48 protein-coding genes and 1 tRNA gene (1 of these 49 running past the window's edge) are annotated in these 56,402 nt (G+C 73.6%); 27 read left to right on the plus strand and 22 right to left on the minus strand.

Annotated features, from left to right (window positions below; translation table 11 throughout):
• Nucleotides 1-124: 124 nt before the first annotated feature.
• From eno to AC3EVP_RS30180, 6 genes are all read left to right on the plus strand, one after another.
• The gene (gene eno, locus AC3EVP_RS30155) at nt 125-1,405 is read left to right on the plus strand and encodes a phosphopyruvate hydratase (RefSeq protein ID WP_335971076.1); all 1,281 of its coding nucleotides are present in this window, start codon (nt 125-127) and stop codon (nt 1,403-1,405) included.
• Nucleotides 1,406-1,542: 137 nt separating this feature from the next.
• A complete protein-coding gene (locus AC3EVP_RS30160) occupies nt 1,543-2,049 on the plus strand; it encodes an FtsB family cell division protein (RefSeq protein ID WP_435135377.1) in 507 nt (168 codons plus the stop codon).
• A 101-nt stretch (nt 2,050-2,150) separates the two neighbouring features.
• Nucleotides 2,151-2,693 (plus strand): DUF501 domain-containing protein, encoded by a 543-nt coding sequence (locus AC3EVP_RS30165; protein WP_335971080.1) that lies wholly within the window; start codon nt 2,151-2,153, stop codon nt 2,691-2,693.
• Nucleotides 2,690-3,643 carry a Ppx/GppA phosphatase family protein gene (locus AC3EVP_RS30170; RefSeq protein WP_435135381.1) on the plus strand — a complete coding sequence of 318 codons (954 nt, stop codon included), beginning with the start codon at nt 2,690-2,692 and terminating at the stop codon, nt 3,641-3,643. Before AC3EVP_RS30165 ends, AC3EVP_RS30170 begins: the two co-directional genes overlap by 4 nt.
• Before the next feature lie 105 nt (nt 3,644-3,748).
• Nucleotides 3,749-4,969: an acetyl-CoA C-acetyltransferase gene (locus AC3EVP_RS30175; RefSeq protein ID WP_335971084.1), complete on the plus strand. Its 1,221-nt coding sequence runs from the start codon at nt 3,749-3,751 to the stop codon at nt 4,967-4,969.
• A 299-nt stretch (nt 4,970-5,268) separates the two neighbouring features.
• A complete protein-coding gene (locus AC3EVP_RS30180; protein ID WP_435135385.1) occupies nt 5,269-6,114 on the plus strand; it encodes a hypothetical protein in 846 nt (281 codons plus the stop codon).
• Between the two features lie 41 nt (nt 6,115-6,155).
• On the opposite strand, the gene AC3EVP_RS30185 is transcribed toward AC3EVP_RS30180, so the two are convergent.
• Entirely contained in the window at nt 6,156-6,482 is a 327-nt protein-coding gene (locus AC3EVP_RS30185; RefSeq protein WP_435135388.1) for a hypothetical protein, read from the minus strand.
• A 99-nt stretch (nt 6,483-6,581) separates the two neighbouring features.
• On the opposite strand from AC3EVP_RS30185, the gene AC3EVP_RS30190 reads away from it, so the two are divergent.
• Entirely contained in the window at nt 6,582-6,815 is a 234-nt protein-coding gene (locus tag AC3EVP_RS30190; RefSeq protein ID WP_435135391.1) for a DUF4287 domain-containing protein, read from the plus strand.
• Between the two features lie 226 nt (nt 6,816-7,041).
• Here the strand turns inward: AC3EVP_RS30190 and AC3EVP_RS30195 are convergent, their stop codons facing one another.
• Entirely contained in the window at nt 7,042-7,830 is a 789-nt protein-coding gene (locus AC3EVP_RS30195) for a Bax inhibitor-1/YccA family protein (protein WP_435135394.1), read from the minus strand.
• An 89-nt stretch (nt 7,831-7,919) separates the two neighbouring features.
• Nucleotides 7,920-9,881 (minus strand): tetratricopeptide repeat protein, encoded by a 1,962-nt coding sequence (locus AC3EVP_RS30200; RefSeq protein WP_435135397.1) that lies wholly within the window; start codon nt 9,879-9,881, stop codon nt 7,920-7,922.
• 328 nt (nt 9,882-10,209) lie between these two features.
• On the opposite strand from AC3EVP_RS30200, the gene AC3EVP_RS30205 reads away from it, so the two are divergent.
• Nucleotides 10,210-11,088, plus strand: coding sequence for a bifunctional DNA primase/polymerase (locus AC3EVP_RS30205; protein ID WP_435135400.1), 879 nt, complete (start codon nt 10,210-10,212; stop codon nt 11,086-11,088).
• 20 nt (nt 11,089-11,108) lie between these two features.
• Here AC3EVP_RS30205 and AC3EVP_RS30210 read toward each other — a convergent pair whose 3' ends face one another.
• Nucleotides 11,109-11,870, minus strand: a complete 762-nt coding sequence (locus tag AC3EVP_RS30210) for a TetR/AcrR family transcriptional regulator (RefSeq protein ID WP_435135403.1) — start codon at nt 11,868-11,870, stop codon at nt 11,109-11,111.
• A 341-nt stretch (nt 11,871-12,211) separates the two neighbouring features.
• Here AC3EVP_RS30210 and AC3EVP_RS30215 point away from each other — a divergent pair, with 341 nt between their 5' ends.
• Entirely contained in the window at nt 12,212-14,440 is a 2,229-nt protein-coding gene (locus AC3EVP_RS30215; protein WP_435135406.1) for an MMPL family transporter, read from the plus strand.
• 94 nt (nt 14,441-14,534) lie between these two features.
• On the opposite strand, the gene AC3EVP_RS30220 is transcribed toward AC3EVP_RS30215, so the two are convergent.
• The 4 genes from AC3EVP_RS30220 to AC3EVP_RS30235 form a co-directional block, all read right to left on the minus strand.
• Nucleotides 14,535-14,620 (minus strand) — tRNA-Leu (locus AC3EVP_RS30220).
• Nucleotides 14,621-14,892: 272 nt separating this feature from the next.
• Nucleotides 14,893-16,332, minus strand: coding sequence for a class I SAM-dependent methyltransferase (locus AC3EVP_RS30225; RefSeq protein ID WP_435135408.1), 1,440 nt, complete (start codon nt 16,330-16,332; stop codon nt 14,893-14,895).
• Between the two features lie 306 nt (nt 16,333-16,638).
• The gene (locus AC3EVP_RS30230; RefSeq protein WP_335971098.1) at nt 16,639-18,015 is read right to left on the minus strand and encodes an NAD(P)/FAD-dependent oxidoreductase; all 1,377 of its coding nucleotides are present in this window, start codon (nt 18,013-18,015) and stop codon (nt 16,639-16,641) included.
• Nucleotides 18,016-18,516: 501 nt separating this feature from the next.
• Complete coding sequence (locus AC3EVP_RS30235; RefSeq protein ID WP_335971100.1) at nt 18,517-19,578, minus strand: SGNH/GDSL hydrolase family protein; 1,062 nt, start codon at nt 19,576-19,578, stop codon at nt 18,517-18,519.
• Between the two features lie 256 nt (nt 19,579-19,834).
• Between AC3EVP_RS30235 and AC3EVP_RS30240 the strand changes: the two genes are divergently transcribed.
• Nucleotides 19,835-21,229, plus strand: a complete 1,395-nt coding sequence (locus tag AC3EVP_RS30240; protein WP_335971102.1) for a cystathionine beta-synthase — start codon at nt 19,835-19,837, stop codon at nt 21,227-21,229.
• A 436-nt stretch (nt 21,230-21,665) separates the two neighbouring features.
• Here AC3EVP_RS30240 and AC3EVP_RS30245 read toward each other — a convergent pair whose 3' ends face one another.
• Complete coding sequence (locus tag AC3EVP_RS30245; protein WP_435135413.1) at nt 21,666-22,088, minus strand: hypothetical protein; 423 nt, start codon at nt 22,086-22,088, stop codon at nt 21,666-21,668.
• A 91-nt stretch (nt 22,089-22,179) separates the two neighbouring features.
• Here AC3EVP_RS30245 and AC3EVP_RS30250 point away from each other — a divergent pair, with 91 nt between their 5' ends.
• The 3 genes from AC3EVP_RS30250 to AC3EVP_RS30260 all read left to right on the plus strand — a co-directional run bounded on the left by AC3EVP_RS30250 (nt 22,180) and on the right by AC3EVP_RS30260 (nt 27,037).
• On the plus strand, nt 22,180-23,550 hold the full coding sequence (locus AC3EVP_RS30250; protein WP_435135415.1) for an AMP-binding protein: 1,371 nt from the start codon (nt 22,180-22,182) through the stop codon (nt 23,548-23,550).
• Between the two features lie 219 nt (nt 23,551-23,769).
• Nucleotides 23,770-25,959 carry an MMPL family transporter gene (locus AC3EVP_RS30255; protein ID WP_335971108.1) on the plus strand — a complete coding sequence of 730 codons (2,190 nt, stop codon included), beginning with the start codon at nt 23,770-23,772 and terminating at the stop codon, nt 25,957-25,959.
• 211 nt (nt 25,960-26,170) lie between these two features.
• Nucleotides 26,171-27,037 carry a MurR/RpiR family transcriptional regulator gene (locus tag AC3EVP_RS30260; RefSeq protein ID WP_435135419.1) on the plus strand — a complete coding sequence of 289 codons (867 nt, stop codon included), beginning with the start codon at nt 26,171-26,173 and terminating at the stop codon, nt 27,035-27,037.
• A gap of 61 nt (nt 27,038-27,098) precedes the next feature.
• On the opposite strand, the gene AC3EVP_RS30265 is transcribed toward AC3EVP_RS30260, so the two are convergent.
• Nucleotides 27,099-28,715, minus strand: coding sequence for an LPXTG cell wall anchor domain-containing protein (locus AC3EVP_RS30265; protein ID WP_435135422.1), 1,617 nt, complete (start codon nt 28,713-28,715; stop codon nt 27,099-27,101).
• A 217-nt stretch (nt 28,716-28,932) separates the two neighbouring features.
• On the opposite strand from AC3EVP_RS30265, the gene AC3EVP_RS30270 reads away from it, so the two are divergent.
• The gene (locus AC3EVP_RS30270) at nt 28,933-29,475 is read left to right on the plus strand and encodes a hypothetical protein (RefSeq protein ID WP_435135425.1); all 543 of its coding nucleotides are present in this window, start codon (nt 28,933-28,935) and stop codon (nt 29,473-29,475) included.
• Between the two features lie 54 nt (nt 29,476-29,529).
• Here the strand turns inward: AC3EVP_RS30270 and AC3EVP_RS30275 are convergent, their stop codons facing one another.
• Nucleotides 29,530-30,864 carry a type III PLP-dependent enzyme domain-containing protein gene (locus AC3EVP_RS30275; protein ID WP_435135489.1) on the minus strand — a complete coding sequence of 445 codons (1,335 nt, stop codon included), beginning with the start codon at nt 30,862-30,864 and terminating at the stop codon, nt 29,530-29,532.
• A gap of 142 nt (nt 30,865-31,006) precedes the next feature.
• On the opposite strand from AC3EVP_RS30275, the gene hutU reads away from it, so the two are divergent.
• The 4 genes from hutU (at nt 31,007) to hutI (ending at nt 36,790) form a co-directional block, all read left to right on the plus strand.
• Nucleotides 31,007-32,671: a urocanate hydratase gene (hutU, locus tag AC3EVP_RS30280; protein WP_435135428.1), complete on the plus strand. Its 1,665-nt coding sequence runs from the start codon at nt 31,007-31,009 to the stop codon at nt 32,669-32,671.
• Nucleotides 32,672-32,781: 110 nt separating this feature from the next.
• Complete coding sequence (locus tag AC3EVP_RS30285) at nt 32,782-33,978, plus strand: allantoate amidohydrolase (RefSeq protein WP_435135491.1); 1,197 nt, start codon at nt 32,782-32,784, stop codon at nt 33,976-33,978.
• Nucleotides 33,969-35,339, plus strand: coding sequence for a formimidoylglutamate deiminase (locus AC3EVP_RS30290; RefSeq protein WP_435135430.1), 1,371 nt, complete (start codon nt 33,969-33,971; stop codon nt 35,337-35,339). The genes AC3EVP_RS30285 and AC3EVP_RS30290 overlap by 10 nt, the downstream gene beginning before the upstream one ends.
• 254 nt (nt 35,340-35,593) lie before the next feature.
• A complete protein-coding gene (gene hutI / locus AC3EVP_RS30295) occupies nt 35,594-36,790 on the plus strand; it encodes an imidazolonepropionase (protein ID WP_435135433.1) in 1,197 nt (398 codons plus the stop codon).
• Nucleotides 36,791-36,826: 36 nt separating this feature from the next.
• Here hutI and AC3EVP_RS30300 read toward each other — a convergent pair whose 3' ends face one another.
• Nucleotides 36,827-37,408: a TetR/AcrR family transcriptional regulator gene (locus AC3EVP_RS30300; protein WP_335971122.1), complete on the minus strand. Its 582-nt coding sequence runs from the start codon at nt 37,406-37,408 to the stop codon at nt 36,827-36,829.
• A 310-nt stretch (nt 37,409-37,718) separates the two neighbouring features.
• Between AC3EVP_RS30300 and AC3EVP_RS30305 the strand changes: the two genes are divergently transcribed.
• Nucleotides 37,719-39,947: an MMPL family transporter gene (locus AC3EVP_RS30305; protein ID WP_435135436.1), complete on the plus strand. Its 2,229-nt coding sequence runs from the start codon at nt 37,719-37,721 to the stop codon at nt 39,945-39,947.
• A gap of 123 nt (nt 39,948-40,070) precedes the next feature.
• Here the strand turns inward: AC3EVP_RS30305 and AC3EVP_RS30310 are convergent, their stop codons facing one another.
• Nucleotides 40,071-40,436 (minus strand): DoxX family protein, encoded by a 366-nt coding sequence (locus tag AC3EVP_RS30310; protein ID WP_335971126.1) that lies wholly within the window; start codon nt 40,434-40,436, stop codon nt 40,071-40,073.
• 127 nt (nt 40,437-40,563) lie between these two features.
• Here AC3EVP_RS30310 and AC3EVP_RS30315 point away from each other — a divergent pair, with 127 nt between their 5' ends.
• A complete protein-coding gene (locus tag AC3EVP_RS30315) occupies nt 40,564-40,941 on the plus strand; it encodes a winged helix-turn-helix transcriptional regulator (RefSeq protein ID WP_335971128.1) in 378 nt (125 codons plus the stop codon).
• Nucleotides 40,942-40,988: 47 nt separating this feature from the next.
• Here AC3EVP_RS30315 and AC3EVP_RS30320 read toward each other — a convergent pair whose 3' ends face one another.
• The gene (locus AC3EVP_RS30320) at nt 40,989-41,879 is read right to left on the minus strand and encodes an RNA polymerase sigma factor SigF (protein WP_335971130.1); all 891 of its coding nucleotides are present in this window, start codon (nt 41,877-41,879) and stop codon (nt 40,989-40,991) included.
• A 192-nt stretch (nt 41,880-42,071) separates the two neighbouring features.
• On the opposite strand from AC3EVP_RS30320, the gene AC3EVP_RS30325 reads away from it, so the two are divergent.
• Both AC3EVP_RS30325 and AC3EVP_RS30330 read left to right on the plus strand, forming a co-directional pair.
• Nucleotides 42,072-42,443 carry an STAS domain-containing protein gene (locus AC3EVP_RS30325; RefSeq protein WP_335971132.1) on the plus strand — a complete coding sequence of 124 codons (372 nt, stop codon included), beginning with the start codon at nt 42,072-42,074 and terminating at the stop codon, nt 42,441-42,443.
• A 142-nt stretch (nt 42,444-42,585) separates the two neighbouring features.
• Nucleotides 42,586-43,083 carry an ATP-binding protein gene (locus tag AC3EVP_RS30330; RefSeq protein ID WP_335971133.1) on the plus strand — a complete coding sequence of 166 codons (498 nt, stop codon included), beginning with the start codon at nt 42,586-42,588 and terminating at the stop codon, nt 43,081-43,083.
• A gap of 141 nt (nt 43,084-43,224) precedes the next feature.
• Here AC3EVP_RS30330 and AC3EVP_RS30335 read toward each other — a convergent pair whose 3' ends face one another.
• The 3 genes from AC3EVP_RS30335 to AC3EVP_RS30345 all read right to left on the minus strand — a co-directional run bounded on the left by AC3EVP_RS30335 (nt 43,225) and on the right by AC3EVP_RS30345 (nt 46,143).
• Entirely contained in the window at nt 43,225-44,412 is a 1,188-nt protein-coding gene (locus AC3EVP_RS30335; protein ID WP_335971135.1) for a dipeptidase, read from the minus strand.
• 74 nt (nt 44,413-44,486) lie between these two features.
• Nucleotides 44,487-45,020, minus strand: a complete 534-nt coding sequence (gene purE, locus AC3EVP_RS30340; protein ID WP_435135443.1) for a 5-(carboxyamino)imidazole ribonucleotide mutase — start codon at nt 45,018-45,020, stop codon at nt 44,487-44,489.
• Nucleotides 45,013-46,143: a 5-(carboxyamino)imidazole ribonucleotide synthase gene (locus AC3EVP_RS30345; RefSeq protein ID WP_435135493.1), complete on the minus strand. Its 1,131-nt coding sequence runs from the start codon at nt 46,141-46,143 to the stop codon at nt 45,013-45,015. The genes purE and AC3EVP_RS30345 overlap by 8 nt, the downstream gene beginning before the upstream one ends.
• A 219-nt stretch (nt 46,144-46,362) precedes the next feature.
• Here AC3EVP_RS30345 and AC3EVP_RS30350 point away from each other — a divergent pair, with 219 nt between their 5' ends.
• The gene (locus AC3EVP_RS30350) at nt 46,363-46,902 is read left to right on the plus strand and encodes a GtrA family protein (protein WP_335971139.1); all 540 of its coding nucleotides are present in this window, start codon (nt 46,363-46,365) and stop codon (nt 46,900-46,902) included.
• A 52-nt stretch (nt 46,903-46,954) separates the two neighbouring features.
• Here the strand turns inward: AC3EVP_RS30350 and AC3EVP_RS30355 are convergent, their stop codons facing one another.
• From AC3EVP_RS30355 to AC3EVP_RS30370, 4 genes are all read right to left on the minus strand, one after another.
• Entirely contained in the window at nt 46,955-48,223 is a 1,269-nt protein-coding gene (locus tag AC3EVP_RS30355; protein ID WP_435135446.1) for an ATP-binding protein, read from the minus strand.
• Nucleotides 48,224-48,235: 12 nt separating this feature from the next.
• Nucleotides 48,236-48,910 carry a response regulator transcription factor gene (locus tag AC3EVP_RS30360; RefSeq protein WP_335971143.1) on the minus strand — a complete coding sequence of 225 codons (675 nt, stop codon included), beginning with the start codon at nt 48,908-48,910 and terminating at the stop codon, nt 48,236-48,238.
• A 67-nt stretch (nt 48,911-48,977) separates the two neighbouring features.
• Nucleotides 48,978-50,051 carry a lysylphosphatidylglycerol synthase domain-containing protein gene (locus tag AC3EVP_RS30365; RefSeq protein WP_435135450.1) on the minus strand — a complete coding sequence of 358 codons (1,074 nt, stop codon included), beginning with the start codon at nt 50,049-50,051 and terminating at the stop codon, nt 48,978-48,980.
• 217 nt (nt 50,052-50,268) lie between these two features.
• Entirely contained in the window at nt 50,269-50,637 is a 369-nt protein-coding gene (locus AC3EVP_RS30370; protein WP_335971146.1) for a VOC family protein, read from the minus strand.
• 128 nt (nt 50,638-50,765) lie between these two features.
• Here AC3EVP_RS30370 and AC3EVP_RS30375 point away from each other — a divergent pair, with 128 nt between their 5' ends.
• Complete coding sequence (locus AC3EVP_RS30375) at nt 50,766-51,323, plus strand: CGNR zinc finger domain-containing protein (RefSeq protein WP_435135453.1); 558 nt, start codon at nt 50,766-50,768, stop codon at nt 51,321-51,323.
• A gap of 76 nt (nt 51,324-51,399) precedes the next feature.
• On the opposite strand, the gene AC3EVP_RS30380 is transcribed toward AC3EVP_RS30375, so the two are convergent.
• The gene (locus tag AC3EVP_RS30380; protein ID WP_335971149.1) at nt 51,400-52,740 is read right to left on the minus strand and encodes a UDP-glucose dehydrogenase family protein; all 1,341 of its coding nucleotides are present in this window, start codon (nt 52,738-52,740) and stop codon (nt 51,400-51,402) included.
• 237 nt (nt 52,741-52,977) lie between these two features.
• Here AC3EVP_RS30380 and AC3EVP_RS30385 point away from each other — a divergent pair, with 237 nt between their 5' ends.
• The 3 genes from AC3EVP_RS30385 to AC3EVP_RS30395 form a co-directional block, all read left to right on the plus strand.
• Nucleotides 52,978-54,105 carry an LCP family protein gene (locus AC3EVP_RS30385; protein ID WP_435135455.1) on the plus strand — a complete coding sequence of 376 codons (1,128 nt, stop codon included), beginning with the start codon at nt 52,978-52,980 and terminating at the stop codon, nt 54,103-54,105.
• Between the two features lie 132 nt (nt 54,106-54,237).
• Nucleotides 54,238-55,398, plus strand: coding sequence for an acyl-CoA dehydrogenase family protein (locus AC3EVP_RS30390; RefSeq protein WP_335971152.1), 1,161 nt, complete (start codon nt 54,238-54,240; stop codon nt 55,396-55,398).
• 369 nt (nt 55,399-55,767) lie between these two features.
• Nucleotides 55,768-56,402 carry the 5' portion of an LAETG motif-containing sortase-dependent surface protein gene (locus AC3EVP_RS30395; protein WP_435135458.1) on the plus strand. 58 nt of this gene lie beyond the right edge of the window, so the window shows 635 of its 693 coding nt (coding positions 1-635); it begins with the start codon at nt 55,768-55,770; its stop codon lies beyond the right edge, outside the window.

The following is a 56,402-nucleotide window of genomic DNA, read 5'->3' on the forward strand; positions in this document are numbered from 1 at the left end:
GTGCCGTTCCGGTGACACCGCCGCGCCGGGCCGTCTCAGGTGCCGGGCCCAGCGCCGATGCGGGCCCCGGAGCCGGTTAGGCTCGTCCTGATAAAGACGAGAAGACATCTCAGAAGGAGACAACGTGCCGTCCATCGACGTCGTCGTAGCCCGGGAAATCCTCGACTCGCGAGGCAACCCCACCGTCGAGGTCGAGGTCGGCCTCGACGACGGCAGCACCGGCCGCGCCGCGGTCCCGTCCGGCGCCTCCACCGGTGCCTTCGAGGCCCTCGAACTGCGGGACGGCGACAGCGACCGCTACCAGGGCAAGGGCGTGCGCAAGGCGGTCCTGTCGGTCAGCGACCAGATCGGCCCCGAGCTGGTCGGGTACGACGCCACCGAGCAGCGCCTCATCGACCAGGCCATGCTCGACCTGGACGCCACCCCGGACAAGTCCTCGCTGGGCGCCAACGCCATCCTGGGCGTCTCGCTGGCCGTCGCCCACGCCGCCTCCGAGGCGTCGGACCTGCCGCTCTTCCGCTACCTCGGCGGCCCGAACGCGCACGTGCTGCCGGTCCCGATGATGAACATCCTCAACGGCGGCTCGCACGCGGACTCCAACGTCGACATCCAGGAGTTCATGATCGCCCCGATCGGCGCCGAGTCCTTCTCGGAGGCCGTCCGCTGGGGTGCCGAGGTCTACCACACCCTCAAGGGCGTGCTGAAGTCCCGCGGCCTGTCCACGGGCCTGGGCGACGAGGGCGGCTTCGCGCCGAACCTCGGTTCCAACCGCGAGGCGCTCGACCTCATCGTCGAGGCCGTCAAGCAGGCCGGCTACGTGCCCGGCCAGGACGTCGCGCTCGCGCTCGACGTGGCCGCCTCCGAGTTCTACAAGGACGGCAAGTACCAGTTCGAGGGCGGCGAGAAGTCGGCCGCCGAGATGACCGAGTACTACGAGGAGCTGGTCGCCTCCTACCCGCTGGTCTCCATCGAGGACCCGCTGTTCGAGGACGACTGGGACGGCTGGAAGGTGCTCACCGACCGCCTGGGCACCAAGGTGCAGATCGTCGGCGACGACCTGTTCGTCACCAACCCCGAGCGCCTCCAGAAGGGCATCGACAACGACACGGCCAACGCGCTGCTGGTGAAGGTGAACCAGATCGGCTCGCTGACCGAGACGCTGGACGCCGTCGAGTTGGCGCAGCGCAACGGCTACAAGTGCATGATGTCGCACCGCTCCGGCGAGACCGAGGACGTCACCATCGCCGACCTGGCCGTCGCCACCAACTGCGGCCAGATCAAGACCGGTGCCCCGGCCCGCTCCGAGCGCGTCGCGAAGTACAACCAGCTGCTGCGCATCGAGGAGATCCTCGACGACGCCGCGGTCTACGCCGGCCGCAGCGCCTTCCCGCGCTTCAAGGGCTGAGCCGGCGGCCGGCCGCGGGCCGGCCGCCGTGGGGCTGACGATCCGTCAGCCTGCGGACGTCCCCGCACCCGGTCCCGTACCGTGGGGCGGGGACGTACGCATCTGACCGTCAGCAGGACGGCGAGGGGAGTCACGGCGTGGGGTCGGACCGCTTCTCTGACCGCTTCACCACCGCGGCCCGGCTCAAGGCCATCGGCCAGGAGGCGCAGGCGCGCGTCTACCGTGCCGCGGCCCGCCGCCCGGTGCGGCGCAACAAACTCACCGGGCGCGCGGCGCTGCTGGCGCTGGTGCTGTGCGCGCTGGTGGTCGCCCTGGCCTACCCGACCCGGCAGTACATCGCCCAGCGCGCCGACATCGCCGACCAGCGGCGGGCGGCGCGGCAGGCGAAGCAGAAGGTCGAGGAGCTGCGCGAGGAGAAGGCGCGCTGGCAGGACCCGGACTACGTCCGCACCCAGGCCCGCGCCCACCTGCACTTCGTGCTGCCCGGCGAGACCGGCTACTCGGTGGCGGGCGGCGCCGCAGTCGACTCCGACCCCGCCGCCGAGCGCCGGGCCACCGACGAGGCGGCCGCGCACCGCCCGTGGTACGACAACATGTGGGACGGCGTCGACCAGGCCGACGCGGCCGCCGCCCCCCGGCACTGACCGCGCCCGGCCCGTACGCCGCAGTCCGGCACTTCCGCACCCCGTACGCCCGTACGTACTCCGCACTCCGTACCTCCGCACCCCGTAGAGCAGAACGGTTCATGGACACCACCCCGGAACACACCCCGCCCACCGAGGCCGACGTCGAGGCCGTCCGCGCGCAGCTCGGCCGCGAGCCGCGCGGGCTGCGCGCCGTCGCGCACCGATGCCCCTGCGGCAACCCGGACGTCGTGGAGACGGCGCCCCGGCTTCCGGACGGCAGCCCCTTCCCGACGACGTACTACCTCACCTGCCCGCGCGCGGCCTCCGCGATCGGCACCCTGGAGGCGGACGGCGTCATGAAGCGGATGACCGCCCGGCTGGCCGAGGACGAGGAGCTGGCCGCGGGCTACCGCGCCGCCCACGAGGACTACCTCGCCCGCCGCGACGCCATCGAGGTGCTGCCGGGCTTCCCCAGCGCGGGCGGCATGCCCGACCGCGTCAAGTGCCTGCACGTGCTCGCCGCCCACTCGCTGGCCGCGGGCCCGGGCGTCAATCCGCTCGGCGACGAGACGCTGGCGATGCTGCCGGAGTGGTGGGCCAGGGGCTCGTGCACCGCGGGCACGGCCGCCGCGCCCGCCGCCGGGGAAGGGGCCGCGCAGTGACCGTACGGGTGGCCGCCGTGGACTGCGGCACGAACTCGATCAGGCTGCTGGTCGCCGACATCGACCCGGCCACCGGCGCTTTGACCGACCTGGACCGGCGGATGCGGATCGTCCGGCTCGGCCAGGGCGTGGACCGCACCGGCCGGCTCGCGCCGGAGGCGCTGGAGCGGACCTTCGCCGCCTGCCGGGAGTACGCCGAGGTGATCGCCGGGCACGGGGTGCCGCCGGAGCGGGTCCGCTTCGTGGCGACCTCCGCGTCGCGCGACGCGGAGAACCGCGACGAGTTCACCGCCGGGGTGCTCTCGATCCTCGGGGTGCGCCCCCAGGTGATCTCCGGCGCCCAGGAGGCGGAGTACTCCTTCACCGGCGCCACCCGGGAGCTGACCGGCTCCGGCGGCCCACAGCCGCCGTACCTGGTGGTGGACATCGGCGGCGGCTCCACCGAGTTCGTGCTCGGCGAGCGCGAGGTGACCGCCGCCCGCTCGGTGGACATCGGCTGCGTACGGCTGACCGAGCGGCACCTGGTGTCCGGCGGCGTGGTCGCGGACCCGCCGACCCCGCAGCAGATCGCCGAGGTCACTGCCGACATCGACGCGGCGCTCGACCAGGCGGCCGCCGCGGTGCCCCTGGACCGCGCCCGCACCCTGGTGGGCCTGGCCGGCTCGGTCACCTCGATCTCCGCGATCGCCCAGGACCTGCCCGGCTACGACCCGGCCGCGATCCACCACTCCCGGGTCGGGATCGAGCAGGTCCGCGAGATCACCGCCCGCCTGCTGGCCGCCACCCACGCCGAGCGCGCCGCGATCCCCTCGCTGCACGAGGGCCGGGTCGACGTGATCGCCTCGGGCGCGCTGATCCTGCTGCGCATCATGGAGCGCACGGGCGCGAAGGAGGTCGTGGTGAGCGAACACGACATCCTCGACGGGATCGGTTTCGCCGCAGCGGGGTAAGCAAGCGCTCGGAAAGTATTCCGCATCACAGCGGGCGGCTGGTGACTGGCTGCGCTACGTACGGGTAACTTCAGCAGTCCCGCCGCCTCGAAGAGGAGTGTCGCGATGCCCGAAGCCGTCATCGTCTCAGCCGCCCGCTCGCCCATCGGGCGCGCCTTCAAGGGCTCGCTCAAGGAGCTGCGCCCGGACGACCTGGCCGCCACGATCATCAGGACCGCGCTGGAGAAGGTGCCCCAGCTCGACCCGCGGGACATCGAGGACCTGATGCTCGGCTGCGGCCTGCCCGGCGGCGAACAGGGCTTCAACATGGCCCGGATCGTGGCGGTGCGGCTGGGCATGGACCACCTGCCGGGCTGTACGGTCACCCGCTACTGCTCCTCCTCGCTCCAGACCACGCGGATGGCGCTGCACGCCATCAAGGCGGGCGAGGGCGACGTCTTCGTCTCGGCGGGCGTGGAGATGGTCTCGCGGTTCACCAAGGGCAACTCCGACACCCTGCCGGACACGATGAACCCGCTCTTCGACGAGGCGCGGGCGCGTACGGACAAGCGGGCCGAGGAGGGCGGCGGCCACTGGCACGACCCGCGGGAGGACGGCGCGGTCCCGGACGCGTACATCGCGATGGGCCAGACCGCGGAGAACCTCGCGGCGCTCAAGGGCGTCAGCCGCCAGGAGCAGGACGAGTTCGGCGTGCGCTCGCAGAACCTCGCCGAGCAGGCGCTCGCGAACGGCTTCTGGGAGCGCGAGATCACCCCTGTGACGCTCCCGGACGGCACCGTGGTCGCCAAGGACGACGGACCGCGCGCGGGGGTCACCATGGAGGGCGTGGCGGGCCTGAAGCCGGTCTTCCGCCCCGACGGCACCGTCACCGCCGGGAACTGCTGCCCGCTCAACGACGGCGCCGCCGCCCTGGTGGTCATGTCCGACACCAAGGCGCGCGAGCTCGGCATCACCCCGCTGGCCCGGGTGGTCTCCACCGGCGTCTCCGGGCTCTCCCCGGAGATCATGGGGTACGGCCCGGTGGAGGCGTCCAAGCAGGCGCTGAGGCGGGCGGGCATGTCCATCGGCGACATCGACCTGGTGGAGATCAACGAGGCGTTCGCCGCCCAGGTCATCCCCTCCTACCGCGACCTGGGCATCGACCTGGACCGGCTGAACGTCAACGGCGGCGCGATCGCGGTCGGCCACCCCTTCGGCATGACCGGCGCCCGGATCACCGGCACGCTGCTCAACAGCCTCCAGTTCCACGACAAGCAGTTCGGCCTGGAGACGATGTGCGTCGGCGGCGGCCAGGGCATGGCGATGGTGATCGAGCGGCTCAGCTGAGGTGAGCGGCGGCCGCCGAGCTGCGCGTTGTGACCGTGCGCGACGAGACGGCTTCCTTGGGTACGCAGTGTGATATAAGTCGCAACCAAATTGCCCCCGGGACGTGATTTTCCCGGGGGCGTTGGCATTTCACCTGGTCACCGATGGTGTGTCGGGAACGGGCGGGCGGGCAGAACCGGTCAATCCATGACGTTCCGCACTGCAAAGGCCAGGGGTTTACCGGCAGAGTGAGGGAGAGGGAAGTTTCGCCCGCCTCCCCGGTGGGCATTGCTCGGGTCGCATCAGTCGGGAGTAGCTCAGTGAATGTGAACTTCACCGTCCTGCTGGTCGCCGCGGGGCTCGCCGCGGCCGCGGGTGCCGCAGCCCTGCTCACCGCCCGCGGTACGCGCCGGGAGCTGTCCGCCCTGCGGCGCGAGCTGGCCGGGCTGAGCGTCCCGGCCCCCCGCGACAGCACGCGGGACATCCGCACCGCCGTCGCCGAGGCGCTCGCCGACGAGCGGGAGCGCGAACTCGCCGAGGCGCGCGCCTTCTGGGCCGAGCAGGAGGCCCGGGACAGCGCCGGCGACAGCGTCCTGCCGCGCGGCCCCTACGGCGCGTCCGGCGACCCGGCCGCACCGCGCGACTACGAGGTCCCGCCGGTGCTGCCCTACCTGCCGCGCCAGTCCGACTTCGCCGGGATCGAGCCCGGCGGCCCGGACCCGGTGGCCTACGAGGCGGCCCTCGACGCGGTGGCCGACGCGGCCGCCGACGCCGAGGCCGCGGACGCCCCCGAGGCCGTGCGCCCGGCGCCCGGCGCCATCCCGCACCCCTCCGGCCCGGACTTCGCGCCCTCCCCGGTGGTCGCCTCGCCGGACCAGACCGCGGACCGCCTCTCCGACCTCGCCGACGGCCGTATCCCGCTGTCCGACGTCCGCCCCGGCCCGCTCGGCACCCTCGACGTCTACGTCTTCGCCGACGGCACCACGCTGTGCATGACCCCCGGCCACCGCGAGACCGCCCTGAAGCTCTCCGAGGCCCTCGACCGCGGCGACACCCCGGTGCTGCGCGGCGGCTCCGCGATAGCCGGCGCCTACGCCCTCACCTTCGCCTACGGCGACGACGAGGCCGTGTACGTCCTGGCCGACCGCGTCGTCGCCTCGCTCTGACGCCCGCCGGCCGGACCGGGTAGGGCCGCCGGGTGCGGGGCTCAGCCGATCCGGTGCGCGGCCGCCGCCACCTTCTCCCGCGCCTCCGCGGTGACCGCCGCCGCCCGCTCGGGCCCGACCGCGTCCAGCGCCGCCGCCAACTCATGGCCGGCCACCGCGAGTTGGTCGCCCACCACGAACATCCCGTCGTTCGGCATGAGGTGCGGCTCCCGGTCGGGGAACTCCAGCGCCTCGGCCTGCGCGGCCAGCCAGCGGGCCAACTCCAGCCCCTGCGCGGCGGCTCCGCCCTGGAGCTTGCGTTGCGGCAGCGACCGCAGCCGCCCGGCGAGGCGGTCGACGGCGGCGGACAGCGCGGTGCGATCGGACATGCCCGCGACCTTACCCGCCGCATCCGCTCGTCCCGGACGGTTGTCAACGCCCCTGCGCTGCGGCACGGTGGGGTGACCGGAACCCCGACCGGAGGCGCTATGTACCTGACGCACTTCTCCGAGGAAACCCACCGGAACCTGCTCGACCACATCCCGCAGTGCACCGGCCGCGAGGTCGGCGACTGGCTGCGCACCCTCTCCGACGGCCCCTCCCTGCTGCGCTTCGACGAACGGGTGAGCTGGCTGCGCGGCGAGCACGCCCTGTCCTACGGCCACGCCAAGGCCCTGGTCCACGAGTTCGACCTGCGCCGCGCCCGCCGCAACCTCGGCTAGGGCCTGTCGTTTGGATCTCCGTGGGAGAAGGAGCGGGGTCCGGTGCGTGCAACTGCAAGGCGGAGGAGGGAGTCGACGCGGAGCGTCGGTGACCGACGAGAACGCAGCAGATGTGCGTGCCGGACCCCGCGACGCCGCGGAGATCCAAACGACAGGCCCTAGGAGCCCGGCCCGGGAGCGGACCGGCCCCGAAGCGGACCGGCCCGGGCGCCCGGTCGCTGCGGCGTCAGTCGCGCAGCAAGGAGACCAGGCGCAGGAGTTCGAGGTAGATCCACACCAGGGACAAGGTCAGCCCGAACGCGGCCAGCCAGGCGTGCTGCCGGGGCACCCCGCGGCGGACGCCCTCCTCGACCTGCTGGAAGTCCAGTGACAGGAAGAAGGCGCCCAGCAGGATGCCCAGCACGCAGAAGGCGATGCCGAGCCCCCCGGTGCGGATGCCCAGCGTGTCGCCGCCGCCGAAGGCGGAGAAGAGCAGGTTCACCACGATCGCGATCAGGAAGGCGACGGCGACGGCCATGCCGATCCTGCGGTAGCGGGCGGTCACCCGGACCAGCCGGGTCCGGTACGCCACCAGCATCCCGCAGAAGACCGCCGCGGTGCCGAGCACCGCCTGCACCGGCGCGCCCTGCCACTGCTCGTTGTAGGTGCGGCTGAGCACGCCGAGGAAGACGCCTTCGAAGAGGGCGTAGCCGACGATGAGGACGGGCGACGGGGACCGTTTGAAGCTCTGCACCATGGCGAGGACGAACGCGATGAGCGCGGCGCCGACCGCCAGGCCGTACCGCTCGGGCAGCGCGAACCAGCCGGCCAGCACACCGGCCACGACGGCGCCGAGCGTCACGGAGGTACGGGAGACGACGTCGCCCGTCGTCATCCGGCCGGTGCGCGCGGGCCCGGCGGCCGGGCGGGCGTAGGCCGCCTCCAGCTGGTCCGCCGTCAGGTCCCGCGGCTGCGCGGCCGCGCCGCCGCCCTCGGTGAAGCCGCGGCCGGTCAGCACGGGGTTGCTGCTCTTCATCACGGTCCTCCGCTGCCGCGCGGTGCGGCTGCCCCCAGGCTAAGCGGACGCCATGGGGGCCGCACGGCGGTGCTGCTCAGCGGTGGTGCTCAGCGGCGGCGCCACCGCCAGGGCAAGCGCCGGCGGGCGCGGGGCCGCGGCCGCGGGGCCGCCTCCTCGGGACCCGCCGCCGAAGCAGCGCCGTTCGGCGGGCCGCCCGCACGGCCGACGACGGCGCCACCGTCGGCGTCGCCGTCCTGCCCGATCGCGGTGAGCAGGTCGCGCGCCAGGTCGGTGTACGTCGGGTCCAGCCACGGGCACAGCAGCACCAGTCGGCAGAGCGAGCCCAGCACCGTCACCTCGCGGGTGCGGTGCGCCTTGGCCGCCGCGAGCATCCGCTCGGTGACCCGCAGCCCGACGTCCTCGCGCACCGCCGGGTCGACCCAGGCGGTCGCCACCATCGCGAACGCCGCCGCCTCGGCGAGCCAGTCCTCCGGGCCGCCGAGCAGGTCCAGCAGCACCGAGCGGCGCTCCGAGCCCGGCCACGGCTCGTCGGCCCGGTGGTGGGCGAGCCCCAGGCACGCGGACGTCTGCACCGCGCGCACCCACAGCTCGGGCCGGTACGCGCGCAGCCGGCGGCCCTGCGCGTCCTCGCGCGGCTCGGGCGGGTGGACCATCACGCCCAGCAGGTCCGCGAGCGGCAGCCCGGACAGCCGCACCCCGTGGTCGTAGGCGGCCGGGATGTGCGGCCAGGACACCACCGCGGTGTCCCGCACCAGCCGGGCGGCCTCCGCCGACGGCGCGGGCACCGCCGGGCGGGCCACCAGCCCGTCGTACGCCCACAGGGTGCGGCCGACCGCGCCGACAGGTTCGCGCGGGTCCGGCTCGCCCGCCGCGCGCTGCACCACCTCGCCGTAGGGGAAGGACATCAGGAAGGCCAGCACCGCGCTCGGCGGCTCGACCGCCGAGGAGGCCAGCCGCACCTGGCGGGTCCTGGCCCCCTCCGCGTCGGAGCTGCGCAGCAGTTGGTGCAGCACGTCGACGGTCGCCTCGGTGGCGTCCGCGACCGCGCCGAGCCACGGCTGCCCCTCGCTGTGCCGGGCCAGCACGGTCGCCGCGTAGGAGTGCTCGGGCCGCGTGCGCAGGAGGTCGGCGAGGGCCAGCAGGTGGGCGGGGTCGCGGTCGGCGGCGTACCGCACCCCCAGCAGCGCCGGGGCGGTCTGCGGGTCGTCCGGGCCCGCGGCGGCCGCCCGTTCGGCCCAGGGCAGGCCCTGCGCGGCGCGCCCGGTGGACGCGTACAGCTCGGCGATGTCGACCATCAAGGACACGTCGGAGGCGTCCCGGGCGATCTCCGCGCACCACACCCGCAGCGCGTCGTCGGGCCGCCCCGCCGCCCGCAGCGCGTAGCCGAGCATGATGCTCGGGATGTGGTCCGGCTGGAGCCGGTGCGCCTGGGCGGCCCAGCGCACCGCCTGGCCGGTGTCCCCGACCCGGCGGGCCAGCGCCGAGCCGATCGCGGCCAGCCGCGCGTCGCCCGGGTGGCGCGCGACCACGGCCGCGACCAGTTCGTGGAAGGGCCGCACCGCCTCCCGGCCGGCCGCGTCCAGCGGGTCGGGCAGCGCCGTCACCATGTGCGCGAGCGCCTGCGTCACCTGATCCGGCGACAGCCGCCCCGGCAGCGCGTCCTGGGTGAGCCAGGCGACGTGCGACCAGGGCCGGTCGTGGCGGGCCCGGATCGCCTTCGCGATCAGCAGCAGCGCCTCGCCCCACTCCCCGCAGGCGGCCAGCAGGTGCGCCCGGCAGACCGCCGCGCCGACGAACGGCCGGTCCGCCGGGAAGAGTTCCAGCGCCGCGGCCGGTCCGCCCGCGTGCCGGGCCAGCTCGGTGAGCGCCTCGTGCGCCTCGGGCAGCCGCGGGTCCGCGGCGAACGCGTTGCCCAGGTGGTCCGCGGCGTGCGCCAGCCCGCCGCCGTCCATGACCAGCCGGGCCAGCGCCACCTCGCCCTCGGCCGCGAGCCGTTCCTCGCCGCCGTCCTGGTACGGGTCCGCGCCCTGCGTGTGCTGCTCGTCCATCCGCCCCCACCCCTCGCTCCCCGCGCGGGCCCCGCACCGTACGCCGCCGGAACTCCGCCGGGCCGCACCCTCGGCCGCGCCCCCCTGGCGCCGCCCGTGCGGTGTCCCCGGCGGTCCCGTGACCCGTGCGCGCCCACGATGCCGCCGGTGCAGACCGTAATACCCGCCCGCTCCGCCCCCGCACCGGGGTGGCCGTAAGCGCCACAGCGGTGACCTCACAGGTGTACGACCCGCCGGCACCTGCCGGTATGAGGTGGACGCCGAGGGCCGGGCGCGGTATCACTGAGGAGTGGATACGAACACGCGTTCGAGCATCAGGGAGCAGGTCATGCCACGCCCCGACCACATCCGCGCCCTGCACACGGCGCTGCTGACCGCCCTGCGCGGGCTGCCGGTCTTCCCGCTGTCGCGCACCAAACTCCCCGCCGTCCGCTCCCCGCACCGCGACGAGCCCCGCGCCGCCGACTGCCGCGGCGCGTGCGGCCGCCCCGGCCACGGCGTGTACGACGCCACCACCGACCCCGACCGCATCCGCGCCCTGTTCGCCCTCGCACCCTGGGCGACGGGCTACGGCATCGCGTGCGGCCGCGCCCCCCACCACCTCATCGGCCTCGACCTCGACGTCAAGCACGGCGCGGACGGCCCGGCCGCCCTGCGCGCCCTCGCCGCGCGGCACGCCTTCGCGATCCCGCGGACCGTCACCGTGCTCACCCCGAGCGGCGGCCGCCACCTGTGGCTGACCGCGCCCGGCCCGGTGCCCAACTCCGCCGGCCGGCTCGCCCCGGGCATCGACATCCGCGGCGCCGGCGGCTACGTCGTCGGGCCCGGTTCGCGCACCGTCGCCGGCCACTACCTGCTGGAGCCCGGCACCGCCCAGCACCCGCTGGCGGCGGCGCCCGCCGCGCTGCTGCTGCTCGCCGACCCGCCCCCGTCCCCCGAACCCCAGCCGGCAGCCCCGCCGCCGCCCAGCCCGCGCCACCCGGCCGAGAAGCGCGCCGCGGCCCTCATCCGCTTCGTCCTGGACTCCCAGGAGGGCGAGCGCAACGGCCGCCTCTTCTGGGCGGCCTGCCGCGCCTACGACGCCGGTCTCGGCGACACGCTGGCCCCGGCGCTGGTGACGGCCGCGGTCCACACCGGCCTGGGCGAGCGCGAAGCGGCGGCGACGGTGGCCTCAGCGGCCCGGCTGCGCGCCTCCGCGCAGCCATGAGCCGCGCCGGTGCGGGTCGTTCAGGGGCCGGCTGCGTCCGCGGCGGCCCCGTCCGCGGGGATGCGGCGGTGGATGTCCGCCAGCATGCCGCGCATCGTCACACGGAAGACCTCCGCCTGGTGGTCGCCGACGAAGGAGGTGTGCCCGAAGACCTCCAGGACGACCATGCCGTGCAGGCGCCCCCACGCGCCGAGGAACAGGGCGATCGCGGCGGGCGGCAGCTCTCCCGGGCCCACCGGCGGCAGGTCGCCCAGGTGCGCCAGCAGCCCCGCGGACAGCGCCGAGGCGTCGGCTGCGGCGAGCCGGTCCCGGCTGAAACCGTGGAACAACTCGCGGTGGAAGAGGGTGGCCATCCGGCGCACCGCCCGGGTGGTGTCGCCTTCGGCGGGAGCCGCGTAGCCCCGTAGCGGTGTACCGAACAGGAGCTGGAACCTCTCGGGGTGCGTCACCGCCCAGCGGCGGTAGCCCTCGGCCGCCACCACCAGCCGCGGCAGGTCCGCAGGGTCGGGCGCGCCGTCGAGGGCGGCCTGCACCGCGTCGGCCAGGTCCTCGTACTCCTTGACGATGAGGGCCGTGACCAGGGCGTCCCGGTTCGGGAAGTAGTGGTAAAGCGCCTGCACGGTCATGCCCAGGCCGCGCGCGACCGCCCGCAGGGACAGTGCCGCGGGACCCTGCTGGTCGATCTGCTGCTCGGCGGCCGCCAGGATCTCCCGGACCGCGGTGGTCCGCCGCCGTTCGCGCAGCGAGCGCGGGGCCGGCGCGGATGAGTCGTCCACGGGCATGGCGCGACCCTACCGCGCAGCCGGCCCGGCGATCCGCCGGGACGACCGGGGCCGGACCAGGCCCGGACCCCGCGCGGACCGAGCGCCGATCTGACACTGTCAAGGAAATCTCACACTGCCAAAGCCGCCGCCCGGTCCTCTACGGTCGTCGCGGCGACGGAGAAGTGCGGCGTCGACACCGCACACGGCCGCGGCAGGGTCCCGACCAGCGTCGGCCACCGCGCCGGCCCCGCGTGCCCGGCGGCGCCGCTCGCCGCGCCCGGCCCGGCCGCTCGATCCTTCCGTGCGCCCGGCCGCTCCCGCGCCTTTTCACCGCACGTACCCGAACAAGGAGATCTCGCGTGTTCGAACGCATAGCCGAGCTGGCGGTCCGCCGGTCCCGGCTGGTCCTCGTCGTCGCCGTCGTGGTGACGGCCCTCATGGGTGCCGCGGGCAGCGGCGCATTCGCCAAGCTGCTGGGCGGCGGGTTCGACGACCCCTCCTCCCAGTCCACCCGGGCACGCGAGGTGATCGACCAGAGATTCGGCGGTGAGACCAACCTCGTCCTGCTGGTCACCGCCGCCGGCGGCGGGCGGATCGACACCCCCGCGGCGGAGAGCAGCGGCCGGGCACTGGAGGCCGACCTGAAGCAGGAGAAGACGCTCGCCGGCGTCGTCTCGTACTGGGACGGCCGCAGCCCCCAACTGCTTTCGCGGGACGGCCGCGAGGCGATGCTGGCCGCCCACGTCAAGGGCGACGAGACGCAGCAGAAGAAGAGCGCCGAGCACCTCGTCGACACCTACAGCGGCACCTTCGGGCACACGCTCACCGTCCGGGCCGGCGGCTCCGCGGCCGTGAACGCCGGCATGTCGAAGCAGGTGGAGAGCGACCTCTTCCTCGCCGAGAGCATCGCCATCCCGCTGACGCTCGTGCTGCTCCTGCTCGTCTTCGGCAGTGTGGTCGCGGCCCTGCTGCCGCTGGCCATCGCCCTCGTCGCCGTGCTGGGCTCGTTCGCCCTGCTCTTCCTCCTCGGCAGCGTCACCAGCGTCGCCGATACCGCGACCAACCTCACCACGGCCCTCGGCCTGGGCCTGGGTATCGACTACTCCCTGCTGATGGTCAGCCGCTTCAGGGAGCAACTCGCCACCGGGGCGAGCGTGCCGGACGCGGTCCGGCGCACGGTGCACACCGCCGGCCGCACCGTCGCGTTCTCCGCCGCGACGGTGGCCGCCGCGCTCGCGGCGCTCCTGGTGTTCCCGCAGTACTTCCTGCGCTCGTTCGGGTACGCCGGAGTCGGGGTCGTCGCCATCGCGGCCCTCAGCGCGCTGTTCGTGATGCCGCCGCTGCTCGCCGTTCTCGGCCACCGGGTCAACAGCGGGCGGCTGCCGTGGGCGCGGATCGCGCCGGCCGTCACCCGCACCTCGATGTGGGCGCGGCTGGCGCGCGCGGTCATGCGGCGGCCTGCGCTCACCGCGCTGCCCGTGCTCGCGGTCCTGCTGGTCGCGGCGAGCCCGCTGCTGGGCATCTCCTTCGGCACACCCGACGAACGGGTGTTGCCCACCGGGGCCGAGAGCCGCCAGGTCTCCACGGCGCTGCAGCGGGACTTCGACGGCAACGACGACACCGCCCTGCAGATCGTCATCGACCGGCAGGTGGCGCAGGCGCCCCTGGCGGCGTATGCGGCGCGGCTGTCCCGCCTCGACGGGGTGGCGCGGGTCGAGACGGCCGCGGCGACCTACTCCGGCGGGCGGCGCTCGGCGGCTGTCCCCGACAGCACCGGCCTCGGCCGGGCCGACGCGCAGCGGATCACCGCGGTCACCTCCGTGACGCCGCGGTCGGACGACGCGCAGCGCCTGGTCCGCGCGGTGCGGGCACTGACCCCGCCCGAGGGGACGCATCCGCTGGTCGGCGGGCAGGACGCCGAACTGGTCGACGCCAAGCACGCCATCAGCAGCCATCTGCCGCTGGCCATCGGCCTGGTGGCCCTGACCACCTTCGTGCTGCTCTTCCTGTTCACCGGCAGCGTCGTGCAGCCGCTGCGCGCCCTGGTCCTCAACCTGGTCACCCTGGTGACGACCCTCGGCGCGATGACGTGGATCTTCCAGGACGGACACCTGTCCTCCCTGTTCGGCTTCACCGCGCAGCCGATGGAGGTGTCGATGACGGTGCTGATGTTCTGCATCGTCTTCGGCCTGTCAATGGACTACGAGGTGTTCGTCACCAGCCGGATCAAGGAACTCCACGACCAGGGCGCGGACACCGCTTCGGCCGTGGCCGACGGCCTGGGGCACACCGGGCGGATCGTCACCGCCGCGGCCTGTCTGCTCGCGGTGAGCTTCTTCGCGTTCGGCACGGCGAAGGTCAGCTTCATGCAGATGTTCGGCCTCGGCAGCGGGCTGGCCATCCTCGTCGACGCCGTCGCCATCCGCGGCGTCCTGGTCCCCGCCGCGATGCGCCTGCTCGGCGGCTGGGCCTGGTACGCGCCGGGGTTCCTGCGCAGGGTGCACGACCGGATCGGCCTCAGCGAGGGGGAGCCCGCCCCCGTGCCCGCCGCACCGGCCCCGTACGCGAGGGAGACGACGGGGGCCTGACGCACGGGTCCCGCTGCCCGCGGTGGGGGAGTGCGGTGGTCGTCGATGCCCGGTTTCCGGCCCCCTTCTCGCTGGTCCATCGGCCAGCGAGAGGTGGTGCCCGGAGCCGGACTTGAACCGGCACGCCCTCAAAGGGCAGCGAGGTTTAAGCTCGCCGTGTCTGCGTTCCACCATCCGGGCCGGCGGGGCGCAGACAAAAGCGTATCCGGGTTGCGGGACGTGAACAGGGCGTCTAAGTAGCCATGTTGTCTTATTTTAGGGGTTACTGACGTGGCGTCAGGGTGGTGCCCGTGGTCCCGCCGCACCACAGACGCCTTCCCATCAGCATCAGACCTCACGCACAAGTGACGTGAAATCGCTCTCCGCAACCGGGGCCCGGGGATCGCCCCCGGGCCCGGTCGGGGGAAGCGGCGCCGGACGGCGCCGCGGATGTCACCGCGGCGCGGCCCGCCTCAGGAGATCCACGCCGAACGAGTGGCGGGCAGGCCGGCCCTGCCCGCCGCGTCGGTGCGCACGGCCATCACCTGGTTGACGCCGATCCGGTTGCGCTCGAAGGAGAGCGCGGACGCGGCCATGTAGAGCCGCCACACCCGGGCCCGCCCGGCGCTCGTCGCGGCGACCGCCTCCTTCCAGTGCGCCTCGAGGTTCGCCACCCAGGTGCGCAGGGTGCGCCCGTAGTGCTCGCGCAGGGCCTCCACGTCGCGCACCTCGAAGCCCGCCTCCTCCAGCCGGCCCACGGTGGTGCCCACCGGGGAGAGCTCGCCGTCGGGGAAGACGTAGCGGTCGATGAACTCGTCGATCCGGTACTCCTCCTCGCTGCGCAGCGGGCGGCGGGCGATCTGGTGGTTCAGCAGCCGGCCGCCCGGCTTGAGCAGGGCGTAGAGGGTCTGCGCGTACTCCAGGTAGCGCGCGCTGCCGACGTGCTCGGCCATCCCGATCGACGAGATCGCGTCGTAGGGGCCGTCCTTGACGTCGCGGTAGTCCTGCACCCGGATCTCGATGCGGTCGGTCAGGCCGGCCGCCGCGATCCGCTTGCGGGCGAACGCCGCCTGCTCGACGGAGAGCGTGATCCCGGTGGCCCGGACGCCGTAGTGCCGGGCGGCGTGCAGCACCATGGCGCCCCAGCCGCAGCCGACGTCCAGCAGCCGCTGCCCCTCGCGCAGGCCCAACTTGCGGCAGACCAGGTCGAGTTTGGCGTACTGCGCCTGTTCGAGGGTGACCGCGGCGGCGCCCACCGGCTCGGTGCCCTCCGCGGCGGAGCCCGCCACCGAGGCGGCGGCGGCCACGCGCTCGTCGGTGGCGGCCTCCGCGCCCGCCGCGGCGGCGGCCCCGGCGCCCGCCTCGTCGCCCCACAGCGCGCAGGAGTACACCATGGACGGGCCGAGCACGATCTCGTAGAAGGCGTTGCCCACGTCGTAGTGGTGGGAGATCGCCTCCTTGTCGCGCCGCTTGGTGTGCGCGAGGCCGGTGCGGCGGCGCACCTCCTCCGGCGGCGCGGACGGCGGCAGCCCGGGCCCGGCCAGGGAGACCACACCGCGCAGCAGCCGGTAGGTCGCCGGGTCGCGCAGGGCGAGCGCGATCTGCCGCACCCCCTGGCCGCGCGGCGCCGCCGGGTCCGGCTCGCCGCGCTCCCAGATCAGGCCGGACAGCGTGTCGAGCGCGGTGTACAGGTCGCCGTCGACGTCGAGGTCGCCGGCCACCCACGCTCTGGCCAGACCGAGTTCGCCCGGCCGCCACAGCAGCCGGCGCAGGGCCCGCCGCTTCCGGAAGACGAGTGCGGGTGCGCCGGCCGGTCCCGCCTCACTGCCGTCCCACGCGCGCACGCGCAGCGGGAACGGTCCGGGGAGAACGCGTTCGGCGATGTCGAGGATGCGATGAGCCGCGTCAACCATGGATCTGAGCGTACGACTGAAAATCGCACTTGAGGCGCCTGACGCGGAAAATTAGGTTGCGGATACACGGAGTTGGGCCGGAAGGGGTGGAATGCCCGCCGACCTGCGTGTCGTCATCGCGCGCACGGCACGCGGCAGGCACGGCGAAGGGCGCACGGCCAGGCACGGCCAAGGGCGCACCCGCGCAGAGCACACGGCGCAGAGCACACGGCGCAGAGCGCACCGCGCAGAACGCACGGCGAAGGGCGCCCGCACCACGGATGGCGGGCGCCCTTCGGATCGCGCTGCTGCTCCTGCCGAGCCCTGCTAGGAGGCGACCTTCTCCGCGCCCTCGGGGCGCTTCTCGGCGGCCGGTGCCGGGATCGGCCGCGCGGCCTCGTAGAACTCCTCGCGGGGGTTCTCGATGGCGCCGAGCGCGACGACCTCGCGCTTGAGGAACATGCCGAGCGTCCAGTCGGCGAAGACCCGGATCTTGCGGTTCCAGGTCGGCACGGCCAGGCCGTGGTAGCCGCGGTGCATGTACCAGGCGAGGCGGCCCTTGAGCTTGATCGTGGTCTTGCCGAACACGATCATCGCGACGCCCTTGTGCAGGCCCAGGCCCGCGACCGCGCCCTTGTTGGCGTGCTTGTAGTCCTGCTGCGGGAAGCCGCGCATCCCGGAGACCACGTTGTCACCGAGCACCTTGGCCTGGCGCAGCGCGTGCTGCGCGTTCGGCGGGCACCAGGCGCCCTCGCCCTTGGAGAGGTCCGGCACCTGGGCGTTGTCGCCCGCGGCCCAGATGTAGTCGGTGCCCTGCACCTGGAGGGTCGGCGCGGTGTCCACGTGGCCGCGCGGGCCCAGCGGCAGGCCGAACTTCGCCAGCACCGGGTTCGGCTTCACACCGGCGGTCCACACGATGGTGGAGGCGTCGACCTCGAGCCCGTTGGCGAGCACCACGTGCTTGTCGACGCAGGACTTCATGGAGGTGCCGAGGTAGACCTCGATACCGCGCTCCTTGAGGTGCTCAAGACCCCACTTGCCCAGCTGCGGGCCGACCTCGGGGAGGATCTTGTCCGCGGCGTCCACGAGGATGAAGCGCATGTCCTCGCGCTTCACGTTCGGGTAGTACTTCGCCGCGTCGCGGGCCATGTCCTCGACCTCGCCGATCGTCTCCGCGCCGGCGAAGCCGCCGCCGACGAAGACGAAGGTGAGCGCCTTGCGGCGGATCTCCTCGTCGGTGGTGGAGTCGGCCTTGTCGAGCTGCTCCAGCACGTGGTTGCGCAGGCCGATCGCCTCCTCCACGCCCTTCATCCCGATGCCGTTCTCGGCCAGGCCGGGGATCGGGAAGGTGCGGGAGACCGCGCCGAGCGCGATCACGAGGTAGTCGAAGGGCAGCTCGTACGCCTCGCCGACCAGAGGCTCGACCGAGGCGACCTTGCGGTCCTGGTCGATGGTGGCGACCCGTCCGGTGAGCACCTCGACCCCGGGCAGCACGCGCCGCAGCGGGACGACGACATGCCGCGGGGAGATGCTGCCCGCTGCGGTTTCGGGAAGGAAGGGCTGGTACGTCATGTACGAGCGCGGGTCGACGACCGTGACGGTCGCCTCGCCGTACCGCATCTTCTTCATGATGCGGCGCGCCGCGTACAGGCCGACGTAACCGCCGCCTACTACGAGGATCCGTGGACGCTCCGTGGTGCTCATGCTTCGAGTATCCAGCACACTCCGGGGTGCCCCTCGTGAGCCCCTTCACAAGGGTATGGACACCCCCTGCTACACTGCGCGCCTTCATGGACGGGGGCAAGGCTGCCTCGGCCGGTCCGGAGCGGCCACCCGTAGTTGTACACGGCGCTGAACAGCGTCGATCGCCGCTGCGCCGGTACGGCCGGCCCGCCGCCCGGCGCCCCGGGAGCGCGGACGGCCCCTGCGCACAGGGGGATTCGGCCCCCCGGGGCGCGGAAAGTTGACCCGCCGGGCGGGAACTTCATGTGAAGAGTTTCACAAAGGATGTCGGGGACCTGTGGACCGGACGCCCCGGCGGCCTCTCGCGGCGCGCTCACCAGGCATGATCGCCCTCTCAAGTGAGCGCGTACGGGCACCGTTTCCGGGTGAGGTTACAGGAGTAGGTGAACCCCTGGGCGGACGCGCGGCACCGGGTGCGCCGCCCGCGACAGCCCGCCCGCACGCCGCCCTCACGCCGCGCCCTCACGCGCCGCGCCGGGCCGCACCCTCCGCCGAGGTGCCGGCCGCCGCCCCGCTCTCCTCCTGCGGGTGCTCCTGCTCCACCGGACGGCGCCGCCGCCGCTTCAGCAGCGCCCACGGACCGCGCGGACCGGAGGACACGGTGCGGGCGGCCGTCACCTCCGTACCGCCCTCCTCCGCGGCCTCCGCCGCCGCCTGCGCGACCGGCAGGAAGCCCTCGCCGCGCCGCGCGTCCGGCCGCTCGTCGGCCTCCGGCCACAGCCCCAGCGAGGCGCACAGGGTGGGCAGGAGCGCCATCGCCGCCGTCGCGTAACCCTCCGCGGACGGATGGAAGTTGTCCGGCCCGAACAGCTCGCGCGGCCGCGCCTCGAACTCCGGGCCCAGCAGGTCGCCGAGCGAGACCGTACGCCCGCCCAGGTCCACCACCGCGATGGTCTGCGCCGCCGCGAGCTGCCGACTCGCCCGCCGGGCCAGCCACCGCAGCGGCTGGTAGACCGGCTCCACCGACCCCAGGTCCGGGCAGGTGCCGACCACCACCTCCGTACCGGCCTCGCGCAGCCGCCGCACCGCGTCGGACAGCAGCCGCACCGAGGTGGACAGCGGCATCCGGCGCGTCACGTCGTTCGCGCCGATCATCAGCACCGCCACGTCCGGCGGCGGCAGCGCCGGGTCCAGCAGCAGCGACACCTGGCGGTCCAGGTCGTCGGACTTGGCACCGGACAGCGCCACGTTCGTCAGCTTCACCGGGCGCTCGGCCACCGCCGCCAGCCCCGAGGCGAGCAGCGCCCCGGGCGTCTCCCGGGCCCGCCGCACCCCCTGCCCGGCCGCGGTGGAGTCGCCCAGGAAGCCCAGCCGCAGCGGCGGCTCGCCGGTGCGGTGCGCGAACGCCGAGCCGTACCGGCCGTCGGCCCGCGGCGGCACGTCGCCCGACCCGCCGACCACCCGCTTCGCCAGCCGCGCCTCGGTCAGCAGCAGCCCGACCGCGGCCCCGCCCAGCAGACTGATCCCGCCGCCGCCGAACGCCGCCGCGGTCGCGATCCGCCGTGCCACCCTCGCCCTGGACATCAAGCCGGCCACCTCCCTGGACTGTCCGTACCCACCATGCGGCACCGCGCGCACCCGCCACCCCGCCACACGCCGAAGACCGGGCAGCGGCCCCCCGCGGCTTCGCTGCCTCCGCGGCTTCTCTACCCACCGGGGTGCCGGCCCATCGCGGCGCCGGGCCCGCGCGGCGCTGACCCGCCGGGGTGCCGACCGCATCGTCCGGGTTTCCCCCAGGCTCTAATCTGTTGCCACCATTACGGAGAACCCGGAGACAACGGTGCAGTTTCACGACTCGATGATCAGTCTCGTCGGCAACACCCCGCTGGTGAGGCTCAACAGCGTGACCGCGGGAATCAGAGCGACCGTCCTGGCGAAGGTCGAGTACTTCAACCCCGGAGGCTCGGTCAAGGACCGGATCGCCCTGCGGATGATCGAAGCCGCGGAGGAGAGCGGCGAACTGCGCCCCGGCGGCACCATCGTGGAGCCCACCTCCGGCAACACCGGGGTCGGCCTGGCGATGGTCGCCCAGCGCAAGGGCTACCACTGCGTCTTCGTCTGCCCGGACAAGGTCTCGGCGGACAAGATCAACGTCCTGCGCGCCTACGGTGCCGAGGTCGTGGTCTGCCCGACGGCCGTGGACCCCAGCCACCCGGACTCGTACTACAACGTGTCCGACCGACTGGTGCGCGAGACGCCCAACGCCTGGAAGCCGGACCAGTACAGTAACCCGAACAACCCGCTGTCGCACTACCACTCCACCGGCCCCGAGCTGTGGGAGCAGACCGAGGGCCGGATCACCCACTTCGTGGCCGGCGTCGGCACCGGCGGCACCATCTCCGGCACCGGCCGCTACCTCAAGGACGCCAGCGGCGGCCGGGTGAAGGTCATCGGCGCCGACCCCGAGGGCTCCGTCTACAGCGGCGGCTCCGGGCGCCCGTACCTCGTCGAGGGCGTGGGCGAGGACTTCTGGCCGACCGCCTACGACCGCGAGGTGGCCGACGGGATCGTGGCGGTCTCCGACAAGGACTCCTTCCAGATGACCCGCCGGCTCGCCCGCGAGGAGGGCCTGCTCGTCGGCGGCTCCTGCGGGATGGCGGTCGTCGCGGCCCTGGAGGTGGCCGCCGGGCTCGGCCCGGACGACGTCGTCGTGGTGCTGCTGCCCGACAGCGGCCGCGGCTACCTGTCGAAGATCTTCAGCGACGAGTGGATGGGCTCGCACGGCTTCCTCGACGAGGGCGAGGGCGAGCCGCGGGTGGCGGACGTGCTCGCGCGCAAGGACGGCGGCCTGCCCAACCTGGTGCACATGCACCCGGACGAGACCGTCGGCCAGGCGATCGAGGTGCTGCGCGAGTACGGCGTCTCGCAGATGCCGGTGGTCAAGCCCGGCGCCGGGCACCCCGACGTCATGGCGGCCGAGGTGATCGGCTCGGTGGTCGAACGCGAGCTGCTGGACGCCCTGTTCGCCAAGCGCGCCGGGCTGGACGACCCGCTGGAGAAGCACCTGTGCCCGCCGCTGCCGCAGGTCGGCTCCGGCGAGCCGATCGGCGACCTGATGACGGTGCTGGAGCGCGCGGACGCGGCCATCGTCCTGGTCGAGGGCAAGCCGACCAACGTGGTCAGCCGCCAGGACCTGCTGGGCTTCCTCGCCGCGCACGGCGCCGGCACCGTCTGAGCCGGTCCGGGGCGGGCGGCGGGCCGGTCCGGGGCGGAGCCGCCCGGTCCGGTCCGCCCTGGGGAAGGGACACGGAGGGACGCGGAGGGACACGGAGGAACGCGGGCAGCGGAAAAGGCGAGGACCGCCGCACCCCCGGGGCATCGCAGCCCGGGGGGCGGGACGACGGCGGTCCTCGCCTGCGGACGCGGGCCGGGTCAGGGCCGGGCCTGCGCGTCCAGGGTCACCATGGAGTCCGGGAGCCGCTCCGGAAGCCTTGGCGCCACTTGGGTGCCGGCGCGGCCGGCGGAACCGCCCGCGCTTTCGACACCACCCAATGTGCCGGACGCGTGTTAAGCACGTGCTGCGTGGACGTGACGTGGACGTACCAGCTCGCGGAATCCGGCGCGGCGCACCCGCCGTCCGGTTCCGCCGCCCCCGGCGGCCCCCGCAACCGCTACTTCCACTCGTCCTCGTCGTGCGTGCGGCGGTCCCTGGTGAAGAGGCTGCCCATGCCCTGGGCGACGTTGACCGCCACGATGCCGGCCCAGGTGATCAGCAGCCCGGTGGTGCCCGCGTTGACCGCCCCGATCGCGGAGAGCGGGATCGCCGCGATCATCGTGAAGCCGGCGAAGCCGTAGCGCGCGAAGCGGGGGCTGCCCTGCGGCGGCCCGATCGGGCGGCGGTCGGCGCGCGCCGACGAGGTCTGCTGCTGGGCCAGTTCACGGCGCACCCGCTGCTCGACGTGGCTGTCCACGCGGGTGGCCACCTTCTCCATGAACGAGTCGACGAGAGCCGGCTCGTACTCGTCGCCGAGTGTCCTGCGCGCCTCCAGGGTGGCGGCGAGTTCCTTCTTGAGTTCCGGGTCGCGGGCGTCCATGAAGGCCACCGTAGAGGCGGGGCGGGTGGGCGACACTGGGGCTAACCCCCCGGTTCTCCCGGGGGTTGGACCGTCCAGTAGGAGGATTCCCATGGCATCGGTGCCGCTGCTCACCGCGTTGCAGGAGGGGCCTGACCGCCCCGACGCGCTGCGGGTCGACGGCAGGGCGTGCAGCTACGAGGAACTGCTCGGAGCCGCGGGGGCGGTCGCACGGCGGGTGGCTGGGCGGGAGGCGTTCGCGGTGGAGGCGGGCGCGTCGCTGGAGACGGTCGCGGCCGTGGTGGGCGGGCTGCTGGCCGGGGTGCCGGTGGTGCCGCTGGCCCCGGACGCCGGGCCGGACGAGCGGGCGCACGTCCTGCGGGACTCCGGCGCCGACGTGGTCGCGGTGGACTTCGCCGAGCGCGCGGACTTCACCGAGCGGCCCGACGGCGGGGCGGGTGCCGGGGCGGGGGCGGACGACGAGGCCGGCAGGCCCGCGCTGGTGCTCTACACGTCGGGGACGACCGGCCCGCCCAAGGGCGTGATGATCTCCCGGGCGGCGATCGCCGCGGACCTCGACGCGCTGGCGCAGGCGTGGCAGTGGACGGCGGACGACACCCTGGTGCACGGGCTGCCGCTGTTCCATGTGCACGGCCTGGTGCTGGGCGTGCTCGGCGCGCTGCGGGTGGGCAGCCGCCTGGTGCACACCGGCCGGCCGACCCCGGCGGCGTACGCGGCGGCCGGAGGCACCCTCTACTTCGGGGTGCCCACCGTCTGGCACCGGGTGGTGCGCGACGAGGCGGCGGCGCGGGCGCTGTCGGGGGCGCGGCTGCTGGTGTCGGGCAGCGCGCCGCTGCCGGTGCCGGTCTTCGAGTCGCTGGCCCGGCTGACCGGCCGTGCACCGGTGGAGCGCTACGGCATGACGGAGTCGCTGATCACCGTCTCGGCCCGGGCGGACGGCCCGCGGCACCCGGGTGCGGTCGGCACCCCGCTGCCGGGGATCAGCACGAGGATCGCCGAGTCCGCCGACGGCATCGGCGAACTCCAGCTCACCGGCCCGACCCTCTTCGACGGCTACCTCGGCCGCCCGGAGGCGACCGCGGCGTCGTACACCGACGACGGCTGGTTCCGTACCGGCGACATCGCGGCGGTCGACGCGGACGGCACGCACCGGATCGTCGGGCGGGCCTCCACCGACCTGATCAAGTCCGGCGGCTACCGGATCGGCGCGGGCGAGGTGGAGAACGCGCTGCTCGCCCATCCGGCGGTACGCGAGGCGGCGGTGGTCGGCGCGCCGCACACCGACCTCGGGCAGGAGATCGTCGCGTACGTGGTCGCCGACGGGGTGAGCGCCACCGAGCTCACCGACTTCGTCGCCAGCCGGCTGTCCGTGCACAAGCGGCCCCGCCGGGTGCGCTTTCTCGGTGAACTCCCGCGCAACGCCATGGGCAAGCCGCAAAAGCGGTTGCTCCCGCCGATGTGACCGGGGTACTCATACCGGGGTCCCGTTCGCCGCGGCCCGGTGCGGACGGCGGTCGCCCCGGGGTGGCGGTTTGCCCCTAGCCGGGCGGCAAGTAGGATCTGGCTCACAACCCGCCCATATGACAATCTCCGGTCGGCGTGCGCGCCGTCCGGGTCGCCGATACCCGGGTACCGCTCCAAAGGGTGGCGGTGATATGTCCTGCCATGGAGGCAGCACCGCATGTTCCACCGCATCGGACGCGCCGTCGTCCGCCATCCCGTATGGACGATCGTGGCGTGGCTCGTCGCAGCCGTCGCGATCGTCGCCACCGCACCGAGCCTGCCGTCCAACAGTGACGAAAGCAGCTTCCTGCCCAGCAGCTATCAGTCGATCAAGGCGATGGACCTCCAGGAGAAGGCGTTCCCCTCGGCGTTCACGCCGTCGGCGATCGTCCTCTACCAGCGGAACGACAACGGCCCGCTGACCGCTGCCGACAAGGCCGACATCGACACGATCACCAAGGGCCTCGGCGGCAAGCACATCGACCAGGTCCAGAAGGTCGTCGCGGGCAGCGAGTCCAAGGACCACAAGTTCTCCACCGCCTACGTCCAGATGGACAAGAAGTCCGACGGGCAGCCCAAGCAGGCCGACGCGGCCAAGGCGCTGCGCACCGACTCCAAGGACCTCGCCAAGGGCACCGACCTGAAAGTCCAGGTGGGTGGCTCGGCCGCGCAGAACCTCGACCAGTCCGAGGCGGGCAACACCTCGGACGCCGTCGCACTGGTCGGCTCGCTGCTGATCATCATCATCACGCTGCTGATCATCTTCCGGTCCCCGCTGGTCGCGATCATGCCGCTGGTGATCCTGATGGGCCTGGTCTTCACCACGTCCAACGGCCTGATCTCCTACGCCACCAAGCTCTTCGGCCTCCAGGCCAACAGCTCGATCTCCGCGCTGCTGATCGTGGTGGTGCTCGGCGTCGGCACGGACTACTTCCTGTTCCTGATGTTCCGCTACCGAGAACGGCTGCGGCTGGGCGACGAGCCCAAGGAAGCGATGATCAACAGCGTCACCAGGGTCGGTGAGGCGATCGCCTCGGCGGCCGGCGCGGTGATCATCTCCTTCCTGGCGCTGGCCCTGTCCACCCTGGGCTTCCTCACCCAGCTGGGCCCGGCGCTGGCCATCCTCGTGGCGGTCACGCTGATCGCGGGGCTCACGCTCTTCCCGGCGATCTGCTCGCTGATCCCGCCGCGGGCGCTGTTCTGGCCGGGCAAGAAGTGGAACCAGGAGCCGTCCGGCACCCGCTTCACCTCGATCGGCCGGATGCTGGGCAGCCGGGCGGGGCTGGTGGCGATCGTCTCCGGCCTGGTGATGGTGCTGCTCGCGCTGGGCACCCTCGGCTACAAGGCCGACTACGACCTCGCCTCCGGGTCCATCCCCAAGACCAAGGAGTCGATGGTCGTCCAGGACAGCATGCAGAAGGCGTACTCCGCCGGTGCTGCCGACCCGACCTCGGTCTTCCTCACCAGCACCGACGGCAAGTCGCTGTCCGGTGTGGACTTCACCGCGTACAAGGACAAGCTGGCCAAGGTCGACGGTGTCGCCACGGCGAGCTTCGACCGGAGCACCGGGCTGAACAAGGACGGCACCACGGCCCTGTTCAACCTGACGCTGAAGTACTCCGGCGCCAGTGACAAGGCGATCGCGGCGGTCGGCGACGTCCGCACGGCCGCCAAGGACAACGCCCCGCCGGGAACCGAGGCGGTGGTCGGCGGCACCTCGTCGATCTACCGGGACATCAACGCGGCGGTCAACCACGACTACCGCACGGTCTTCCCGGTGGCCGCGATCCTCATCATGGTGATCCTGGGGCTGCTGCTGCGCAGCGTGGTGGCCCCCTGGTACCTGATCGCCTCGGTGGCCCTCGGCTTCGGCGCGACGCTCGGTGCCACGGTGCTGATCTTCGGCCGCGGCAGCGGGCTGATCTTCATGCTGCCGATCATCATGTACCTGTTCGTGGTGGCGATCGGCACGGACTACAACATCCTGATGATCGCGCGATTGCGGGAGGAGGCCCGCGAGGGCCGCGCCCCGCGGGAGGCCGCCGCCGAGGCGCTGCGGCACGCCGGCCCGACGATCGCCTCCGCCGGGTTCATCCTGGCGGCGACCTTCGCCACGCTGATGCTCTCCGGCAACTCCTTCCTCACCGAGATGGGCTTCGCGATCGCCTTCGGCATCGTGGTGGCGGCGTTCGTGATGGCGCTGTTCTTCACGCCGAGCCTCACCGCGCTGATCGGGCACGCCGCTTGGTGGCCGGGCCACGCGGACCGCGCCACCGGCCCGCGGGGCGGCAGCCCCGCGGTCGCCGCGGGCGGCGGTCAGGACGGCACGCACGGCGCTCCGGAACTGGACGGGACCGGCCGCCGCTAGCCTGCGCACACATCGTCCCCCGGGAGGGCCGGACGGGCCGCAAGGCCCGTCCGGCCCTTTCCGTTTCCGTTCCCCGCCGGGAGAAGCGCGCCGCCCGAAGGGGCGCGTCTTGCTCGGCTGCATATGGTCATGCAGAGTCTTGTTCTGATGAATACCGGTCGCCCGGGGTGGCCGGTGGCGCGGCTGCGGACAGGACGGGGACGGGACGGCGATGAACGGCGGTACGGGCCACCCAGGGGCCGGCGCGGGGAACTCCTCCGCGCGGCTGCTGAAGCTCTTCGAGGCGCACCGGCTGACGCCGACCCAGCGGCGGATCGCGCACTGCCTGGTGCGCAGGGCCGACGAGGCGGCGTTCCTGTCCAGTGTGGAGGTGGCCGAGCTCGCCGGGGTGAGCCAGCCCTCGGTGACGCGGTTCGCGGTCGCCCTGGGCTTCGACGGCTACCCGGCGCTGCGCAGGCACCTGCGCGAGGTGGCGCCGGCGGCCGAACCGGCGGGCGCGAGCACGTACAACGAGTACCAGCAGGCGGTGCACGCGGAGATCGAGAACCTGCGGCACCTGGCCGACCTGCTCGCCGACCCCGGGCCGGTGGCCCGGGCCGGGGCGGTGCTGGCCGCCTCCCGGCCGCTGCCGGTGCTCGGGCTGCGCGCGGCGGGCGCCCAGGCGCGCGGCTTCGCGTACTTCGCGGCGAAGGTGCACCCGGACGTGCGGCTGCTGGACGAGGGCGGCACCATGCTCGCGGACCGGATCGACGCGGCCGTCCGGGCGGGGGCGAGCGCGCTGCTGTGCTTCGCGCTGCCCCGGCACCCGCGGGAGGTGGCCGACGCGCTGCGCCACGCGCGGCAGGCCGGGCTGACCGTGGTCACCGTGGCCGACAGCGCGTTCGCGCCGGTGGCCGCGCACAGCGACCTGCTGCTGCCCGCGGCCGTGGGCACCGGGCTGGCCTTCGACACGGCCTGCGCGCCGATGCTGCTGGGCCGGGTGCTGCTGGAGTCGATGTGCGACGACCTGCCGGACGCGCAGGCGCGGCTGGAGGAGTTCGACGCGCAGGCCGCGGCCCGCGGGCTGTTCATGGAGTGAACGTCCCCGCGGGCCGCGGACAGTGGTGACCGGGTGCCTGGCTCCCTAGCTCCCTGGGTGCTCAGGCGCCGGTGCCCGCGCGGCGGACCCTGCGGCTGCGGGCGAGGGCGAGCGCCGCCCCGCCCAGGACCAGGGCCGCGGCACCGACGAGCGTGAGGGTGCGGGTGCCGCTGCTGCCGGTCGAGGCGAGCGAGCCGGTGCCGCCGGTGGTGCTGCTGCTGCCCGGGGCGCTGCCGGCGCTGGTCGCGGTGGTCAGCTGCGTGCTCGCGTCGCCGCCCGTCGAGCTGCCGCCGGAGGAGGCGGTCGGGGTGGCGGTCGCGCCGCCCTCGACGTGCACGGTCAGCGCGGCGGTGTTGTCGGTCGGGTCGGTGTCGAAGGGCAGCGGCGAGTCGTAGACGGTGGTGGCCCGCACCGTGCCGCTCGCCAGCGCCGGGGCGTCGGCGTCGATCCGCAGCGTGAACGGCATCTTCACGCTCGCGCCCGGCCGCAGCGGCGGCTTCGTCCAGCAGATGTACTTCGGCGCTCCGGTCTTCTGCGTGCCCGGGCCGGCCTCCGACCAGGTGTAGCAGGCGTCCGGCACCTTCACCGCGGTGGTGCCCTCGGGCACGTCGACCTCGACGCCGAGCTGGTCGTCGCTGGTCTCGTTGTCCACACTGGCCGGGCCGTTGTTCCGGATCGCGGCGACGACCTGCACGGTGTCGCCCGGCTTGCCGCTCGCGGTGTCGCCGACCGCCGCGAGGTCCGCGGTGTTGTCGGTGTCGACGGTCCAGTCCGCGGTCTTCTGCTCGCCGCTGGGCGCGTCGCCGTCCGCGACGAGCGTGAGCACCGGGCCGTCGCTCCGGTCGGAGGGGCCGATCACCGGGGTGCCGGGCTCGGGAGCGGCCTTGTAGCGGACGAGGTCCCACATCGCGCTGCTGGTGACGTCGATCCCGATCGGGGCGGACAGCCGGTACTTCGCGCCGGGCTGGAGCGTCGTGTCGAAGTGGCAGACCATGTTGTTGTCGAGCGTGGCGATGACGTCGTCGTTCGACTTCTTGCTGTACGCGCAGTTGGAGAAGTGCTGCGTGTACGCCAGGCCCTCGGTGGTGGCCATCGTCAGGTAGGCGCCGTCGGCGGCCAGTTGGCCGGTGTTGGCGATCGTGACGGGGGCGGTCAGGTGGTCGCCCGGCTTGGCGTGGCCGACCTTGGCGAGCTTGTTCACCACCAGCCCGACGGCGCCGACGGTGACGCGGACCGTGATCGGGGTGATCGTCGCGTTGTCCGCGGTGCCGGACAGCACCGCGGTGCCGGTGCTGCCCAGCGGCGCGTCCGGCTTCGCGTGGAGGTCGACCAGCCCGCCGGTGCCGCCGACGCCCAGATCGCCGCGCTCCCAGGTGACGGTGTCGTCCGGGTAGCCGCTGTCGGCGGTGGCGAAGGAGCTGATCCCGGACAGGTCCAGCGAGACGACCACGTCGGTGACGGTCGGGCCGCTGCTCGGCGGGGCGAGCGACCAGCTGATCTGGGGCGGGTCGCCCGCGTCCGGCTGCGGCAGCCCGACGCTGGTGCTCTGCACGACCAGCGGCAGTGTGGGCCCGTCGGCGGCCCGCGCGGGCGCCTGGGCCGCGACGGCGCCGAGCAGCGCGAGTGCCGCGGCGGTGAGCGCGGCGGCCGACCGCCGCCAGGTGAGATGCAAGGTCACCAGTTCTTCCCCCAAGTTCCTTGGCGCACGCGCTGGCGCACCGGTGTGACGAACACCCCATCTGACTGCCGGTCCTGGTGAAAGGTTGTGCGGGAGTGGATGACATCCGGTTTAACGAAAATCTGAGATTGGCGAAGTAGTGTCCGTGCCCAGCACTTGGCCGGTGCCGCCGTACTGAAGGGACGGCGGGCCGGCGCGACGGCGGAGGGAGCGCGACGTGGTGCGCGGGGCCTACACATTGGCGCGGGTGGCGGTGACGGTGCGCGTGGCGGCGGGCTGGCTGTGGTGGCTGGGCGTGGTCGCCGCGGTGCCCGGCACGGCCGTGACGTTCAGCCCGACCGGCCGACGGATCGGTGTGACGGCCGGCGCGGCCCTGTTCGTCGTCGCGGCGGCGGTGTCCTTCCTCGTCCGCCGCGGCCGGCACGCCGAACGCGCCAAGGGCGCCTCGCGCGCGGCGAAGTCCGTCTTCCTCCAGGACCGCAAGGTCACCGCGCGGGCGTGGGTGCGGCGGCGCCGCTGGTGGCTGCTGGTCGTGTTCGTGCTCGCCGTCGCCTCGAACGCCGTCCTGCCGTGCGCGGCGGGCATGCTGCTCGGCGGGGTCGGCGCCGGGCTGTGGCTGCGCTCGCGCGGGGTGGCCCGGATCGAGCGCTCCCGGGACGCGCTGCTGTGGGTCCGGCCCGACGGCAACCCCGCGCTCTACCAGCTCACCGGTATCGCCGCGGGCGACGCCGCCCCCGGGGGAGGCCGGCGCCGCCGCTGAGCGGCCCGCCCGGCCGGAGGCCCCGCCGGCCGGTCGGGACGGGGCCGACACGGCCTACGGCTCGAGCCGCAGCGCCGGGAACCCGGCGCCGCTCTCCGCGAGCAGTTCCTCCTCCGACTGGGCCGCCCGCACCTGCGAGAACGCCACGGTGCCGCCCTCCCGTACGCGGTAGCCGTACACCGCCGGGCGCGGCAGCGAGTTGTAGGCGAAGTGGTTGGAGAAGTAGTAGGCGCCGGTGTCGAGCAGCGCCACATGGTCGCCGGACGCCAGCAGCGGCAGCGCGCGGCCCTTGGCGACGAGGTCCCCGGCGAAGCAGCACGGCCCCGCCACGTCCTGCACCACCGGTTCGCCGCGCTTCTCCGCGCCCTCGGCGTCGAGCGCCAGCACCCGGATCGGCCAGGAGTCGGGCACGAACACCGTACGGGTGGCGACCTGCGCGCCGGCGTGCGTGACGGCGATCGGCCGGCCGCCGGCGGACTTGGCGTACTCCACCCGCGCCAGCACGGTGCCGTTCTTGGCGAGCAGGGACCGGCCGAACTCCGTGACGATGCCGTAGCGGCCGTCGAAGAGCCCGGGGATCTGCGCGCGCAGCAGGTCGGCGTAGTCGGCGAAGGACGGCGCCGTCTCGTCGGAGCCGAAGTTGACCGGCAGGCCGCCGCCGATGTCGAGCGCGTCGACCTGCTGCCGTCCGGCGGCCGCGTTGATCCGCTCGGCCAGCTCGTAGGCGGCCCGGACGCCCGCGGCCATGAGTTCCAGCGGCACGCCCTGCGAACCGGTGTGCGTGTGCAGCCGGTTGAGCCACGGGCGGCGCGCGTAGGCGTCGAGCACCCACTCCAGCGCGCCCGGGTCGCGCAGCGCCACCCCGAACTTGGAGCTGGCGGTGGCGGTGCTCATCGCGCCGATGCTGCCGCCGCCGACCTGCGGGTTGACCCGCAGGCCGACAGGGCCGGCCGGGGAGCCGGCGGGCGCGGCCGCCCGCAGGCGGTCGATCCGCGCCAGTTCCTCGGGGTTGTCGGCGTTGACGGCGATGCCCAGGGCGAGCGCCTCGCGCAGTTCGGCGACGGTCTTGGCGGGGGAGTCGAGCACGGTGCGCTCCGCCGGGACACCGGCCGCGCGGGCGAGCGCCAGCTCGCCGGGGCTCGCCACCTCCGCGCCGAGCCCGCACTCGGCGAGCAGGCCGAGCACCGGCACCAGCGAGGCGGCCTTCACCGCGAAGGTGTGCGTCACCGCCACCCCGGGTGTGGCGAACGCGGCGTGCAGGGCGCGCGCCGACTCGGCGATACCCGCGACGTCCAGCAGCCCGACCACCGGTTCGGCCTCGCCGGCCAGCCCCTGCTCCACCGCGGCCCGCAGCGCGAGCGCCCGCCGTATCCCCAGCTCATCCGTCATGTCCGCCATGACACCACCTCCACCCGCGGGACTTCCACCCGGGGCCTGTTGACTAGGGGTATTCAGCAGACGAGGATGTGAATATCCAGCTGCGCCACGTGTACGACCCCCATTTGACGCCGCCACCAAGGAGGCTTGCCCGATGACCGGACCGAGGCCGGTGCGCGCACCGCGCGGCACCCAACTGAGCGCCCAGGGCTGGCAGCAGGAGGCCGCGCTGCGGATGCTCCAGAACAACCTGGACCCCGAGGTCGCCGAGCATCCCGACAAGCTCGTCGTCTACGGCGGCACCGGCAAGGCGGCCCGCGACTGGGACTCCTTCGACGCCATGGTGCGCACCCTGCGGGGCCTGAAGCAGGACGAGACGATGCTCGTCCAGTCCGGCCGCCCGGTCGGCGTGATGCAGACCCACGAATGGGCACCCAGGGTGCTGATCGCCAACTCCAACCTGGTCGGCGACTGGGCCACCTGGGAGGAGTTCCGCCGCCTCGAAGCACTCGGCCTGACGATGTACGGGCAGATGACCGCCGGCTCCTGGATCTACATCGGCACCCAGGGCATCCTCCAGGGCACCTACGAGACCTTCGCCGCCGTGGCCGCCAAGCGCTTCGGCGGCAGCCTGGCCGGCACCATCACGCTGACCGCCGGGCTCGGCGGCATGGGCGGCGCCCAGCCGCTCGCCGTGACGATGAACGGCGGCGTGGTCATCTGCGTCGACTGCGACCCGCGCGCCATCGACCGCCGCATCGAGCACCGCTACCTCGACGTGCGCGCCGACTCCCTCGACGAGGCGCTGCACCTGGCCACCGAGGCCCGCGACGCCCGCCGCCCGCTGTCCGTCGGGGTGCTGGGCAACGCCGCCGAGGTGCTGCCGCGGCTGCTCGCCATGGGCGCGCCGATCGACGTCGTCACCGACCAGACCTCCGCGCACGACCCGCTCGCCTACCTCCCCCTCGGCATGGACTTCGCCGACATGGCCGCCTACGCGGCCGACAAGCCCGCCGACTTCACCCAGCGGGCCCGGGAGTCCATGGCCCGGCACGTCGAGGCGATGGTCGGCTTCCAGGACGCCGGCGCCGAGGTCTTCGACTACGGCAACTCCATCCGCGGCGAGGCCCAGCTCGCCGGGTACGAGCGGGCGTTCGCCTTCCCCGGCTTCGTGCCCGCCTACATCAGGCCGCTGTTCTGCGAGGGCAAGGGCCCCTTCCGCTGGGCGGCGCTGTCCGGCGACCCCGCCGACATCCACCACACCGACAAGGCGATCCTCGACCTCTTCCCCGAGAACGAGTCGCTGGCCCGCTGGATCAAGCTCGCCGGCGAGCGCGTGCACTTCCAGGGCCTGCCCGCCCGCATCTGCTGGCTCGGCTATGGCGAACGGGACCGCGCCGGCGAGCGGTTCAACGAGATGGTCGCCGACGGCACCCTCAAGGCGCCGATCGTCATCGGCCGCGACCACCTGGACACCGGCTCCGTCGCCTCCCCCTACCGGGAGACCGAGGGCATGCTCGACGGCTCCGACGCCATCGCCGACTGGCCGCTGCTCAACGCGATGGTCAACGTCGCCTCGGGCGCCTCCTGGGTCTCCATCCACCACGGCGGCGGCGTCGGCATCGGCCGCAGCATCCACGCCGGCCAGGTCACCGTCGCCGACGGCACCCCGCTCGCCGCGGAGAAGATCCGCCGCGTGCTCACCAACGACCCCGGCATGGGCGTCATCCGGCACGTGGACGCCGGGTACGACCGCGCCGAGGAGATCGCCGGGCAGCGGGGCGTGCGGGTGCCGATGCGGGAGGGCGACGGAGCGTGAGCGACGCCGCGAGGAAGCAGGGCGGCGGCGCGGACGGACCGGGCGGCGCGGACCGGCCGGCGGCCGGTGCCCGGGCCGGCCGGGCCCCTTCGGTGCCCGGCTTCCAGACGATGTGGCGCGAGCTGGCCGCCGTCGGCCGCCACGCCGCCAGCGGCGGCTACCGCCGCTACGCCTGGACGCCCGCCGACACCGACTGCCGCGCCTGGTTCCGCGAGCAGGCCGCCGCCCGCGGCCTGGCGTACGAGACCGACCGCAACGGCAACCAGTGGGCCTGGCTCGGCGACCCTTCGGCCGGCGACGCGGTGGTCACCGGCTCGCACCTGGACTCCGTGCCCGACGGCGGCGCCTTCGACGGGCCGCTGGGCGTCGTCTCCGCGTTCGCCGCGGTGGACGAGCTGCGCGCCCGGGGCGCGCAGCCGCGCCGCCCGCTCGCCGTGGTGAACTTCGGCGACGAGGAAGGCGCCCGCTTCGGCCTGGCCTGCGTCGGCTCCCGGCTGACCGCGGGCCGCCTGACGGCCGAGGACGCCCGGCAGCTGTGCGACGCCGACGGGGTGACGCTCGCCCGCGCCATGGAGCACGCCGGGTACGACCCCGACGCGATCGGCGCCGACCCCGAACGGCTGGCGCGCGTCGGCGCGTTCGTCGAACTGCACGTCGAGCAGGGCCGGGCGCTGGACCTGACCGGCCACCCGGTCGGCGTTGCCTCCGCGATCTGGCCGCACGGCCGCTGGCGCTTCGACTTCCACGGCGAGGCCAACCACGCCGGCACCACCCGCCTCGCGGACCGGCACGACCCGATGCTGACCTACGCCGGCACGGTGCTCGCCGCCCGCGAACAGGCCCGGCTGGCCGGCGCGCTGGCCACCTTCGGCAAGATCGCCGTCGAACCGGGCGGCGTCAACGCCATCGCCTCCCGCGTCCGCGGCTGGCTCGACTCCCGCGCCGCCGACGAGGAGACGCTCGCCGCCGTCGTGGCCGGGATCGAGCGCGCCGCACGCGAGGGCGGCCTCCGCGACGGAGTCGCCGTGGACGTGGTCCGCGAGTCCTTCACCCCGGAGGTCGAGTTCGCGCACGCCCTGCGCGACCGGCTCGCCGCCCTGCTCGGCACCGACGCGCCCGCCCCGGTGCTGCCGACCGGCGCGGGACACGACGCCGGCATCCTCGCCACGGCGGTGCCGACCGCCATGCTGTTCGTACGCAACCCCACCGGCGTCTCGCACGCGCCGGCGGAGTTCGCGGCCGAGGACGACTGCGCCGCGGGCGTCACCGCGCTCGCCGACGTACTGGAGGGGCTCGCGTGCCGGTGACGTACTGGCTGGAGCACGCCTGGCTGGACCCCGCGGTCGAGCCGGGCGTGCTGCTGACCGCGGACGGCGGCCGGATCACCGCGCTGCGCACCGGCACACCCGCCCCTCCGCCCGGCGCCGTCGCGCTGCGCGGCCTGACGCTGCCGGGCCTGGCCAACGCGCACAGCCACGCCTTCCACCGCGCCCTGCGCGGCACCGCCCAGCGGGGCGGCGGCACCTTCTGGACCTGGCGCGAGACCATGTACGCCACCGCCTCCCTCCTCACCCCCGACTCCTACTTCGACCTGGCCCGCGCGGTCTACGCCGAGATGGCGCTCGCGGGCATCACCTGCGTCGGCGAGTTCCACTACCTGCACCACCAGCCCGACGGCACGCCCTACGCCGACCCCAACGCGATGGGCCGGGCGCTGATCGCAGCGGCCGCCGAGGCGGGCATCCGGATCACCCTGCTCGACACCGCCTACCTGCGCGGCGGCCTCACCGAGCGCGGCCACCTGCCGCTGGACGGCGCGCAGCGGCGCTTCGGCGACGGCACCGCCGACCAGTGGTACGACCGCTGGTCACTGCTGGCGGACGCCGAGGACGCCGAGGACGCGAACGGCGCCGGGCACGCCCGGATCGGCGCGGCCCTGCACTCGGTACGGGCCTTCGCGGACAGCGACGGCTACACCGCCTTCGCGGAGCGCACCCGGCACGTGCCGGTCCACATCCACCTGTCCGAGCAGCCCGCCGAGAACGACGCGTGCCTGGCCGTGCACGGCCGCACCCCGGCCCGGCTGCTCGCCGACGCGGACTTCTGGGGCCCGAACACCACCGCGGTGCACGCCACCCACCTCACCGGCGAGGACATCGCGCTGCTGGGCGGCGCGCGGTCCGCGGTGTGCATGTGCCCCACCACCGAACGCGACCTCGCCGACGGGATCGGCCCCGCGCCCGCGCTTCAGCGGGCCGGCAGCCCGCTCGCCCTGGGCAGCGACAGCCACGCCGTGGTGGACCTGCTGGAGGAGGCCCGCGCGATGGAGCTGAACGAGCGGCTGCGCACCCGCACCCGCGGCCACTGGACCGCCGCGGAGCTGCTGCGCGCGGCCACCGCCGACGGGCACGCCAGTCTCGGCCGGCCCGACGCGGGCCGGCTGGCGCCGGGCGCGCTCGCCGACTTCACCACGATCGCGCTGGACTCGGTCCGCACCGCGGGGCCGCCGCCCCGGCTCGGCGCCGAGACCGCGGTATTCGCGGCGACCGCGGCGGACGTGCGGCACACCGTGGTGGCGGGGCGGCAGATCGTCGCGGACGGGCGGCACCTGCGGGTGCCGGACGTGGCGGGCGCGCTGGCCGCGGCGATCGCCGCCGTGCGCGGCTGAGGGCGGCCGGCACCCGTGCGCGGCGCGGCAGGCGTACGAGCAGGCGTACGAGCAAGCCTACGAGCAGAGGGACGAGTGGGGCGGGCCATGCCGCGGGCGCACGGCGCGCCGCCGAACCGGCGCGCAGCCGGCCCCCGGGACGGGAGCGTTTCGCGGAGGACCCCCGTACTCCCGCGAAACGGTCCCGAACCCCGGCGGGCAGCCGCGCCGCCGCGGGCCCCCGTGTCCACGCGAGCACCACGAAGGAGCAGGCCATGACCGTCAGTACGGCCATCACCGACATCGGCAGCCTGGTCACCAACGATCCCTCCCTCAGCAGCGCGGACAACCCTCTTGGCACGGTCCGCGACGCCGCCGTCGTCATCGAGGGCGACCGCGTCGTCTGGACCGGTGCCTCCAGCAAAGCACCCACCACTGACAACCGGGTCGACGCCGGCGGCCGCGCGCTCCTGCCCGGCTTCGTGGACTCCCACGCCCACCTCGTCTTCGCGGGCGACCGCGCCGCGGAGTTCGCCGCGCGGATGTCCGGGCAGCCGTACGCGGCCGGCGGCATCCGCACCACCGTCGCGGCCACGAGGGCCGCCTCCGACGCGGAACTGGCCGGCAACCTCGCCCGCCTGCTCGCCGAGGCCCGGCGGCAGGGCACCACCACGGTCGAGGTCAAGTCCGGCTACGGGCTGACCGTCCACGACGAGGCCCGCGCGCTGCGGATCGCGGCCGGGCAGACCCCGGAGACGACATATCTCGGCGCCCACGTGGTCGCCCCGGAGTTCGCCGACGACCCCGCCGGGTACGTCGCGCTCGTCACCGGCCCGATGCTCGACGCGTGCGCGCCGCACGCCCGCTGGGTGGACGTGTTCTGCGAGGAGGGCGCCTTCGACGGGGACCAGGCACGGGCGGTCCTCGAGGCGGGCGCCGCCCGCGGGCTGACCCCGCGGGTGCACGCCAACCAACTCGGCCACGGCCCGGGCGTGCGGCTCGCGGTGGAGCTCGGCGCCGCCTCGGCCGACCACTGCACCCACCTTACCGACGCCGACGTGGACGCCCTGGCGAGCGGCCAGACCGTGGCCACCCTGCTGCCGGGCGCCGAGTTCTCCACGCGCGCCGCCTACCCCGACGCGCGGCGCCTGCTCGACGCCGGGGCGACCGTGGCACTGTCCACCGACTGCAACCCCGGGTCGTCGTACACGTCGTCGATGGCCTTCTGCGTCGCCGTCGCCGTCCGCGACATGGGCATGACCCCGGACGAGGCGGTCCGCGCCGCCACCCTCGGCGGCGCGCGGGCCCTGCGCCGTACCGACGTCGGGACGGTCGCCCCCGGCGCCAGGGCGGACCTGCACCTGCTGGACGCCCCCACGCATGTGCACCTCGCCTACCGCCCGGGTGTGCCGCTCACCGCGGCCGTGTGGCAGGCGGGCGAGCGGGTCCGCCCGCAGTACCCGGCCGGGTGAGCGCGCGGCCCTGCCGCGCCCCCGACCGGCGGCCGGTCAGGTCCGGGCGGGCGGCACCCGCAGGATGCGCAGCAGGGTCGAGGCCAGCACCTCGTACAGTTCGCCGTCGGGGAGGTCGGTCAGTTCGGCCAGGCGGTCCGGCACGGTGAAGACCACGCCGTACGCGAGCCGTTCGGCACCGGTGGGCCGCTCGCCGAAGATCAGCCGCAGCCCGCGCTCGTGCAGGGCGGTCACATGGGACTTGTCCGGGTGCTCGTGCCATTCGGGGTCGGTCGCGGCCATCACCATGTTCTGCCGGTTGGCGACGAGGAAGGCCACGAAGCCGTGCACGAGGTGCTCGGTCCTGGCCCGCCGGCCCCTGAGGGCCGCCGCCTCGTCCAGCAGCGCCTTCAGCCGCTCCATCCCGGGTTGCATCGCCGCGTGCAGGATGTCGTGCTTCGCCCGGAAGTGGTAGTAGACCGCCGCCTTTGTCAGTCCCAGCTCGTCCGCGATCATCTGGAGCGAGGTCGCGCTGTAGCCGAGTTCCGAGAAGAGCCGCTGGGCGGTGTCGAGGATCTGCTGCCGGGTCTGCTCGGCCTGCGCCGCGCGGCTGGTCAGGCCCCTGGCCGACGTCGCCATGGCTGCTTTCCTCCTTCGTCCCCCGTGATTTGCGCAGCATACAAGCCACCGGACACAGCGTCACCAGCTCGCGCACCGGGCCCGTGCGCGTTCGGTCCGACCCGCGGTCCGACCTGGTGTTCGGCCGGGCCCATCGCGCCGCGAGTGCCTTCCGGCATGGCGGTTTCACTGGCCTGCGGCCGGTGAATCACCTGCCGATCGGCCAGTGGTTCGCTTGACGAGCGGCTAGTGAAAGCCTAGCGTCGTCGAGCGGGACGGCAACCGCGCCGACCCGACGCCGGATGCACGGGAGACGTGGGGAAAGACACTTATGTCCAGTTATCTGTACCGCCTGGCCCGCTTTTCCTATCGGCGACGCGTCCTCGTTCTCGTGCTGTGGCTGGTGGCCGCGATCGCCGCCGTCACGATCGCCCAGCTCAGCGGCGGCAAGACGAACGACGACTTCACGATCCCGGGCACCGAGGCGCAGAAGGCGTCCGACGTGCTCAGCGCCAAGCTCCCCGCGTTCAGCGGCGGGCAGAGCACCATCGTCTTCGCGGTGAAGAGCGGCACCACGGTGACCTCGCCCGCCACGCAGAAGCAGATCCGCACGGCGATGGCCAAGGTGTCGTCCGTGCCCCAGGTGTCGAAGTCGGTGGACCCGTTCACCAGCCGCCTGGTCTCCAAGGACGGCCGGATCGCGCTCGGCCAGGTCCAGTGGACCGCCAAGCCGCCGGACGTCAAGGACGCCAACCTCGACGCCGTGCAGGACGCGATGAAACCGGTGCGCGCCGCCGGCGTGCAGGTCGAGTACAACGGCAGCGTCTACCCGGGCTGGCGCTTCGAGATCTCCGAGACGCCCGAACTGGTCGGCCTGGTGATCGCCTTCGCGATCCTGATGATCACCTTCGGCACGTTCGCCGCCGCCGGCATGCCGATCATCAGCGCGATCATCGGGGTGATCACCACCTTGATGGGGGTGACGGCGGTCGCCTCCGTCATCACCATCGCCTCCGCCTCCACCACCGTCGCCCTGATGCTGGGGCTGTCCTGCGGCATCGACTACGGCCTGTTCATCCTGTCCCGGCACCGCGCCAACCTGCTGCGCGGCGTCTCACCGGAGGAGTCGGTGCCGCTGGCGATGGGCACCGCGGGCAGCTCGGTGGTCTTCGCCGCGCTCACGGTGATCATCGCCCTGTGCGGCCTGACCGTGGTCGGCATCCCGTTCCTGACGATCATGGGCCTGTCCGCGGCCGCCTCGGTCGCGGTGGCACTGCTCATCGCGCTGACCCTGCTGCCCGCGCTCCTCGGCTTCGCCGGCCCCCGGATCGCCCGCTTCAGCCGGCTGCCGAAGTTCGGCGCGCACGCCGAGCGGGTGGCGCGCCGTACCGCCGCCGACCCGTACAGCACCGCGGGCGCCCGCTGGGCGCGGTTCGTCGTACGGCACCGCGTGGTGGTCGCCGTGATCGGCGTGGTGCTGCTGGGCGTGCTGGCGATCCCCGCCGCCAGCATCCGGCTCGGCCTGCCCTCGGGCGCCTCCCAGCCGACCGACAACACCCAGCGCAAGGCGTACGACCTGACCACCGAGGGCTTCGGCGCCGGCTTCAACGGCGCGCTGCTGGTCGTCGTCGAGGACGTCTCCGCGCCGGCGGACACCGCGAAGATCGCCGCCTCGCTCGGCCGGCAGGCGGACGTCGCCCAGGTCACCCCGCTCGCCGGGCAGCACAGCACCTCGCTGATCCGGGTGGTCCCGAAGTCCGGACCGAACGACGCCGCCACCCAGGACCTGGTGCACCACCTGCGCGACAACCGGACCGCGATCGAGTCCGGCACCGGCGCGCACATCCTCGTCGGCGGCACCACCGCCTCCAACATCGACGTGTCCGCCAAGCTCTCCAGCGCGCTGCCGGTCTTCCTGATCGCGGTCGTCGGCCTGGCGTTCGTGCTGCTGACCTTCGCCTTCCGCACGATCCTGGTGCCGCTGAAGTCCATCGTCGGCTTCCTGCTGTCGATGGCCGCGGCCCTGGGCGCCCAGGTCGCCGTCTTCCAGTGGGGCTGGGGCAAGCACCTGTTCGGCATCACCCCGAGCGAGACGATCAGCTTCCTGCCGATCATCATGCTCGCGATCATCTTCGGCCTGTCCAGCGACTACGAGGTGTTCGTCGTCTCCCGCATCAAGGAGGAGTACACCCGGCACGGCGACGCCCGCGCCGCGGTGCAGCGCGGCACCTCACTGTCGGCCCGGGTGGTCACCGCGGCCGCGCTGATCATGTTCTCGATCTTCGTGGCCTTCACCTTCACCTCCAACCCGACCATCAAGGCGATCGGCTTCAGCTTCGCCGTCGGCGTCTTCCTCGACGCCTTCGTGGTGCGGCTGACCCTGGTCCCGGCGGTGATGGCCATCGTCGGCGGCCGGATCTGGTACCACCCGAAGTGGTTCGGGCGCTTCGTGCCCGACCCGGACATCGAGGGGCAGCGGCTGGAGGAGCGGCTGGCCGAGGGCGCCTTCGGCGCCGAGGCGGCGAAGGCGGCGTCGGCCGCGAACACCTCCGTCGGCTAGCGCGGGCGGCCGGCAGGCCGGGGACACCTCCGGGCCGGGTACGGGCAGGGCCGGTACGCCGGTACGCAGAGGGCCGGTGGGGGCGCGCGGGCGCCACCACCGGCCCTCTGCCGCGGCCCCGGGTCACACCAGGGACGCGGCCGCCCACGCGGCCACCGCGGCCACCACCAGCAGGGCGACGTTGAGTCCGATCTCCCGCACCTCCCCGCGCGACAGGTGCAGCGCGCCGGCCCCGACCTGCACCAGGGCCAGGCCGATCGCGGCCGCGACCGCGAGCCCGACCGCCACACCGGTCAGCGGCGGCAGCAGCAGCCCGAGCGCCCCGAGCAGCTCCACCGCCCCGATCGCCCTGACCCGCGCCATGGGCACCTGGTCGACCCACCCCATCATCGGCCGCAGCCGATCCCGGTCCTGCACGAGCTTCTTGCCGCCCGAGTAGGCGTAGAACACCGCGAGCAGCACCGCCAGCACCCAGTACGCGACATGCACGGCAACCCCCAATGGTTACGAACCGTAAGTTGCCCCATCATGGGTGACCGTCGGAAGCCTTACAAAAGGCACACGCGTGTGCTCAACGCACACCGGACGTGCCCCGCACGACACCTGGAGGAGCGCCTTGGCGCGCTACGAGCACACCTGCATGATCCGCGGCGACGGCGGCCGGGCGATCCGCGCGATCCTGGACCGGATCTGCGACAAGTGGACGATGCTGGTCGTGGCCACGCTCGACGGCAACCGGATGCGCTTCACAGAGCTGCACCAGCACATCCCCGGCATCTCCCAGCGGATGCTGACCCTGACGCTGCGCAACCTGGAGCGCGACGGCCTGGTCTCCCGCACCGCCTACGCCGAGGTCCCGCCGCGCGTGGAGTACGCCCTCACCGACATGGGCAAGAGCCTGATCCCGCCCGCCCTGACCCTCGCGAGCTGGGCGATCGAGCACAACGCCGCCATCGAGGAGAGCAGGACCCAGTACGGCGACCGGCCCCGCTGAGCACCTCGACGGCGGCGTGCGGGCTGCTTCCTGCCGGGGACCTCGCGCTACTCCTCCACCATCAGGCCGCGGCGCAGCCTGGCGAGGGTGCGGCTGAGCAGCCGGGAGACGTGCATCTGCGAGATGCCCAGCTCCTCGCCGATCTCCGACTGGGTGAGGTTGCCGACGAAGCGCAGCGACAGGATGGTCCGGTCCCGGGCCGGCAGCTTGGCGATCAGCGGCCTGAGCGACTCGACGTACTCCACGCCCTCCAGGTCGTGGTCGTCGTACCCGATCCGGTCCGCGAGCGCGCCCTCCGGGTCGTCCTCGGCGGGCTGGGCGTCCAGGGAGCTGGCGGTGTAGGCGTTGCTCGCCGCCATGCCCTCGATCACCTCGTGCTCGGGCAGGTCCAGCCGGTCGGCCAGCTCCCGCACGGTCGGGGTGCGGTCGAGCTGCTGGGCGAGCTCGTCACCGGCCTTGGCCAGGTCGAGCCGCAGCTCCTGAAGCCGCCGCGGCACCCGGACCGACCAGGAGGTGTCCCGGAAGAACCGCTTGATCTCGCCGACGATCGTCGGCATCGCGAAGGTCGGGAACTCCACCCCGCGGGCCAGCTCGAACCGGTCGATCGCCTTGATCAGGCCGATCGTGCCGACCTGGACGATGTCCTCCATCGGCTCGCTGCGGCTGCGGAAGCGGGAGGCGGCGAACTTCACCAGCGCGAGGTTCAGCTCCACGAGCGTGTTGCGGACGTAGCTGTACTCGCCGGTGCCCTCCTCGAGGGCCTGCAACCGGCCGAAGAGCGTCTTGGACAGCGCCCGGGCGTCGACCGGGCCGATCTCCTCGTAGGGCGGGATCTCGGGCAGCCCGTCGAGCTCGAGGTCGAAGTGACCGGGGTCGAGATGGCCTGGGCCGCCCCCCTGCTGCTCCTGGTCCTGGTCCGGGCCGAGCCGGGGTGTCATGCGCTCATCCCTCTCTTGCGGCGCGGGTGGTCTTTCCTCTGCCGTACTCCAGCCCTACCGCCATTCGGCGGTATGCCGCAAGTCCGGGGCCTGCACGGCCGACTACCGCGCGCAACCCGGAACGGTTATGGTCAGGCTCGCGTCACCCCAGGGACGCAGGGTGTGTGACCAGGGACGCGGCGAGGAGAACAGATGGACCACGAGGCGGTGGGCACCGCCGATCTCGGCCGAAGGCTGCGCGTCGACGTACGGCAGCACGGCAGCAGTACGGTCTTCACCCCGTCGGGAGAGCTCGACCACTACACCGCCGACCTGCTCGCCGGGCCGATCACCACGGCCGTCGAGCAGGGCGCGACCCGGCTGGTGGTGGACTGCTCGGGCCTGGAGTTCTGCGACTCCACCGGGCTCAACGTGCTGCTCGGGGCACGGCTCCAGGCCGAGGCGGGCGGGGGTTCGGTGCACCTCGCGGCCATGCGGCCGACGGTCGCGCGGGTATTCGAGATCACCGGCGCAGACGCGGTGTTCAGCGTGCACGAGACACTCGACGAGGCACTCCAGGAGTAGCCGGGCGGGGGAGGGGGGCAAGCTGCATGAGAGGGATCAGCCGGTTCGCAGACGCATTGGTCACGCGGGAGGCGTGTTCCCGGAGATCGACCGGGCAGAAGAACGTTCGGACCCAGCCGGACATCCGTGAGGTGAGGCCAAGATGAGCACCACCCGGCCGTACGCCGCGGGTGACCGCGCTCCCGACGCGGGCGACGGCGAGAGCGGCGCCGAAGCGCGGTCGACCGCACCCGAGCCGGTGCGGCGGCTGGCGCTCTCCGGGGAGAGCGGCATCGTGCCGCGCGCCCGGGACTTCACCCGCCAGGCGCTGCGCGAGTGGGGCTGGCTGCCCGGCTCCACCGCGGACCGCCGGGCCGCCGCCGAGGACGTGCTGCTCGTGGTCTCGGAGCTGGTCACCAACGCGTGCCTGCACGCCGGCGGCCCCGACGAGCTGCGGCTGCTGCGCAGCGGCAAGGCGCTGCGGCTGGAGGTCACCGACGGCGGCCGCGGCGAACCCGCGCCGCGCTCCCCGCACCGCGCGGGGCGCCCCGGCGGCCACGGCATGTTCATCGTGCAGCGGCTCTGCCTGGACTGGGGCGTGGTCCGCGACGGCGACCGCCCGGGCAAGACCGTGTGGGCGGAGCTGGCGGCCCCGCAGTAGCCCCTCCGGCGCGCTGTCGGGCGGTCGGCGGTATCTGTGCCCACTGCGGGGCCGCCGGGCCGTCAGAAGGGCGGCCAGGCCCCTTCCTGCGGCCGGTCGGGCCGCCGGGCGCGGGTGTGCCCGACGGCCTGACCGGCGGGCTCACCCGTCGAGCTGCCCGATCGTGGCCACCGACGGGCCCCGCTGCGTGCGCAGGGCGGCGGCCGCAGACTCCGCGTCGCGCAGCACCCGTACCGCGTTGTGCCAGGTGAGCTTCGCGATGTCGGTGTCGGACCAGTTGCGGCCGAGCAGTTCGGCGACGAGGTGGGGGTAGCCGGCCACGTCGGCGAGGTCGGTGGGGGTGAACGCGGTGCCGTCGAAGTCGCCGCCGATGCCCAGGTGGTCGATGCCCGCGACCTCGCGCATGTGGTCGAGGTGGTCGGCGACGGTGGCCGAGGTGGCGGCCGGCCGCGGGTGCACCGCTTCGAAGGCGTGCTGCACCGCCATGCCCGCCGGGGTGGTGTCCAGGGGGTGCAGGCCGTGGGCGCGCATGTTCGCGTCCGCTTCCTGGGTCCACTCGATCGCGGCGGGCAGGATGAACTTCGGCACGAAGGTGGCCATCGCCACACCGCCGTTGCCGGGCAGCAGGGCGAGCACGTCGTCGGGGATGTTCCGCGGGTGGTCGCAGACCGCGCGCGAGGAGGAGTGCGAGAACAGCACCGGCGCCTGCGCCACCCGCAGCGCGTCGCGCATCGTGTCGGGGGAGACATGCGAGAGGTCCACCAGCATGCCCAGCCGGTTCATCTCGCGCACCACCTCCTCGCCGAAGGCGGTCAGGCCGTGCGCGGCGGGCTCGTCGGTCGCCGAGTCCGCCCAGGGGGTGTTGTCGTTGTGGGTGAGCGTCATGTAGCGCACCCCCAGCGCGTACAGGGCGCGCAGCGCGGCCAGCGAGCAGTCGATGGAGTGCCCGCCCTCGGCACCCATCAGGGACGCGATCCGGCCCGAGGCGCGTGCCGCCTCCATGTCGTCGGCGGTGGTCGCCAGCAGCAGGTCGTCGGGGTGGCGCTCGGCCAGCCGGCGCACCACGTCGACCTGTTCGAGGGTCGCGGTCAGCGCGGCACCGCCCTTGAGCGACACCGACACGTAGACCGACCAGAACTGCGCGCCCACCCCGCCGGCCCGCAGCCGCGGCAGGTCGGTGTGGGTGCGGGCGCTCTGGTCGGCGGTGAGGTCGAACCGGTCCAGGTCGTACGCGACCTGCTCGCGCAGCGCCCACGGCAGGTCGTTGTGGCCGTCCACCACGGGGTGGGCGGCCAGCAGGTCACGGGCGCGGTCGAGGCGGCGGTCCACAGGGGCTCCAAGTGCGTTGCGGGGGTGCGCGCCCACCGGGCACGCACCCCTCGACGGGCGGCGGTCCGCGGCGGCTACCGGGCGAAGCCGAAGCCCGCGGTCCCCTTCACCTTCGCACGCAGCCGGTCGCCCTTCTCCGTGGCCTGCTCGGTCAGCGACGTCTGGAACTCGCTCATCCGCGCGCGCAGCTCCGCGTCATGGGCGGCCAGGATGCGTACGGCCAGCAGCCCGGCGTTGCGCGCACCGGCCACCGACACCGTGGCGACGGGCACGCCCGCGGGCATCTGCACGATCGACAGCAGGGAGTCCATGCCGTCCAGGTACTTCAGCGGCACCGGCACCCCGATCACCGGCAGCGGGGTGACCGCGGCCAGCATCCCCGGCAGGTGGGCGGCGCCGCCCGCGCCCGCGATCAGCGCCTTCAGGCCGCGGTCGGCGGCCTGCTCACCGTAGGCGACCATCTGGTGCACCATCCGGTGCGCGGAGACCACGTCGACCTCGTAGGGCACCGAGAACTCGTCCAGGGCCTCGGCCGCGGCCTCCATCACCGGCCAGTCGGAGTCGGAGCCCATCACGATGCCGACGGCGGGGGACGGCGCTTCACTCATCGATGGTTCCTCGCAGGTAGCCGGCCGCGTGGTCGGCGCGCTCGCGCACGTCGGCCAGGTCGTCGCCGTAGGTGTTCACGTGGCCGACCTTGCGGCCGGGCTTCACGTCCTTGCCGTACATGTGGATCTTCAGGCCCGGGTCGCGCGCCATGCAGTGCAGGTACGCCGGGTACATGTCGGGGTAGTCGCCGCCCAGGACGTTGGCCATCACCGTCCAGGGCGCGCGGGGGCGCGGGTCGCCGAGCGGCAGGTCGAGCACGGCGCGCAGGTGGTTGGCGAACTGCGAGGTGACCGCGCCGTCCATGGTCCAGTGGCCGCTGTTGTGCGGGCGCATGGCGAGTTCGTTGACGAGCACCTCGGAGCTGCCGTCCGGGCGGCGCACCTCGAACAGCTCGACCGCCAGGTGCCCGACCACACCCAGTTCGGCGGCGACGGTCAGCGCCAGCTGCTGCGCGGCGGCGGACAGCACGTCCGGCAGCCCGGGCGCCGGCGCGATCACGGTGTCGCACACGCCGTTCACCTGGATCGACTCGACCACCGGGTAGGCGACCGCCTGGCCGTGCGGCGAGCGCACCACGTTGGCGGCCAGCTCGCGGACGAAGTCCACCTTCTCCTCGGCGAGCACCGGCACCCCGGCCTTGAACGGCTCGGCGGCCTCCGCCTCGGAGCGGACGACCCACACGCCCTTGCCGTCGTATCCGCCGCGGGCGGTCTTCAACACCACGGGGAAGCCGTCGCCCTCGGCGGCGAAGCGCACCACGTCGGCGGGGTCGGCCACGACCCTGTTGCGCGGGCAGGGCACGCCGATCTCGGCGAGGCGGCGGCGCATGACCGCCTTGTCCTGGGCGTGCACCAGGGCGTCGGGCCCGGGCCGCACCGCGATGCCGTCCGACTCCAGGGCGCGCAGGTGCTCGGTGGGCACGTGCTCGTGGTCGAAGGTGATCACGTCGCAGCCCGCGGCGAAGGCACGCAGAGTGTCCAGATCCCGGTAGTCGCCGACGGTCACGTCGGACACGACCTGGGCGGCGGAGTCCTGCGGGGTGTCGCTGAGCAGGCGGAAGCGGATGCCGAGGGGGATGCCGGCTTCGTGGGTCATACGGGCGAGCTGGCCGCCGCCGACCATGCCGACTACGGGAAATGTCACGGTGAGGGTCCTGCCGGTGGTACGGGGGCTGGGTGCTGTCCAGGATATCCGCCGGCCGCCGGACGGAACTCACGGCCTTCGCAGGCCGTCTTCCTCCCCGAGGCAGCTAGGCTGTGGTCGAACCGTCGCCATCCGGCGCCCCGATCCCACCAGGAAGCCGAGTCCCCAGACCCCGACAGAACCAGGCCCAGCGACATCATGAGCGGACTGCGCGCACTGCGATCGAAGCTTGCCCTGATCTACCGCGAGATCGCCAAGTTCGGCGCGGTCGGCGCGGCGGGTGTGCTCGTCAACATCGGCGTGTTCAACCTGGTCCGGCACAACACGGGGTTGCAGACGGTACGCGCCAGCATCGTGGCCACCATGGTGTCGATCGTCTTCAACTACGTCGGCTTCCGGTACTTCACCTACCGCGACCGGGACCGGGCGGGCCGCACCAAGGAGCTCAGCCTCTTCCTGTTCTTCAGCATCATCGGCCTGGTGATCGAGAACGGCGTGCTCTACGCGGCGACGTACGGCTTCGGCTGGGACACCCAGTTGCAGAGCAACGTGTTCAAGTTCGCCGGTATCGGGGTGGCCACCCTCTTCCGCTTCTGGTCCTACCGCACCTGGGTGTTCCGGCGGCTGCCGGCCCGCGAGGCGGTGGAGCAGGCGGAGTCGTTCCTCACCGCGGCCGGGCCCGCGAAGCGGGACAAGGTCGGCAAGCAGAAGCGGGCGGCCGCCGACCGGATCGGCTAGGGTCCCGCGATCGCCGCACCGAACCCCCCGGGCCGCCGCCTGCCCCAGCGCCTCAGCTGATGACCTCCTGGCGCGGTGGCGGCGGGGTGATCTCCTGGGCGAGGAAGAGGGCGAAGACCGGCGGCCGCTGCTGGAGCAGTTCCAGCCGCCCGCCGTCCGCCTCGGCGAGGTCGCGGGCCACCGCGAGGCCGAGCCCGGTGGAGTTGCGGCCGCTGACGGTCCGCTCGAAGACCCTGGCGCCCAGGTCCGGCGGCACCCCGGAGCCGTCGTCCGACACCTCCACCACGGCCTGGTTGCCGGTCACCCGGGTGTGCAGGGCGAGGGTGCCGGCGCCGTGCATCAGCGAGTTCTCGATCAGGGTGGCGAGCACCTGGGCGACCGCGCCCGGGGTGCCGACCGCGCGCAGCCCGCGGGTGCCGGACAGCTCCACGGCGCGCCCCTCGTTCTGGTAGGCCGGCCGCCACTCCTCGACCTGCTGCCGGATCACCTCGTCGAGTTCGAAGTCGACCGCGGAACCGCTGCGCGGGTCGCGTGAGTTGGTCAGCAGCCGCTGCACGACGTCGGTGAGGCGCTCGACCTGGCCCAGCGCGATCGCCGCCTCCTCCTTCACCGCCTCGTGGTCGTCGGCGCTGTCCATGATCTCCTCCAGCCGCATGGACAGCGCGGTCAGCGGGGTGCGCAGCTGGTGGGAGGCGTCGGCGGCGAGCCGGCGTTCCGCGGTGAGCATCCGGCCGATGCGCTCGGCGCTGGCGTCCAGGACGTCCGCGATCCGGTCGAGTTCCGGCACCCCGTAGCGGCGGTGGCGGGGGCGCGGATCGCCCGAGCCGAGGCGCTCGGCGGTCTCCGCGAGGTCGGTGAGCGGGCTGGCCAGCCGCCGTGCCTGGCGCATCGCCAGCACCACCGCGGCCAGCACCGCCAGCAGCGCCACCGCGAGGATCACCAGCAGGGTGCGGCCGATCTGCCGGCTGACGGTGGAGCGCGACTCCTCCACGGTGACGGACTCGCCGTGGTCGCCGCGCTGCGTGGACTTCAGGACCGCGCCCGAGGGCCGGTCGCCGAGGTGCACCTCGGGCCGTCCGGGCACCCGTACGAGCGCGTACCGGTTGTCGGCGATCTGCCGGTCCAGGCCCTTGGCGTCGACCGACTCACCGGCCAGGATGCGGTTCTCCACGATCCCGGTGAGCCGGACCGCCTCGGACTGCACGCCGTCCTGGGCGCTGCTCTGGATGGTCCGCGCTTCCACGATCACCAGGGAGATGCCGAAGACGGCGATCACGACGAGCACCACGGCCAGCGTGGAGGTGATCAGGCGGCGGCGCATCGAGCGGGCGGGTCAGTTCTTCTCGAAGCGGAAGCCGACGCCGCGGACGGTGGCGATGTAGCGCGGGTTGGCCGCGTCGTCGCCGAGCTTCTTGCGCAGCCAGGAGATGTGCATGTCCAGGGTCTTCGTCGACGACCACCAGGTGGTGTCCCACACCTCGCGCATCAGCTGCTCGCGGGTGACCACCCGGCCGGCGTCCCGCACCAGGACCCGCAGCAGGTCGAACTCCTTGGCGGTGAGCTGGAGTTCGTCGTCGCCCATCCAGGCGCGGTGCGACTCGACGTCGATCCGCACCCCGTGCGTGGAGGGCTGGGCGGACTCGGTGGTGCCGCGCCGCAGCAGGGCCCGGACCCGGGCGAGCAGTTCGGCGAGGCGGAACGGCTTGGTGACGTAGTCGTCGGCACCGGCGTCCAGGCCGACCACGGTGTCCACCTCGTCGGCGCGCGCGGTGAGCACCAGGACGGGGAAGGCGTGTCCCTCCGTGCGGATGCGGCGGCACACGTCCAGACCGTCCATGCCGGGCAGGCCCAGGTCGAGCACCACCAGGTCGACCGCGCCGAGCAGCGCGGTCTCCAGCGCGGCGGGTCCGTCCTCGCGCACCTCGACCTCGTAGCCCTCGCGGCGCAGGGCGCGTGCGAGCGGTTCCGAGATGGATGCGTCGTCCTCGGCGAGAAGTACGCGGGTCATGGGCTTGATGGTAGTCCGCGCCGGGCCCTGGCGGCCCGGTGGTCCACAGACCCGTGGCGGCGGCCGGTCAGAGCACCTTGCGGCGGATCAGGGCGCTCAGGGTCAGGGCGGCGGGCAGCAGCGGCAGCCACACGGTGACGATCCGGAAGGCGAGCACCGCCGACGCGGCCGCCCCGGTGGGGGCGCCCGCGGCGACCAGGGCGATCGCCAGGGCCGCGTCCACCGAGCCGATGCCGCCGGGGGTGGGCACCAGGGCGGCCGCGCAGGTGGCGGCGAGGTAGGCGAGCGCGACGGGCACCGGCGCGACCGGCAGGTCGAGGGCGCGGGCGACGGCGGCCATCGACGCGGCCTGGATCAGCGGGAAGACCAGCGATCCGCCCCACAGCGCCAGTGCGCGCTCCGGCCGCGCGTGCAGGGTGCGGGCGTCGGCGAGCGCGTCGGTGACGAACCCGGCGACCGCGCGGCGCAGCGAGCCGGCGAGCACCAGGGTGAGGACGGCCGCGGCGGTCACCGCGGCGGCCGCCGCGGCCAGCAGCAGGAGCCCGTCCCCGTCCGGCAGCAGGCCCTTGGCGTGCAGGGCGTGCGGATTGGCGGCGAGCAGCACCAGCAGCAGGCCCACGCGGCAGCAGGACTCGGCGAGCGAGTACAGCGCGAGGGCGGCCGTCGCGCGGGCCAGCGGCACCCCGTTGACGCGCAGGAACCGCAGGTTGACCGCGCTGGCGCCGAGCCCGGCGGGGGCGAGCTGGCCGGCGGCGGTCGCCGCGAACTGGGTGGCCAGCAGCGGGAGCCGGGGCAGGGGTTCCAGGACGGTGCCCTGGCGGGCGACGGAGTTGGCGGCCCAGCCGAGGCCGGTGCAGGCCAGCGCCGCCAGCAGCCAGCCGGGGTCGGCGGAGACCAGGTCGTGCACGCCCGACGCCATCAAGGAGCGGTGCGCGAGCGCCCACACGCCGACCAGGACGGCCGGCACGAGCCCGGCGGCGGTACGCAGCGGCAGGCGCCGCCACAGGGCCCTGCCGGCCCGCCCGGGCTGGTCCTGGGCCTCCTCCTCGGCGGCGGTGTCCGCGCTGCTCGTGCCGGCCGCGGGCGGGCCGGGCGCCGGGACGCGCGTCCTGCGGCGGACCCTGGCAGGCGTCCGCGGCATCGCACCCGCCCCCCGCCCCGCTCGTCACCGGCCCGGCGCCGGCCGGTCGCCGGCTGCCGGACCCGGCCGGGCGGCCGGGTCCGATCGCAGCATCGCGGGGCCGGGCTACGGCGGGGATACGCCCAGGCCACGGATGGGACACGTCCTGGAGTCGGGCGGGCCGGGCGCCGCGCGGCCGGGTCCTACTGATGTCCGACGGGCGCCGACGAGTGCCCGGTCAGCAGGCGCACAGGCAGAAGGGGTGGCCCGCCGGGTCGGCGTACACCCGCCAGTTGCGCGTGCCGCCCTGGTCGCCCTCGAGCAGGGTCGCGCCCAGGGAGAGGACCTGCTGCTCGGCGGTGTCCATCTGCTCGCGCGGCACCGCGATGTCCAGGTGGAACTGCTGCGGCCGCTCCGGGTCCGGCCAGGCCGGCGCCCTATGGGCGGGGGCGAGCTGGAAGGACAGCCGCTGCCCGTCCTCGCGGTTGAGGTCGACCCAGGTGCTGTCCTCGGCGTCGACGGTGCCGCCGACCAGTTCCGCGTAGAAGGCGGCGAGCGAGGCGGGGTCCGGGCAGTCGAGGACGACAGCGCCGAGGGTGCCGATCATGCGGGCTCCATAAGGTGTCAGGCGGCCCGGGAGCGTTACCTGCTTCCGGTCCTTGCTGGTAACCGTTACCTCATGATGGCGGCATTGGGGTAACGCTGCAAGGCTGATTCGGCAGTAACGTTGCGGGGGTGGAGCAGCCCGGAGACCGCCATGCCGCACCCCAGTCGCTTCGGCTGGTGCAGGACCTGGTCAACACCGTCGACCTGGAGGACACGGAATCCGACGCGCTGGGCAGCCCGGAGGCGCTGGCGGCATGGGCGCGCGAGCACGGGATCACAGCGGGCGGCGGCTTCGACTGGGCGGGGCTCGACATGGTCCTGACGCTGCGCGAGGCGCTGCGCGACGCCTGCTCCGCGCACGCGGGCACCGACATGGCGCCGGAGGCGGTCGCCGCGCTGGACGGGCTGCTGGCCGCGGCCCCGCTGCGGCTCGCGGTCGATCCGGCGGGCGCCGCCACGGTGGTGCCGGGCCCTACGGACGACGGCGTCGCGGCCCTGACCGCGCAGGTGGCCGCGGCGATCGCGGCGGCCGCCGCGGACGGCACCTGGCACCGTCTGAAGGCGTGCGCGGCCGACACCTGCCGCTGGGCCTACTACGACCGCAGCCCGGCCGGCCGCGGCCGGTGGTGCTCGATGGCGGTCTGCGGCAGCCGGGCGAAGATGCGGGCCTACCGCGGCCGGAAGTGAACGCGGCGGCGCACAGGACACCCTGACACGCAGTCAGGCGGCGCCTGGGGCGGACGAGGCCGCGTGCCCCGCGTCGTTACGCGTTGGGGCGGCCCATCGCGCGGAAGGTCCAGCCCGCCTTGCGCCACAGCTCCGCGTCGAGCGCGTTGCGCCCGTCGAGGATGTGCAGCTGCCCGGCCACGTCGGCCAGCGCGACCGGGTCCAGGTCGCGGAACTCGCGCCACTCGGTGAGGTGCAGGACGATGTCCGCGCCGCGGACCGCGTCCAGGGCGCTGTCGGCGTACCCCAGGGTCGGGAAGAGCCGCCGGGCGTTGGCCATGCCCTTGGGGTCGTAGACGGTGACCTGGCCGCCCTGGAGGTGGATCTGGCCCGCGACGTTCAGCGCGGGGGAGTCGCGCACGTCGTCGGAGTCGGGCTTGAAGGCGGCGCCGAGCACCGCGATCCGGCGCCCGAGGAAGCTGCCGCCCAGCGCCTCGCGGGCCCACTCCACCATGTGGGTGCGGCGCCGCATGTTGACGGAGTCGACCTCGCGCAGGAAGGTCAGCGCCTGGTCCGCGCCCAGCTCGCCGGCCCGCGCCATGAACGCGCGGATGTCCTTGGGCAGGCAGCCGCCGCCGAAGCCGATCCCGGCGCGCAGGAACTTCTTCCCGATCCGGTCGTCGTGCCCTATGGCCTCGGCGAGCACCGCGACGTCGCCGCCGGCGGCCTCGCACACCTCGGCCATGGCGTTGATGAAGGAGATCTTCGTGGCGAGGAAGGCGTTCGCGGCGGTCTTGACCAGCTCGGAGGTCGGGTAGTCCGCGACGATGAACGGCGTCCCCTCCGCGATCGGCCCGCCGTAGACCTCCCGCAGCAGGGACTCGGCGCGCTCGCTGGCCACGCCGACCACGATCCGGTCCGGGTGCAGGGTGTCCTGCACCGCGAAGCCCTCGCGCAGGAACTCCGGATTCCAGGCCAGCTCGACGCCGTCGCCCGCCGGTGCCAGCTCGCGCAGCATCCCGGCCAGCCGGGCGGCGCTGCCGACCGGCACGGTGGACTTGCCCACCACCAGCGCGGGCCGGCGCAGGTGCGGCGCGAGCAGGCTGACGGCGCTGTCCACGTAGCTCATGTCGCAGGCGTACTCGCCCTGCTTCTGCGGGGTGTTGACGCAGACGAAGTGCACGTCGCCGAAGTCGGCGACCTCCTCCCACGACGTGGTGAAGCGCAGCCGCCCGCTGGAGCCCTCGATCCCGGCCACGTGCTTGGCCAGCAGGTCCTCCAGGCCGGGCTCGTACATCGGCACCCGGCCCTGGGCCAGGGTGGCGATCTTGCTCTCGTCGATGTCGAGGCCGAGCACCTCGAATCCCAGCTCGGCCATGGCGGCGGCATGGGTGGCGCCGAGGTAACCGGTGCCGATGACGGTGAGCTTCAGAGGCATGCGCCGAAGCATAGTCCGGACCGGCTCGGCCGAATCCAGCGTGCGGCGGCGGCCGAGGGGCCACAATGCGTCCATACGGCCACAGGCCAACCGGGGTGGGGGTGCGTCATGGCGTACGAGGCTGGACCGGACGGCACGGGCGAAGATCCGAACGCCTCCTCGGGCCCGGAGCAGGCACCCTCCGAACCCGCACCCTTGGACCCCCGAGGCCGGCCCGCCGAGCCCGACCCCGCACCCATGGACCCCCAAGGCGGGTCTGCCGAGCCCAGCCCCGAAGGCCCCGCACCCAAGGACCCCGGCCCCGAGGACCTCGCGCCCGACCGGCGGGCGCGGCGGCGGCGCCGTACCCGCCGGGTCCTCTACGCCGCCCTGAGCCTGCTGTGCGTCGGCGCCCTGCTGATCGTCGGCACCGGCTACTGGGCCTACCACCACTACACCGGCCGGGTGCAGCGCATCCCCAACGCCTTCCCCACCGACGTGCCGCAGTCCGCGGTGCCGCAGCCGTCCCGCAGCGGCAGCCAGACGTTCCTGCTCGTCGGCCTGGACGCGCGGTCCGACCTGCCCACCACCGGCAAGGGCGCCAAGGCGCCCGAGTGGAAGCCGGGAGCCCAGCGCAGCGACACGATGATGCTGGTGCACATCCCCGCGGACCACAAGAACGCCTACGTCGTCTCGCTGCCCCGCGACTCCTGGGTGGACGTCCCCGGCCACGGCAGGGCCAAGCTGAACGCGGCCTTCTCCTGGGGCGGCCCGCCGCTGCTGATCGACACGGTGCAGCGCCTGACGAAGGTGCGGATCGACCACCTGATGGTGATCGACTGGAGCGGCTTCAAGAAGCTCACGGACGCGATCGGCGGGGTGGACATCACCGTCGACAAGACCGTCTCGCGGCGCAACGGCCCCGGCGGCGTGTGGACCGCGGGCACCCACCACATGGACGGCGCCGAGGCGCTGGACTACGTCCGTGAGCGCTACGGCCTGCCGCGCGGCGACCTCGACCGCACCCACCGCCAGCAGAACTTCCTGCGCGCCGTGCTCGGCAAGCTGCTGTCCACCGGCACCTTCACCAACCCGCTGAAGCTCAAGCGCACCCTCGACCAGGTCACTTCGGTGGTCAGCTTCGACGACCGGCTGACCGACAGCGACCTGCGCGACCTGGTGTGGCACCTGCGCGGGGTGCGGTCGAAGGACATGGCGTTCATGAACGCGCCGGTCGCGGGCTTCGACACCGTCGACAAGCAGTCGGTGGTGCTGCTGGACGCCAACGCCTCGGACGAGCTGTGGGAGGCGATGCGCAACGACACCATGGCGCACTACCTGGCGACCACGGACGGCGTCGACACCCTGGGCAAGAACGTGTCGTGATCGGCGCGGCCCGGTGTCGCCAACGTCACGCAGGGGAAAGATCACAGGCGCGGGCCCGTTGGCACCCGCCGCCCCGCAACCGTAGGGTTGCGGAGTTACTGAACGGTAGCAAACACTCGGGAGTGAGACTTCATGGCCGCAGCCGACTTCGACCTGTTCCGGACCTCTGAGGAGCACGAGATGCTCCGCGACGCCGTCCGGTCGCTCGCCGAGGCCAAGATCGCCCCCTTCGCCGCCGAGGTCGACGAGCAGTCGCGCTTCCCCCAGGAGGCGCGCGACGCCCTGGAGGCCAACGACCTGCACGCCATCCACGTACCCGAGGCGTACGACGGCTCCGGCGCCGACGCGCTGTCCACCGTGATCGTGATCGAGGAGGTGGCGCGGGTCTGCGCGTCGTCCTCCCTCATCCCGGCGGTCAACAAGCTGGGCTCGCTGCCGGTCCAGCTGTCCGGCTCCGAGGAGTTGAAGGCGAAGTACCTCGGCGCGCTGGCCCGCAAGGAGGGCATGTTCTCCTACGCGCTGTCGGAGCCGGACGCCGGTTCCGACGCCGCGGGCATGAAGACCCGCGCGGTGCGCGACGGCGACACCTACGTCCTCAACGGCGTCAAGCGCTGGATCACCAACGCCGGCGTCTCGGAGTACTACACGGTGATGGCCGTGACCGACCCCGAGAAGCGGTCGAAGGGCATCTCGGCGTTCGTGGTCGAGAAGGGCGACGAGGGCGTCTCCTTCGGCGCGCCCGAGAAGAAGCTCGGCATCAAGGGGTCCCCGACCCGCGAGGTCTACTTCGACAACGTCCGCATCCCCGCGAGCCGGATGATCGGCGAGGAGGGCACCGGCTTCGCCACCGCGATGAAGACCCTGGACCACACCCGCGTCACCATCGCCGCCCAGGCGCTCGGCATCGCCCAGGGCGCGCTGGACTACGCCAAGGGATACGTCCAGGAGCGCAAGCAGTTCGGCAAGGCCATCGCCGACTTCCAGGGCATCCAGTTCATGCTGGCCGACATGGCGATGAAGCTGGAGGCCGCCCGGCAGATCACCTACGCCGCCGCCGCCAGGTCCGAGCGCTCCGACGCCGACCTGACGTTCTTCGGCGCCGCCGCCAAGTGCTACGCCTCCGACGCGGCCATGGAGATCACCACCGACGCCGTCCAGCTCCTCGGCGGCTACGGCTACACCCGGGACTACCCGCTGGAGCGCATGATGCGCGACGCCAAGATCACCCAGATCTACGAGGGCACCAACCAGGTCCAGCGGATCGTGATGGCCCGTCAGCTCCTCAAGGGCTGAGCCCGCCGGCAGGAGTGGGAGGCGCCACCGCGGGCCCGGCCGTTCCCGGCCGGGCCCGTGTGCAATTGCCGCCGGACCGGCGGGTGCGCTCGCGGGCGCGGCGGCCCGCCGGCGGTGCGCGCGTAGGACGCCGTCGAGGGGTGCCGGGGTTCCCCGCGTCTCAACTCTGTAATAAACCCACACGGGATCGCGACGGTTTGTGTGAACTTTGTGCACGTGGACAGGTTTAGCGGTCGGTTTGCGACCAATTGACAAGCGGTTGCGCTCGCTTGTAGAGCTGTGTGGGCCATTGGCGGTGACCGGGGGGTCACTGTGTCACATGCCTGATGGCCATCCGCACTTCTGCTCCGATTTCTGTGAAGGGCAAACGTGTCCATATCCTCCCGCCGCACCTCCCTGACGGTGCGTTACGTAGGCGTTGCCTCCGCCGCAGTCGCTCTCGCGCTCGGCGTCGCAGGCACCGCGTCAGCCTGCAACATCAAGGACTTCTCGTTCACCGGCTCCGCCACCTGCGACCAGCAGAGCGGCAACGGCGTCATCACCGTGCACGACACCGACCGCACCCGTCCGGTCACGATCACGGTCAAGGACGACAGCGGCAAGCAGGTCGCCCAGCAGAAGTACACCGACAGCGGTGACTTCACCATCTCCGTGCCGTGGTCCGCGGGCGCGCACTATCAGGTGCTCGCGTCCGTCCAGGGGTACTTCGACAACCAGTCGGTGGCCAACGGCGTCACCCTGCCGAACACCGAGTGCGGCGCGTCGGCGCCCACCTCGCCCGCCTCCCCGTCGGCGCCCGCGACCGCTCCCTCGGCCTCGCCCTCCACCTCGCCGTCGACGTCGGCCTCTTCCCCGGCGGCGTCCGACAGCCCGAGCGCCGTGGCGAGCACGTCCGTCGCCGCGGTGGCCGACACCAGTTCCCCGTCGCCGAGCGGCAACCTCGCCGAGACCGGTGGCGGTAGCAACACCGGGATGATCGCGGGCATCGCGGGCGCCCTGGTCGT

The sequence above is a fragment of the Actinacidiphila sp. bgisy144 genome (genome assembly GCF_057708105.1).

Bases quoted from the DNA above. Each gene is read 5' to 3' on its own strand.
- AC3EVP_RS30165 (WP_335971080.1), top strand. From the start codon at position 2,151: ATGGACACCACCCCGGAACACACCCCGCCCACCGAGGCCGACGTCGAG.
- AC3EVP_RS30175 (WP_335971084.1), top strand. From the start codon at position 3,749: ATGCCCGAAGCCGTCATCGTCTCAGCCGCCCGCTCGCCCATCGGGCGC.
- AC3EVP_RS30185 (WP_435135388.1), bottom strand. From the start codon at position 6,482: ATGTCCGATCGCACCGCGCTGTCCGCCGCCGTCGACCGCCTCGCCGGG.
- AC3EVP_RS30190 (WP_435135391.1), top strand. From the start codon at position 6,582: ATGTACCTGACGCACTTCTCCGAGGAAACCCACCGGAACCTGCTCGAC.
- AC3EVP_RS30195 (WP_435135394.1), bottom strand. From the start codon at position 7,830: ATGAAGAGCAGCAACCCCGTGCTGACCGGCCGCGGCTTCACCGAGGGC.
- AC3EVP_RS30200 (WP_435135397.1), bottom strand. From the start codon at position 9,881: ATGGACGAGCAGCACACGCAGGGCGCGGACCCGTACCAGGACGGCGGC.
- AC3EVP_RS30205 (WP_435135400.1), top strand. From the start codon at position 10,210: ATGCCACGCCCCGACCACATCCGCGCCCTGCACACGGCGCTGCTGACC.
- AC3EVP_RS30210 (WP_435135403.1), bottom strand. From the start codon at position 11,870: ATGCCCGTGGACGACTCATCCGCGCCGGCCCCGCGCTCGCTGCGCGAA.
- AC3EVP_RS30225 (WP_435135408.1), bottom strand. From the start codon at position 16,332: ATGGTTGACGCGGCTCATCGCATCCTCGACATCGCCGAACGCGTTCTC.
- AC3EVP_RS30230 (WP_335971098.1), bottom strand. From the start codon at position 18,015: ATGAGCACCACGGAGCGTCCACGGATCCTCGTAGTAGGCGGCGGTTAC.
- AC3EVP_RS30235 (WP_335971100.1), bottom strand. From the start codon at position 19,578: ATGTCCAGGGCGAGGGTGGCACGGCGGATCGCGACCGCGGCGGCGTTC.
- AC3EVP_RS30245 (WP_435135413.1), bottom strand. From the start codon at position 22,088: ATGGACGCCCGCGACCCGGAACTCAAGAAGGAACTCGCCGCCACCCTG.
- AC3EVP_RS30250 (WP_435135415.1), top strand. From the start codon at position 22,180: ATGGCATCGGTGCCGCTGCTCACCGCGTTGCAGGAGGGGCCTGACCGC.
- AC3EVP_RS30255 (WP_335971108.1), top strand. From the start codon at position 23,770: ATGTTCCACCGCATCGGACGCGCCGTCGTCCGCCATCCCGTATGGACG.
- AC3EVP_RS30260 (WP_435135419.1), top strand. From the start codon at position 26,171: ATGAACGGCGGTACGGGCCACCCAGGGGCCGGCGCGGGGAACTCCTCC.
- AC3EVP_RS30275 (WP_435135489.1), bottom strand. From the start codon at position 30,864: ATGACGGATGAGCTGGGGATACGGCGGGCGCTCGCGCTGCGGGCCGCG.
- hutU (WP_435135428.1), top strand. From the start codon at position 31,007: ATGACCGGACCGAGGCCGGTGCGCGCACCGCGCGGCACCCAACTGAGC.
- AC3EVP_RS30285 (WP_435135491.1), top strand. From the start codon at position 32,782: ATGTGGCGCGAGCTGGCCGCCGTCGGCCGCCACGCCGCCAGCGGCGGC.
- hutI (WP_435135433.1), top strand. From the start codon at position 35,594: ATGACCGTCAGTACGGCCATCACCGACATCGGCAGCCTGGTCACCAAC.
- AC3EVP_RS30300 (WP_335971122.1), bottom strand. From the start codon at position 37,408: ATGGCGACGTCGGCCAGGGGCCTGACCAGCCGCGCGGCGCAGGCCGAG.
- AC3EVP_RS30305 (WP_435135436.1), top strand. From the start codon at position 37,719: ATGTCCAGTTATCTGTACCGCCTGGCCCGCTTTTCCTATCGGCGACGC.
- AC3EVP_RS30320 (WP_335971130.1), bottom strand. From the start codon at position 41,879: ATGACACCCCGGCTCGGCCCGGACCAGGACCAGGAGCAGCAGGGGGGC.
- AC3EVP_RS30325 (WP_335971132.1), top strand. From the start codon at position 42,072: ATGGACCACGAGGCGGTGGGCACCGCCGATCTCGGCCGAAGGCTGCGC.
- AC3EVP_RS30330 (WP_335971133.1), top strand. From the start codon at position 42,586: ATGAGCACCACCCGGCCGTACGCCGCGGGTGACCGCGCTCCCGACGCG.
- purE (WP_435135443.1), bottom strand. From the start codon at position 45,020: ATGAGTGAAGCGCCGTCCCCCGCCGTCGGCATCGTGATGGGCTCCGAC.
- AC3EVP_RS30345 (WP_435135493.1), bottom strand. From the start codon at position 46,143: ATGGTCGGCGGCGGCCAGCTCGCCCGTATGACCCACGAAGCCGGCATC.
- AC3EVP_RS30350 (WP_335971139.1), top strand. From the start codon at position 46,363: ATGAGCGGACTGCGCGCACTGCGATCGAAGCTTGCCCTGATCTACCGC.
- AC3EVP_RS30355 (WP_435135446.1), bottom strand. From the start codon at position 48,223: ATGCGCCGCCGCCTGATCACCTCCACGCTGGCCGTGGTGCTCGTCGTG.
- AC3EVP_RS30360 (WP_335971143.1), bottom strand. From the start codon at position 48,910: ATGACCCGCGTACTTCTCGCCGAGGACGACGCATCCATCTCGGAACCG.
- AC3EVP_RS30365 (WP_435135450.1), bottom strand. From the start codon at position 50,051: ATGCCGCGGACGCCTGCCAGGGTCCGCCGCAGGACGCGCGTCCCGGCG.
- AC3EVP_RS30370 (WP_335971146.1), bottom strand. From the start codon at position 50,637: ATGATCGGCACCCTCGGCGCTGTCGTCCTCGACTGCCCGGACCCCGCC.
- AC3EVP_RS30380 (WP_335971149.1), bottom strand. From the start codon at position 52,740: ATGCCTCTGAAGCTCACCGTCATCGGCACCGGTTACCTCGGCGCCACC.
- AC3EVP_RS30385 (WP_435135455.1), top strand. From the start codon at position 52,978: ATGGACCCCCAAGGCGGGTCTGCCGAGCCCAGCCCCGAAGGCCCCGCA.
- AC3EVP_RS30390 (WP_335971152.1), top strand. From the start codon at position 54,238: ATGGCCGCAGCCGACTTCGACCTGTTCCGGACCTCTGAGGAGCACGAG.